This window comes from Gaiella sp. (assembly GCF_035710885.1).
In the GTDB taxonomy this organism is placed as follows: domain Bacteria; phylum Actinomycetota; class Thermoleophilia; order Gaiellales; family Gaiellaceae; genus Gaiella.
This window is the reverse complement of sequence record NZ_DASTCS010000051.1, coordinates 1-56,563: the sequence shown is the minus strand read 5'-3', so window position 1 is coordinate 56,563 and position 56,563 is coordinate 1. Positions and strand designations below refer to the sequence as shown.

Here is a 56,563-nt window from a genome sequence, read left to right as displayed (position 1 = left end):
CGCGCGGGTGATGAGCATGTTGCGGTACATCCCGAGCAGGTCCTCACGGTCGAGGCCCGCCTCCTTCACCTGTTGCAGTGTCTCGACCGGCTCGGCCTCGCGTACTGCCATGTGGGCACGCTCCCCTTCCTGGGCGACGATCGCGGTGGACTCTACCCGTTCGGCAGGTCGACAGAACCGACTCGGGAGCGCCCCAAAAGGGGGCTCTTGAGGCCCCGCACCGAGCGCCGGCGAGGGTGCCGGACGACCGCTCGCGGTACAAGTCAGGCATGGCCAAGCCGCGGCGTAACTGGATCCAGGAGGAGCGCCGACGCACGCTCGGCGACTGGGTCGCCTTCTGCCCCTCCTGTGGCCACGTCGCCCGCTACTTCGAGGATCACGAGCACGAGCGACCGACCGAATGCCCTCAGTGTGCGACGACGCTCGTGGCGCGGTGCCCGGGCTGCGACGCGCGGCTCCCCTCGGCCTTCCAGGTGGAGTGCGAGGAGTGCGGCGCCGCGCTCCGACCCGACGAGCTCTTCGGCGGCCCGATCCGGCGCCGGGGTCGCTAGCGCCTTCCGGTCGACCGTGCGCGAGCCGTCGCGGCCGGAGGCCGGCTTTGCCGGCCGGGAGGCCAGATCTCCCTCCGGCCGTGCGCTGCGGAGACGGAGGGGGCTCGTGGGGGAACCATCGGTTGCCCCACGTCCAAGGAGGAGGGGGGCTCGTGGGGGAACCATGGGTTCCCCCACGTCCTAGAACATGGTCCCGACGATCTGGGAGAACCGGATCACCGTCACCGTGTCCTCGTGGGACACGGGGCGGTTGTAGAGCTTCGAGAGCCACTCGGTGAACTCGTCGACGCGGCGGATCTCCGGGTTGTCGTGCTCGATCTCGCGGGGGGACAGGTGCGCGAGCGTCTTCACCTCGACCTTGTCGATCACGGCGTCGAACACCTTCTCGCGCTGCCCGTAGCGCGCGCCCACGAGCACGGTCACGATCATTCCCTTGCGGTACTTCGAGGACTTGTCGCCGAGCCGGATCGTCGCGGTCTTGCGGCCGGTGCGGAGCTGGTCGGCCACGATCGGTGAGTAGAAGTTCAGCGCGAACGTCGGCACCGCGCGAGCCTATCGGGTCGTGCGTCTAGGAGGAACCCTCCTCGAGCAGATCCGCCGCCTTCGCGGCCATCTCCCGCTCTCCCGTGTACGCGAGCAGGCGCGGTGCGTCCGCGAGCGGCACCCAGCGGGCCTCGGCGACCTCGATCTCCATCCCGGCCGGCAGCTCTCCGATGCGCCCTCCGCTCGCGCGGAGCAGGAAGAAGGAGACGACCTTGAAGACGCGCTCGCCCGCCCACGTGTAGACGTAGCGGACGTCCCCGAGCTTCCTGTCGGGCACGGCGCGCAGGCCGGTCTCCTCGTAGACCTCGCGCAGGGCGGTCTCGACACCCCGCTCGCCTGCGTCGATGAGGCCCTTCGGGAGCGCCCAGACCTGGGGACGATGCTCCTCGCGCCGGGGACGGACGACCGCGAGCCACCACCGTCCGCGCATTCGGCGCACGACCACCCCACCGGCAGAGAACTCACGTCGCACGCCAGGATTCTGACCGCTGGCCATCCAGGCGGAAATCTGAGCCGAGTAGACTGAGATCATCCGTCGCAGGCGTGACGGGAACCTGCTATAAGAGTGGTTGTCGGCACTCTCCTACCACGAGTGCCAGACGGTCGTAAGAACACTCGAGTCTCTCAGGGAGGCACATCGAATGAATCTGCAGCCCCTTGGTGACCGCCTGATCGTCGAAGTCCTCGACGAGGAGGACGTCACGGCAAGCGGCATCGTGCTACCCGACACGGCGAGGGAGAAGCCGCAGCGCGGCAAGGTCCTGGCCGTCGGTCCCGGCCCGCGGGACGAAGACGGGGAGTACATCAAGATGGACGTGGAGGAGGGGGACGAGATCATCTTCTCCAAGTACGGCGGTACCGAGATCAAGCTCGGCACCGACGAGGTCCTGATCCTGCGCGAATCGGATGTGCTCGCGAAGGTCGTAACCACAGGCGGCAAGGGCAAGCGCAAGCTCGCCGGCGCCGCCGCCTAGCTCGTTCGCTCAGGAGGAAACACGCATGGCTCACAAGGAGCTCAAGTTCAACGAGGATGCGCGCCGCGCACTCGAGCGGGGAGTCAACACCCTCGCCGACGCGGTCAAGGTGACGCTCGGCCCCAAGGGCCGCTACGTCGTCCTCGACAAGAAGTTCGGCGCGCCGACGATCACGAACGACGGCGTCACCATCGCCCGCGAGATCGAGGTCGAGGACCCGTTCGAGAACCAGGGCGCACAGCTCGTCCGGGAGGTCGCCACGGCGACCAACGACGTCGCCGGTGACGGCACGACGACCGCGACGGTGCTCGCCCAGGCAATCGTCCGCGAGGGCCTCAAGAACGTCGCGGCGGGCGCCAACCCGATGGGCCTCAAGCGGGGCATCGAGCAGGCCGTCGAGAAGGTCGTCGAGGACCTGAAGAAGCAGTCCGTCGAGGTGTCCGGCAAGGAGGACATCGCGCGGGTCGCCACCATCTCGTCGCGCGAGCGCGAGATCGGCGACGTGATCGCGGACGCGATCGAGAAGGTCGGCAAGGACGGCGTCGTGAACGTCGAGGAGGGCCAGACCTTCGGCCTCGACCTCGAGTTCACGGAAGGCATGCAGTTCGACAAGGGCTACCTGTCGCCGTACATGATCACCGACGCCGAGCGCATGGAGGCCGTGCTCGACGAGCCGTACGTCCTGATCGCGAACCAGAAGGTCGGCGCGGTCAAGGATCTGCTGCCGGTGCTCGAGCAGGTCATCCAGGCCGGCAAGCCGCTGCTCGTGGTCGCCGAGGACGTCGAGGGCGAGGCCCTCGCGACCGTCGTCGTCAACAAGCTCCGCGGCGTCTTCACCGCCGTCGCCGTCAAGGCGCCGGGCTTCGGTGACCGCCGCAAGCGGATGCTCGAGGACATCGCGATCCTCACCGGCGGCGAGGTGATCACCGAGGAGATGGGCCTCAAGCTCGAGAACACGAAGCTCTCGCAGCTCGGCCGGGCCCGCAAGATCGTCATCGACAAGGACTCGACCACGATCGTGGACGGGGCCGGTGACTCCGAGGCGATCAAGGGCCGCATCAAGCAGCTCAAGTCGGAGATCGAGACGACCGACTCGGACTTCGACCGCGAGAAGCTCCAGGAGCGCCTCGCGAAGCTGTCCGGCGGCGTCGCGGTGATCAAGGTCGGTGCTGCGACCGAGACCGAGATGAAGGAGAAGAAGCACCGCGTCGAGGACGCGCTGCAGGCGACCCGGGCGGCCCTCGAGGAGGGCATCGTCGCGGGTGGCGGCGTGGCGCTCCTGAACGCTGCGGACACGGTGAAGAAGGGCTTCGAGACGCTCGAGGGCGACGAGAGGACCGGCTCGTCGATCATCCTCCGCTCGCTCGAGGAGCCGCTCCGGCAGCTCGCCTACAACGCGGGCCTCGAGGGCTCGGTCGTCGTCAACCAGGTCCGCTCGGCCAAGAAGGGCCACGGCCTGAACGTCGACAGCGGCGAGGTCGAGGATCTCGTCAAGGCCGGGATCATCGATCCGACGATGGTGACGCGCTCGGCGCTGCAGAACGCCGCATCGATCGCAAAGAACATCCTCACGACCGAGGCGATCGTCGCCGAGGCCCCCGAGAAGGCAGGCGCCGCCGCGGGCATGCCCGACATGGGCGGCATGGGCGGGATGATGTAGCAACGTGGGGGAGCCCCTGGTTCCCCCACGAGCCCCCTCCTCATGCGCAACGCATGGGAGATACGGGCTCGGGCTCCCGTCGGGCAAGGCCCGGCTCGGCCCGCAGACCGCAGTTCACGGATCACCGCACGAGGGCCGGCGCGAGCCGGCCCTCGTGCGGTCCCCGAGCGTGCCACTACCCGGCGGCATCGCCGTGCGAGCGCCGAGCGGCCGCCGGGTGCCGTCGGCGGGCGGCCACCTGACAGAATCGGGCCGTGCCCCTCTGGTCAGGCCGCGTCGGCGCCGCCCTCGATCCCGCCGTCTGGGAGCTCCTACGCGCGAACGACGCGGAGCTGCTCCCGTACGACTGCGAGGCGACGGCGGAGCATGCGGCACGCCTCCACGGCGCAGGGCTGCTCGAGGCCGGGGAGCTGGCAGACGCCGAGGAGCGGCTCGCCGAGATCGCGCAGGACCCGTCCGCGATCCTCGCGGACGACGAGGACGTGCACTCGGCGATCGAGCGGCTGCTCGGGCCCGTGGGCCGGAAGATCCACGCCGGACGCTCGCGCAACGACCAGGTCGCGGCGGCGCTCCGCCTGTACGTGCGCGACGCCTGCGCCGAAGCGCGTGAGGAGATCGACGCGCTCGCGCTCGTCACGCTCTCGTTCGCCGAGGCGGAGGCCGACACGCTGATGCCGGGGTACACGCACCTCCAACGCGGGCAGCCGGTGACGCTCGGGCACCACCTGCTCGCCTGGGTCGAGATGCTCGACCGCGACCGCACACGGTTCGCAGCCGCGAGCGACGCGGCCGCCGCGAGCCCGCTCGGTGCGGGCGCGCTCGCGGGCTCGACCCTCGGCCTCGACCCGCCCGTGGGCCAGATGCGGAACTCGATCGACGCGGTGGCCGACCGTGACTTCGCGCTCGACTACCTCTACGCGGCGGCGATGCTGGCGCAGCACCTCTCCCGGATCGGCGAGGAGGTCGTCCTCTGGTCGACCTCCGAGTTCGGCTTCCTCAGGCTGCCCGAGAATGCCTCCACCGGGTCGTCCATGATGCCCCAGAAGCTCAACCCCGACGTCGCGGAGCTCGTGCGGGGCAAGGCGGGCACCGCACTCGGGCGTCTCGCCGGCCTGCTCGCCGTCCTCAAGGGGCTGCCCCTCGCATACGACCGGGATCTCCAGGAGGACAAGGCGCCCGTGTTCGACGCCCGCCGCGACGTCAGATCGTCCCTGCGGGGGATGACCGTGCTCGTGAGCGGGCTCGCCGCGAACAGGGAGCGGCTGGCAGTCGCGGTCTCCGATCCGCTGCTGCTGGCGACCGACGTCGCGGAGGACCTCGTGCGCGGCGGAATCCCGTTCCGAGATGCGCACGAGCAGGTGGCGGCATCGGTTCGCGACGGCTCGTTCTCGAGCGGGGCGACCGCTGCGGACAGCGTCGCCGCCCGGGGGGCACCCGGCCCGGGCGGGGTCCGCGACGCGATCACGGCAGCCCGCAGGCGCTTCGGCGCGGCTCGCTGAGCGAGCCCCTGCCCGGCCTGTGACGCCGCGCGCGTCCGGCGGCGTATCTCGTGCAAACCCGACCGGAGGCCACATCACATGAAACGCATCGCACTCGCCGCGGGACTGCTGCTCGCCGCGGCCGCGCTGGCAGGGGCATTGCGCCCCGAGGGAGCGTCTGCCGTCGACCCGCCCGGCACGGGGGACACGGTGACGGTGAGCGGAACCGGCAGCGTCACGGCCGTGCCCGACCGTGCCGAGGTCTCGGCGGGCGTCGAGACCAGGGCCGCCACTGCGAGAGCAGCCCTCTCGGCCAACGGCGCCGCGATGCAGAAGGTGCTCGATGCGCTCCGGGCACGGGGAGGGAAGGACGTGACCACGCAGACCGTCTCGCTCTCGACCGCTTTCGACGACAACGGTCGGCCGAACGGCTTCGTGGCGTCGAACATCGCCTCGGCCGAGACGACGCTCGCGGGCGCGGGGGCGTTGATCGACGCCGCCGTGGCCGCGGGTGCCAACACGATCTACGGGCCGTCACTGTCGCGCTCGGACTCCGACGCGCTCTACCGCCAGGCGCTCGAGAGGGCCGTCTCCGACGCCGAGGACCGGGCGGCGATCCTCGCCAAGGCCGCCGGCCGGGGGCTCGGGCGCGTCACCGGGATCACGGAAGCTGGGACCCCCGAGGCGCCCATGTACGCACGGTCGGCCGCGGCCCAGGACTCGACGCCCGTCGTCTCCGGCCCGCAGGAGACGACCGCGACGGTCAGCGTGACCTACGAGCTCCGCTGACTTCTCCGCAAGGTGGGGATCCGCAGAAGCGGATCCCCACCTTCTCGTTGTCAGCCGGTCGCCGGCGCCGGGGGCGCCGCGGGCGCGGCCGGAGCCTCCCTCGGGGGAGCGACGACGTGGTGGCCATGGTGCTCGGTCCCGTACCCGCCCGGGACCGGGATGTAGAACTCGGGGTAGCCCCACATGCCGTGCTCGGACACGTCCAGCCCGGCCGCCTCGACGGACGGCTCCGCGCGGATCCCGACCGTGGCCTTCATCGCCCACAGGATCAGGAAAGAGGCGCTGAACGTGAACGCGCCGACCGCGACGAGGCCGAGTGCCTGGACGCCGAGCTGGTGGAGCCCGCCGCCGTAGAGAAGCCCGGCCTGTCCCCATTCGAGGGACTCGGCGAGCTGCGGCACGGTCAGGAACCCGAGCGACAGCGTGCCCCAGACCCCGGCCATGCCGTGCGCGGCCAGCGCGCCGACGGGGTCGTCGATCCCGAGCCGCTCGACCAGGAGCACGCCGAGCACCACGATCGCGCCGGCGACGAGGCCGATCATGATCGCCGCCCACGGCGCGACGAAGGCGCAAGCAGCGGTGATCGCGACGAGCGCGCCGATCGCGCCGTTCAGCATCATCGAGAGGTCGGGCTTCCGGATCACGATCCAGGCCGTGACCATCGCGCCGATCACGCCCGCCGCCGCGGCGAGGTTCGTGTTCAGGGCGACGTACGCGAAGAAGCCAACGCCGCCGTAGTCCACGCTCAGCGTGGAGCCCGGGTTGAAGCCGAACCAGCCGAACCAGAGGATGAACACGCCGAGCGTCGTATAGGCCATGTTGTGGCCGGGGATGGCCTGCGGCCTCCCGCCCACGAACTTGCCGATGCGCGGCCCGAGCAGCAGCGCGCCTGCCAGCCCCGCGAGCGCCCCCTGGTAGTGGACGACCGTGGAGCCGGCGAAGTCCTGCATGCCCTTGGCGAAGAGCCACCCGTCGCCGCTCCAGATCCAGTGGGAGACGACGGAGTAGATCAGCGTGTAGGCAACGCCGAACACGATGTACACCCAGAGCCGGGCGCGTTCCGCCATCGCGCCCCAGACGATCGCCAGCGAGACGGCCGCGAACGCCGTCTGGAACAGGAGCGCGGCCCCGCCCGGGATCGCCCCGAACCACGAGAACGGCTCCGTCCCGACGGCGAGCAGGTCGTCCACCGAGGGCACGAGGCCCGAGCCTCCCACGAGCCCGGTGCCGCCGTCGCCGAATGCGATCCCGAAGCCGACGAGGTAGTAGGTGATCGCGGCGATGCCGAGCACGAGGGCGTTCTTCGCGGCGATGTGCCCGACGTTCTTCATCCGTGTCAGGCCGGCCTCGAGGAACGCGAAGCCCGCCTGCATGAAAAGGACGAAGACGGCCGCTATCACGACCCAGAGCGTGCTCGCCGCCAGGCCCAGCTCTTCGTTGCTCATACGCTCACCTCCGTTTCGGTTTCGAGGGCCGGCCCGGTGCTTGCACGAGGGCCCGGCCGCCTCGCTCTCGGTTGCCCAGCTCCGTGCGCCATGCGGGAGGACGGGGCACGCGGGGGAACCACGGGCTCACCCACCGACCTCCACCTCCTCGAGCTTCTGGCCGGTTCGGTTGTGCGTGACGTTGGCGATCTGGGACATCCAGCAGATCCCGTCGCCGTTGACGTGGCCCGTCTTCGCGGCGTCGACGATCGCCTCGATCACGTCCTCCGCGATCTCGTCGCGGACGACGAACGTGAGGTGCGCCTTGGGAAGAAAGCGGGACTCGAAGACCCTGCCGCGGTACTCGTGCGTGATCCCCTTCTCCCGGCCGTGGCCGACCGCCTCCACGACGGTCACGCCGACGTGGCCCGTGTGCTCCTCGACCGCCTCCATCACGGTCTCGACGCGGTCGCGGACGACCACCGCCTCGACCTTCATCACGGCGAGCCCACCTCCCCCCGCGCCCGCCTTCCTGCCGCGCGGGCGATGCGCCGTTTACGGACGGCCGGGATCCTCGCCCCAGGCCGGAAATGACGGGCGCTCCGGCGCATCCGCGCCGGCGTCTCGGCGTGCGCTGCGGCCCTCTGTCTCATCGCCAGCTCCTCTCGTCGGTCCAACGAAAAAGGCCCCACCTCTCCGCGGGGAGAGATGAGGCTCCATTGCCTGCGGCGGGATCGACGTCGTTCCCGCCTGCGCCCACCTTAGAGACGGGGGCGGGTGGTACGCAAGTCCTCAGCGGGGCGCCGCGGCCATCCGGCGTTGCTGCACGCGGGCGTACCTGAGCGCACGATCCGACGTCAGGTCGGTGACGGCAACGCCGCCGAAGACCCGTCCGTCGATCCAGACGACGATCGTGAAGCCTGTACGACCTGTGCGTCCGCGGTACGTCCATCCCCCGTCGCCGATGCGCGTCGCGTGACGTCGGACACCCTTGATGCCCGACGTCCCGATCTCCCGGCTGACGAAGGCGAGGAGCTTCCGGGCGCCCGAAGCGGAGCGGAGGACATCGACGCGGGAACTGATACTCGCCGTGCCTCGGTCGAACTCCGCCTGGTAGCCGGTGACGCGTCCCCACCGCTCGAAGAGCGTGCGCAGTCGAGGCTCGGACATCAGCTCTGTTGCGTTCGCACGGAGCCCGCTGTCCGCCGCATCGATCCGGAACCCCGAGGGGACGTCTGCCTGCCGCAAGACGAGCGCGCCGGGGTCGAGGTCGGCAGCGGCCGCAGGCGCCGCGAGCACTGCGGCCACGACCGCGACCAGCATCACGCGCACGACCACAGCCTGCGCGACCGGGGGGCGATTGGCAACCCTCACACGGTGCGGTTCTCCGTACTGGCGCCGCGCAGACCACGGTGTTACCCTCGGCGCGAGATGTTGCTCGCTCGTATCTAGGACACCCGTTGCCGCGGCCCGCCTGGTGCGGTGCCCTTTTCTGCGCGTCCTGATACCGCCGTTCGAAGGGAGAGCATCATCGTGAAGGAGTTGTCGCCCGTTCCGCCCGACGCGCTCGCCGTCGACGCCCGCGAGCTGCGCAAGGAGTTCGTCCGCAAGGACAGGAAGCGCGGCAAGCGCCGCGTCGCGGCGCTCGACGACGTCTCCCTCGAGATCGCGCGAGGCGAGTGCGTCGCGATCCTGGGCCAGAACGGCTCCGGGAAGTCGACGCTCGTCCGGCTGCTCTCGACGCTGCTGCTGCCCGACGGCGGCAGCGCGAGCGTGTTCGGCTACGACGTCGTCCGTGACGGGAAGGCCGTCCGGCGCCTCGTCAACCGCGTCTCGGTGGAGGCGAGCTTCTTCAAGAAGATGTCCCCCTCGGAGAACCTCCACTACGCAGCGCGCTTCTACGGCATGACGCCGTCGGAGACGACGGAGCAGATCCCGATGATCCTCGAGCGGGTCGGCTTCCCGGCCGAGCGGCGGACCGAGCCGATGGAGAACCTCTCGCGCGGCATGCAGCAGAAGGTCGCGCTCGCGCGGGCGCTCCTCACCTCACCGGTCCTCCTCCTGCTGGACGAGCCGACGACAGGCCTCGACCCCCGCTCGAAGCTCGAGGTGCAGGACTTCATCCGCGAGATGCGGGCGGTCCACGACTCGACGATCCTGCTCTGCACCCACGACCTGAGCGAGGCCGAATCGCTCGCCGAGCGAGTCGGGATCCTCGATCGCGGCCGGCTGCTCGCGCTCGAGCCCGCCGAGGCGCTCCGGGAGCGCTTCGGCGCGGAGACGCTCGAGGACGCGTTCTTCGCGGCGACCGGGCGCGGCTTCGAGGACGAGGAGGACGAGTTGGACGCGGAGGAACGAAAGGTGCTCGCATGAGAGCCGTCGCCCTCAGCCTCAGGCACGAGCTGATCGGCCTCGCCGGCGTCGTCGAGCGCAACGTCTACCTCACGCGCCGCTACATCTACTGGGACGTCGCGTTCTTCGTCTGGACCGTGGCGAACACGCTCACCATCGTCTTCATCGCGGAGGGGATCGAGGCGAGCGGCGGTCGGATCGACGTCGACCGGGCCACGGCGACGCTGCTGATCGGAGCCGTCGTCTGGGCGTACCTCGGGATCATCTTCGAGTTCCTCACCGAGACGGTCGCGTGGGAGCGGTGGGAGGGGACGATCGAGTACACGTTCATGGCCCCGCTCTCGCGGGCGATGCACCTCGGCGGGTCCGGGGTCTTCGCGGTGCTCTACGGCCTCGTGCGGGCGATCCTCCTGTTCGCCGTCGTCGCCGCGTTCTTCGGGCTCCAGTTCGAGGATGCAAACTTCCTGGCCGCGCTCGTGATCCTCGTCGTCGCGTCGATCTCGTTCTTCGGGATCGGGATGATGACGGCCGTGCTCCCGCTCATCTCGCCCGAGAAGGGCGCGCAGCTCGGCTTCGTCGCCCAGGGGATGCTGCTCGTGGTCTCGGGCGTCTACTACCCGGTCGACGTGCTGCCGGAATGGATGCAGTGGCTCTCGACGATCTCGCCGGCGACCTATGCGCTCGACGGGATCCGCGCCTCGATCCTCGACGGCGCGTCGCTCGGCTCGCTGTGGCACGACATCTGGCCGCTGCTCGTGATCGGCGCTGCGAGCATCCCGCTCGGCCTTGGGATCTTCAACCGGGGCGAGGTGTACGCCAAGCGGCACGGAAAGCTGAAACGATCCGGGTAGGAGCGACGATGGACGTCGAGCTCGAGATCGCGGAGCTCCCTCCGGGCGACCGGGCGGGGCACGAGGCGTACGCGGCCCTCTGGAACGCCGTCGTCCCGCGCTACCCGATCACCCCGGGCGAGCTGGAGCGGAGCCGCGCACGGCGGCCCGACGACCTGCGCCTCGTCGGCCGGATCGACTGGGCGGTTGCCGGCTGCGCCGCCGCCATCCGCTCCGACCTGCCGGGCCGCACGTACATGGGCAACGTCGTGCTGCCCGAGCACCGCCGCCGGGGCCTGGGCCGGGCGTTCCTCGAGCGCATCGTCGTCTCGGCCCGAGAGCACGGGAGCGACGTCCTCGCGGCCGGGGTGGAGGAGGGCGACGAGGCAGGCGAGGCGTTCGCCGCGCGGTTCGGCCTCCGGGAGGTGCTGCGAGAGCTCGAGATCTCGCGCCGCATCGGGCCCGACGAGCCCGACGCCGAGGTCCCGGAGGGAGTGCAGCTCGTCGAGCTCCAGACCCGGACCGACCTGCTGCGCGACACGTACGCGCTCGCGACGGAGACGCTCCCCGAGATGCCGATGCACGCGCCCCTGGAGATGCCGTCGTTCGAGCGCTGGGTCGAGGAGGACGCGACCGGCCCCGACGTGCTGCCGGGCGGCACGCTCGTCGCCCTCGCCGAGGGTCGGGTGATCGGGTTCTCGGGCCTCGTGCGCCGTGCGGCAGACCCTCACCTCGCCGAGCACGGGCTCACGTTCGTCGCCGCCGGCCACCGGAACCGCGGCGTCGCCACGGCCCTCAAGCAAGCCCAGATCGCGTGGGCCTCGCGCAACGGCTACCGCGAGCTCCAGACCTCGACCCAGGACGCGAACGCACCCATGCGGGCCGTGAACGACAAGCTCGGATACGAGCCGCTTCCCGCATGGATCCGGTTCGAGGCGCCTCTCGAGGAGGTCGAGGAGACCATCCGTCACGACGCGGAGCGGCGTCGCCCGTCCGGGGGCGGAGACGCGGGATGATCGTCGTCCGGCCCGCGGACGGCGATCTCGACACGTATGTCGAGACCTGGAACGCAGTCACACCCGACGAGCCGACCACCGTCGAGCAGCAACGTGAACGGCGTGCGCGCGACCCGCGGCGGCTCTACATTCTCGCCGTTGCGGGTGGGGCGGTCGTCGGCTGCGGGTTCGCTGGGCCTTCCGACTCGCCGGGGCGTGGGTTTCTCTCTCCCCGGGTGCTGCCCGAGGCTCGGCGGCAGGGCGTCGGCACGGCCCTCCTGCGCGAGCTCGCCGGACATCTCGCGGCCTGTGGGTTCGAGACCGCGTCGTCGCACGTCGACGGGAACGACGCCGGCTCGCTCGCGTTCGCCTCTCGCTTCGCGTTCGAGGAGGTTGACCGCCAGGTCGAGCAGGTCAGGACCGTGGGCGAGGAGCCCAGGCCGCGTCCGCCCGACGGCATCGAGCTCGTCTCGATCGCGGAGCGGCCCGAGCTGCTCGCCGCGACGTACGACCTCGCCGTCGAGGGATATGCGGACATGGCGACCTCGACGCACGTGACGATCTCCCTCGACGAGTGGCTCGCCGAAGAGGCGACACTTCCCGGGGGCTCGTTCGCGGCTCTGCGCGACGACGCGGTGGTCGGCTACTCGGGTCTCTGCCGCCTCCCGGATCCCGCGAAGGCGGAGGACGGGCTCACCGTCGTCCGACGCGGCTGGCGTCGCCGTGGTCTCGCCGAGGTGCTCAAGCGGGCCGAGCTCGCGTGGGCGGCCGAGCACGGGATCCGCGAGATCGTCACGTGGACGCAGCGCGGCAACGAGGGGATGCGCGCGCTGAACGAGCGGCTCGGCTACACGTACCGGAGCGTCAGCGTCAGCGTGAGCGCTCCGCTCGGCCGGCGTGGGCTCTGATCTGCACCGGGATCGGCCGGTGCATCCCCGAAGGCGACAGCGGGAGCAGTCCTCGGCGAATCGCGACGGCGACCGCGTGCGGCGCGTTCCGAGCGCCGAGCTTGGCGATCACGCGCTTCCGGTAGCCCTTGACCGTCTCCGACGAGAGGTAGAGCCGCCGGCCCGTCTGGACGGCGGTCTCGCCCTCGGCGACGCCCTCGAGGATCTCGGTCTCACGCTCGGTGAGAGGCTCGCCCTCGAGGATCTCCGCCAGCAGCGACGTCATGCGGCGCGCCTCCGGAGCCGGGCCGAGCCGTGCTGGACGAGCTGATAGACGCGGTTCGGCGTCACGCCGAGGTCGTCGGCGACGTCCGTCGCGGCGTCCCCGTCGACGATCGTGCGGATGAGGGCGATCCGCTCCCGCTCGGGGAGCGTGGCGAGGACGCGCAGCCTCTCCATGCTCTCGACGGTGTCCTCCGGCCCCGGGCCCGGGTCGGTGGGCTCGTAGGCGCGGTCGCCCCTCTCCTGTCCCGGTGTCAGGTCCGAGAAGCCGACCACGTCCGCGTAGACCCCCTCGCGGAGCCTGTTCCGCCGCGCCCGAGTCCGGACCGTGTCGACGATCGCGCCGCGGACGTACGGTGTCGCGAACGCGGGGAACGGCACGCCGAACGAGGGGTCGTACTTGCGCGCCGCCTTGGCGAGAGCGAGGTAACCGTCGGCGACGAGGTCCTCCTGTTCGAGCGGAGTGTGGCGCCAGCGCCTGGCCTCACGCCTCGGCAGATAGAGGGTCTGCTCGACGAGCGCCTGCTCTCTCATGCGCGAACAGGGCCCCCTTGGTCGGGGACGATGGCCGCAGCGGGACGATCACGCACCGCGTGGGGCTTCCGCTGGGGGTTTCGGGCGCTTTGCATGGGGGGGCATGCGTGGCGTCGGCGACGTGCCGGCAGAACGGAAGGCCAAGACCCTACCACTCCTGTCGGCGGGACGACACGGGAACCGCCGCCCGCCGTCGTCGTCCCGTGGCGCGACGTGCTTCCGGCCCGGGTGGTACTGTCCGCCTGTCTTCGAGGCAACGGGGCCTCGGGCGCGGGTCAGCCGTGTCCGGGGCTTTTTGCGTTCACAGGGAGGAGAACCATGGCACGAGCGAGAGCGAGCGCGACGTCGAGTCGCTCCACGATGGTGAAGTCGAAGGACCGCGCGACCTCGAGCGTCGCCTCGCGCCGGGCGGTGCTGAAGCGCCTGCGCGACGAGGAGATCGAGCACATCCTCTTCTGGTTCACGGACCTCGAGGGGCACCTGAAGTCGTTCGCCGTGACGCCGTTCGAGATGGAGGGGGCGCTCGACGACGGGATGGGCTTCGACGGCTCGTCCATCACGGGCTTCAACGCGATCGAGGAGTCGGACATGGTTGCGATTCCCGATCCCGCCACCTTCCAGGTGATGCCCAGGCCGATCGACGAGCACGGACACGAGATCGGGGCGAAGGTCGCGCGCCTGATCTGCGACGTTGTCAAGCCCGACGGCACTCCGTACGAAGGCGACCCTCGCTTCGTGCTACGCGCCGCGCTCGACCGGATGCAAGGGCTCGGCTTCGACGCGTTCAACGTCGGCCCGGAGCTCGAGTACTTCCTCTTCGAGGACGACAACGACACGAAGACGCTCGACGAGGGCGGCTACTTCGCGATGACGGCGCAGGACGCGGCGACCGAGGTTCGCAACGACACGATCCACGCGCTCGAGTCGGTCGGGATCCCGATCGAGTACCACCACCACGAGGTGGCGCCGTCGCAGCACGAGATCGACATGCGCTACGCGGACGCGCTCGCGATGGCCGACCACACGATCACCTACCGGATGATCGTGAAGGAGGTCGCGGCCTGGCACGGCTACTACGCGACGTTCATGCCGAAGCCGCTCTTCGGCGAGAACGGCTCGGGGATGCACACGCACATGTCGCTCTTCAAGAACGGGCGCAACCAGTTCTTCGATTCGAAGGACCCACACCACCTGTCCGAGGCGGCGAAGTCGTTCATCGCGGGCCTGCTCGTCCACGCGCGCGAGATGTCCGCCGTGCTGGCGCAGTGGGTCAACTCGTACAAGCGGCTCGTCCCCGGGTTCGAGGCGCCGGTCTACGTCGCGTGGTCCCAGCGCAACCGCTCGGCGCTGATCCGGATCCCGCTCTACAAGCCGGGCGCCGAGCAGGCGACGCGGGCCGAGATCCGCTGCCCCGACCCTGCCTGCAACCCGTACCTCGCGTTCGCGGCGCTGCTGCACGCGGGCCTCGAGGGGATCGAGCGCGGCTACCAGCTCCCAGACGAGATGACGACGAACCTCTACCGGCTCTCCGAGGCGGAGCGGGACGAGCGCGGCATCGTGGCGCTCCCGGGCTCGCTCGGCGAGGCCGCCGAGGAGCTGGCCGGCTCCGAGCTGATGCAGCGTGCGCTCGGAGAGCACATCTTCCCGCGCTACGTCGAGCTGAAGCGGCGCGAGTGGAACGAGTACCGCATCCAGGTGTCGGAATGGGAGAAGCAGCGCTATCTGAGTGCGCTCTAGGATCGCGGGGGAACCCGTGGTTCCCCCGCGAGCCCCCTCCCTTCGGCTCCGCGCGGCTCATCCGTGGCCGGCCTCCGCCGCAACGAGTTCGCGCAGCGACCAACCGAACACGGCGGCCGAATGACGAGAAGAGACAGCGGCCGACGTAAACAGAAGCATCCCCCGGATCACTGGACATCGACCGGCCGATGGCGCATGATCTGGGCTGCAGGCCGAGCCGCAAGGCGAGCGGCGACGTCTGTGTCTGACGGCCGATCGCGGGTCCCCGGTGGGGGCCCGTGGTCGTTCTCGCTTCATGGGTCGCCGGTCAGGGCTTCCAGACCATCAGTGCGACGATCGCGAGCGTCGCGACGAGCATCGAGGCGTCGAGGGTCAGCGCGAGGGGGTCGCGCAGTCGCCGGGCGAGGGCCTCCGACGGGCGGTCGCCCTCGCTCGCGACGCGCTCCGCGAGCTCACGCGTCCTCCGGTCGAGCCTTCCCGCGAATGCCCCGACCACCGCGAGCCATGCCACGAGCACGTACGTCCAGAGCAGCCAGCCCGAGTCGTACGGCACTCCTAGCTCGTGCGCGAGCCACGCGCCAGCCGCGACCGTCAGCAGCAACCCGAGCCCGACGAGCGGCACCAGCGGGCGGACGCTGCGGAGGAGGAGCGCGCTCTCCGACGGCCGCTCTTTGCCGATCGCAAGCAGCCGCAGGGCAGTCACCCCTACGCTCCCGCCGACGAAGAGCAGGACACCGAGGAGGTGGACGAAGAGCGCCCAGTCGCGCGCCATGCCCGACCGTAACCGCCGGCAGCCTCTGGATGCCCCGGTGGAAATCCGTAGCCTGAGCGACCGTGCTCACGGTGCTGCGCATCCTCCACGTGCTCTCCGCGTCGGTGTGGGTCGGCGGGACGGTGGCGCTGGTCTTCGTCGGCGTCCCGGCGATCCGGCAGCTCGAGGGCGAGGCCCGCGCGACCGCGATGCGCACGCTCGGGCGGCGCTGGCGCCCCATCGGATGGAGCGCGATGGCGGTCGCGATCCTCTCGGGGCTCTGGCTCACCGATCGACACGGCGGCTTCGCGCGGGCCGCGCTCGACACCGACTTCGACCGGACGTTGATCGTGAAGTCCGTCCTCGTGGCGTTGCTCGTCGTGGGCGGCCTGCTCCACGACTACGTGCTCGGCCCGCGCCTGCAGCGCGAGCTCCGCGAGCGCAACCCGGCGGCGCCGGTGACCAGGCGGCGCCTCATCGTCGTCGGATGGTTCAACTTCGGGCTGACCATCGCCGTGCCCGCGCTCGGCGCGGTCGTGCTCACGACGCTCGACTGATGAACGAGGCGGCCCGTCACCTCGTGCCGTGGGGGAACCCATGGCTCCCCCACGCGCCCGCTCCTTCTGCGCCCGGCACGGGTCATCCGATGTTGGCCTCCCGGCCGGCGAAGCCGGCCTCCGGCCGCGAGCGCGCGGCGCACGGATCACGCGAACCTCGCCTGCGCACGAACGAGGCTGCCCGCCGCCTCGCGCTCCGGTGTGGGGGAACCCATGGTTCCCCCACGAGCGCCTTCCTTATGCGCTCGGCACCGGTCACCCGATGTTGGCCCCCCGGAGGGCCAAGCCGGCCTTCGGCCGCGAACACGCTGTGCACGGATCGCGCGAGCCTCGGATGAACGAGGCCGCCCGCCACCTCGCGCTCCTGACCCGCACGACCGAGGTCGTCAACTCGTCGCTCGACCTCCAGGAGGTGCTGGAGGCGATCGCACACGAGGTCGCAGCGGCGCTCGCGACGGACGCGTGCTTCGTCTACCTCTACGACGAGCGGGCGGACGAGCTCGTCCTCCGGGCGACCCACGGGACGCGCATCGAGGACGCGACGAGCGCACCGCGGATGCGCAGCGGCGTCGGGATCACCGGCGTCGCGGCCGCCGAGCGCACGCCGATCATGATCCCGGCGGGTGCGCACCTCGACCCGCGCTTCAAGGCCTTCCCGAACCTGCGCGAGGACGAGTACGAGTCGATCCTCGCCGTGCCGATCCTCGCCCGGGAGGTGCTCGAGGGGGCGCTCAACGTCCGCACGCGGGAGCCCCGGGCATTCACCGACGCGGAGATCGGGCTCCTGACCTCGATCGCGTCGCAGGTCGGCCAGTCGATCGAGCACGCGAAGCTCTACGCGCAGGCACGGAGGCGGGTGGACGAGCTGGAGGCGCTCGCGCGGATCTCCGAAGCGGTCTCGGAGTCGCTCTACCTCGAGGAGTCGCTCGAGGCGATCGTCCGGACGACGGTCGGGTCGCTGCACGCCACGGGCGCCGCCGTGGTGCTGGAGGAAGGACGCATCGCGTGGCCCGAGGGCCGCGCCGGCGCGCACGCCGTCCGGCTTCCTCTCCGCTGGCGTGGCCGGGAGATCGGGGAGCTGGTGGTCGACCGTGACACCCCGTTCTCCGACGACGACCGCCAGCTTCTGGACGCGATCGCGAACCAGGCGGCCGTGGCCCTCGAGCACGGGCGCATGGCGCTGCGAGGAGTCCTCGCCCAGGAGATCCATCACCGGGTCAAGAACAACCTGCAGACGGTCGCCTCACTGCTGCGCCTCCAGGCGCGCGCGGACGTCGTCGACCCGCAGAAGGCGCTGGGAGACTCGGTCAACCGCATCCTGGCGATCGCCGCCGTCCACGAGGAGCTGACCGAGCACCGCGAGGACGTGGTCGACCTGGCCGAGCTGGTCGATCGCCTCCGGGCGATGCTCGTCCAGGGGCTCGTCGCCGGGAAGCAGGTCGTGGCCGAGCTGACGCCCGTCGAGCTGGCGGGCCAGCGCGCGACCGCGCTCGCTCTCGTGTTCAGCGAGCTCCTCTCGAACGCCCTCGAGCACGGAGGCGAGCGGGTCTCGATCACGCTGAGCGTCCACGGGCCCGACGTGGTGCTCGTCGTCGCCGACGACGGGTCGGGGCTCGGCAGCGCCGGGGAGGGGACGGGCATGTCGATCGTGCGGGCGCTCGTGCGCGACGAGCTCCGCGGGACGCTGGACCTGGTCGGCCGGGACGGGCTGCGGGCCGAGGTGCGCTTCCCTGCGTAGCGACCTCGCGCCGTTTCGCGAACGTGGCTTCGCGCTCCTCTGGGTCGCGGGGCTGATCTCGTTCGCGGGCGATTGGGTGCTCCACATCGCGCTGCCGCTGCACGTCTACGCGCTGACCGGGTCGACCCTCGCCACCGGCGGCGTGGTCGCGGCGAACGTCGGGGCGAGCCTCCTCGTCGGAGCGGTCGCCGGCGTCTACGTCGACCGTTGGGACCGACGCCGGACACTTGTCGTCGGCAATCTCGCGCTGGCCGCGATCGTCGCGCCGCTCGCGCTGGTCACGACCGCCGACCGCGTCTGGATCGTCTACGTCGTGGCGTTCTGCCAGGCGGTCGCGGTGCAGTTCGTCCACCGGCCGAGGCAGCCCTGTTGCCGAGACTCGTTCCCGGGGAGCTGCTCCCCACCGCGAACGGGCTCAATGCGGCTCAACAACAATCTCGCCCGACTGGTCGGACCGGTGCTCGGCGGCTTTGCCGCGTCGCTCGGCATCGAGGCGGTGGCCGGCTTCGACCTTGCCTCCTTCGTGGTCGCGGCCCTGCTGGTGGCGGCGATCGGTGGTTCGCACCGCGCCGACCGGGTGGAGGAGCGCCACGTCGGCGCGGAGCTTGCGGACGGGCTGAGGCTGATCAGGGCGACCGGCGTCGTGGCAGTGCTGATCGGGCTCCTGTTCGTCACGTCGATCGGGGAAGGCGTGATGGGTGCGCTCTTCGCCCCCTTCGTCGTCGACGCACTCGACGGCGGAGCGCAGGAGCTCGGCTGGACGATGACGGCCCAGGCGATCGGCGGCATCGCATACGTGATCGCCGGTCTGCTGGCCGCTGTGCTCCTCCGCCGGCACGCGACGTCGGTGGCGCGCGGCGCGCCACAGGTCGGCGCTGTACCCTGAGCCGGCACGGGCGATGCAGCCCGACCGGTCCGCCGACGGTGGCGGGGGCCGCGCTCCATGCGCGGCGTGCCAGCCCCGAGACGGAGGAGACACCAGTGTCGAGCACCCCCATGCGAATCCTCATCGCCGAGGACGAGACGATCATCCGGCTCGACCTGCGCGAGCTGCTCGAGCGGTCGGGCTTCGAGGTCGTCGCGGAGGCCCGCGACGGCGAGGAGGCGGTGGAGCTCGCACGGAGCGAGGCCCCGGACCTCGCGCTGCTCGACGTGAAGATGCCGAGGCTGGACGGGATCGATGCAGCGCGCCGGATCCTCGACGAGCGACCGATCCCGATCGTGATGGTGACCGCCTACGGCGAACGGGAGCTCGTCGCGCGGGCCGTCGAGGCGGGGGTGTTCGGCTACCTCGTGAAGCCGTTCCGCGAGTCCGACTTGCTGCCTGCTATCCAGACGGCGCGGGCACGACACGACGAGCTGACCGCCCTCCGCGAGGAGGCCGACTCGCTCGCGGAGGCACTCGCCGCGCGCAAGGCGATCGAGCGCGCGAAGGGGCTCCTGATGGAGCGGGAGGGGCTGACCGAGCAGGATGCCTTCGCCCGCCTCCGAAAGGCGAGCCAGATCTCCGGGCGCCCGCTCAGGGTGGTCGCCGAGGCGCTGATCGCAACGTTGGATGCCCGGTAGTCGGTCACCGGTGTCGGGGCCGAGGGGCCGAGGGCGTGAGCGCTACGGCGGCGGCGCGGTCGAGCCGCGGACGACCAGGCGTGTGGCGAGCTCGACGCGGAGCGTCTCGACGCGCTGGCCGTCGATCAGCCGCGACAGCAGGCTGACTGCCATCCGGCCCATCTCCTCGAGCGGCTGGCGCACGGTCGTCAGGGCAGGCGTGGTCACGCGCGCGAGCTCGGAGTCGTCGAAGCCGACGATCGAGAGATCGCCGGGGACGCGGAGGCCGGCCTCGGCGGCCGCGCGCAGGACGCCCACGGCCATGTTGTCGTTGCAGGCAAAGATCGCGGTCGGCGGGTCGTCGAGCGCGAGGAGCTCCCGCGCCCCCGCGTGCCCGTCCGGGATCTCGAAGTTGCCCGACCGCACGAGCTCGGGCGAGGCGAGGACTCCGGCGGCGGCCAGCGCGGCCTGGTAGCCGTCTCGGCGCTCCTCGGTCGCGACCCAGCCCTCGCGGCCGGTGACGATGCCGATCCGCCGGTGACCGAGCTGGAGCAGGTGCTCGGTGGCCGCCCGCGCGCCGGCCCAGTGCGTCGCCGAGACGACGGGGATCCGCTCCGGGAGCGGCATCGGCGCATCGACGACGACGAACGGGAAGCCCTGCGCCGCCAGATCGCTCAGCTCGCCGGGCGACTCCGAGGGAAGCACGATGATCGCCCCGTCCGTCGTCCCGCGCATGAGCCGCTCGACGAGAGCCGCCTCGCGGTCGTGCTCGTGGCGGGTGGGGCACAGGACGGCACGCATCTCCTGCTCGTGGAGCGCCTCGGTGGCTCCGGAGAGGATCAGCGAGTAGTAGTCGCCGAGGACGAACGGGATCGTGAGCCCGACGAGCCCCGTGCGGCCCTTCGAAAGCGCCCGGGCGCTCCGATTCGTCGAGAAGCTCAGGGCCCTGACGACCTCGAGCACCGCCTCGCGCGTCTCCGGTGAGACGTCGGGGCGGTCGTTGACGACGCGAGAGACCGTCGCCACCGAGACCCCCGCGCGACGCGCGACGTCGCGGATCGTCGCCCGCCCGTGGTTCACCGCCTCGCGTTGTGCCGGCTCGCTCACGTGCCTCCCGCCGCTGTAACCGTTTACGGTGAAGCGTCACTATATCGCACCGATCGGCGGTCTCGTCAATGGAGTGTATCCAGCTATGGCGCGATATACGGTGTTGACCGCCGTCCGAAAACGTGGTAATCGTTACCGGAACGTTACGGTCGTTCGTGTGTCAGCCGGTCCATCGTCGTGAAGGCGAGGCAGCGATTGCTCCGAGGACGTGAGAGTCGACGCAGGCTCGCCCGCACGCCGGGAGCCGGCACCTGGGCGCGCCGGGAGCGGCAGGCCGCGTGACCGGCGAGGCGCCCTCGTCCGCCTGGCTCGGTGCGAACTTCTGGTCGCGCGCCGGCGGCCCGCGCATGTGGGCGTCGTACGACGGGGCCGTCGTCCGCTCCGAGCTGGGGACGCTCGCGGCCCACGGCCTCGACGTCACCCGCTCGTTCTGCTTCTGGCCGGACTTCGTGCCCGAGCCCGAGCGGCTCGACGAGGAGGTGCTCGCCCGGTTCGAGGACTTCCTCGACGCGCACGTCGAGCTCGGCCTCGGCACGATCCCGACGTTCGTCGTCGGCCACATGTCGGGGGAGAACTGGGATCCGCCCTGGCGCGGAGGACGCGACCTCTACCGCGACGTCTGGCTCGTCTCCCAGCAGGCGTGGCTCGGGGCGGAGCTGGCGCGGCGCTTCGGCCGCCACCCTGCGATCGTCGGCTGGCTCGTCTCCAACGAGATGCCTCTGTACGGCGGGCCGGGTGCGACGCCGGAGATCACCGCCTGGGCGCGCATCGTCGTGCAGGCGCTCCGCGCCGGTGGGGCCGACCAGCCTGTCTCGCTCGGCGACGGCGCCTGGGGAATCGAGGTCTCCGGGGTCGACAACGGCTACTCGTTGCGCGAGCTCGCCCCGCTCGTCGACTTCGTCGGGCCGCACGTGTACCCGATGCAGGACGACGAGGTGCGCCAGGCGCTGACCGCCGCCTTCACGTGCGAGCTCGCCGGCGGCTTCGACCGCCCCGTCGTCCTCGAGGAGTTCGGGGTCACGTCGGACTTCGCGTCGGACGAGCACGCGGCCGGCTACTACCGCCAAGTCCTGCACACGACGCTGCTGGCCGGTGCCACCGGCTGGATCGCATGGAACAACTGCGACTACGACGACCTCCGCGGGCAGGATCCGTATCGCCACCACCCGTTCGAGATGCACTTCGGCCTGACCGACCGGACGGGTCGGCCGAAACCCCAGCTCGAGGTGATGGCCGAGTTCTCGAGGCTCGTCCGGGAGCTCTCCGCCGGCGGCTGGGAGGCGGTGAAGGGCGAGGCGGCGATCGTCGTCCCGGAGCACTTCGAGCGGGCCCTCCCCTTCACGTCCGAGGCCTACCGGCGGGACATCCGCGACGGCCTCCTGCAGGCGTACGTCGCCGCCCGCGAGGCCGATCTGCCCGTAGCGCTCGTCCGCGAGCAGGACGGGCTGCCCGGTGAGGCCCGGCTGTACCTGTCGCCGTGCACGAAGCTCCTCTCCGCACCCGGGCTCGACCGCCTCCGCGAGCTCGCCTCCGGTGGGGCCACCGTCTACCTCTCGTACTTCGCCGGCTCGACCGCGAACCAGCGCGGGCCGTGGATCACCTGGCTGGACGAGCTGTTCGGCGTCAGGCACCGACTGCGCTACGGGCTCGTCGACCCGATCGAGGACGACGAGGTCGTCCTCGACCTCGTCGAGGGGCTCGGTGACCTCGAAGCGGGGACTCGGCTGCGCTTCCGCGTCGCCGGGGAGCCGAGCGCGCGCTCGTACCTGCCCGTGGACCCTGCCGGCGCACGTGTGATCGCGGTCGACGGCGAGGGTCGTCCCGCAATCCTCCGCCATCGGCTCGGCGCGGGCGAGACGGTTCTCTGCACGTACCCGCTCGAGCACATGGCGGCGAGGACACCGGGCGCCAATCCCGAGGACACCTGGCGTCTCTATGCGGCGCTGGCGAGTGCTGCGGGCGTCTCGCGGCCGGTGCGGGTCCACGATCCTCGCGTCCTCGTCGGGCGGCTGCGCGGCCGCGAGACGCAGACCGTCCTCTTCGTCAACTGCTCCGCCGACCCGGTGCACGCCGTGCCGGTGCTCACCCCCGCGGTGGCCCTCGAGCCCTCGGGATCGATCACGCTCCAACCGTTCGGTGTCGCGGTCGCCCGCTCGACGCCGACGTCGACCCCGACCCCCGAGCCCGCGCCGGGGGCCGGAGGCGTCCGAGTGGCCGCCTCGAGCGAAGGGAGGGATGCGCAGCTCTGACAATCCGCCTCTGCCGGCGTCCCACCACGCGGTGGGACTGCGCATGTCCGACAGCTCGACATCCGACAGATTGAGACCAGGAGGAAGGACCGGCATGACCGGAAGCCGCAAGACGAGAACAGGGATCGGCCTCGGACTGGTGTTCGCGATCGCGTTCGCCGTCGCTGCATCGCTGGGCGCAGGAGGAGCGGGCGCCGCGCAGGAGAAGGCGCTGGCGCTCCCGCGATCGCAGACGCTGTACACCACCGGCACCAACTGGGGGCCGTACAACAACCTCAACCCGTTCATGAACTGGACGTACGTGACGGGAACGGTCGGGCTCGTCTACGAGACGCTGTTCCGTTACGACCCGCTCAAGGACAAGTTCATCCCGTGGCTGGCCTCGAGCGGGAAGTGGTCGGGCAAGAACACGTACGTCGCAACCATGCGCTCCGGGGTCACCTGGAGCGACGGCAAGCCCTTCACGGCCGCGGACGTGAAGTTCACGATCGACAAGCTCAAGATCCCGGCGCACCCGCAGCACACGCTGTGGTCCACCGGGCTCAAGAGCGTGACCGCGTCGGGGAACAAGGTGACGTTCTCGTTCGGCGCGAGGCCGAACTACCAGGAGTTCGACAACTACCTGTTCAACATCCCGATCGTGCCGCAGCACATCTGGAAGAGCTACAACAACAACACGATCGTGAGCGGCAACGTGAACGACGTGAAGAAGCTCGTCGGCACGGGCCCGTACACGTACCACAGCGGGATCAACTCCCAGCAGACGTTCACCTGGCAGAAGCGGGACGGCTGGTGGGCCACGAAAGCGCTGGGCATGGACGTGAAGCCGCGCTACATCGTCGACATCTTCAACGGCTCGAACGCCGCCTCGCTCGCGAACCTGCTCGCCGGCAAGATCGACATCAGCAACAACTTCGTGCCGGGGATCAACAAGCAGGTCGGCAGCAAGATCCAGACCTACTACAAGGGCAAGCCGTACATGCTGCCGGGCAACACCGCCTGGCTGTTCCCGAACACGACGCGGAAGCCGCTCGACGACAAGGCGTTCCGCAAGGCCCTCGCCCATTCGATCAACGTCGACCGGATCGTCACGGCCGACTACGGCAACATCGTGACGAAGGCGAACCCCACGGGCCTGCTCCCGATCTGGAACAAGTACATCAACCAGAGCGTGGTCAAGAAGCACGGGTTCTCCTACAACCTGAACAGGGCCAAGACGATGCTCCGCGCGGCCGGCTACCGGGACTCCGACGGTGACGGCTTCGTCGAGAACAAGGACGGCTCGGACATCAACCTGAGCATCATCGTCCCCAACGGCTGGTCCGACTGGATGACGGCGATCCAGATCATCGCCGACAGCGCGAAGGGCGCGGGGATCAAGATCACGCCCTCGTACCCCGACTACAACACGCTCGTCGACGACCGGGGCAACGGCCGGTACGACCTGGTGATCGCCAACGACCGCCAGGTCTCGAACACGCCCTGGACCTACTACGACTACATCTTCCGGCTGCCCATCCTCAAGAACCAGACCACCGTCAACTACCAGCGCTACAGCAACCCGACGGCCTGGAAGCTCACGCAGGCGCTCGACAAGACGCCGGCGTCGAACCAGAAGGCGATGAAGACGACGCTGTCGCGGCTCCAGCAGATCTTCCTGCAGGATCTGCCCGCGATCCCGCTCTGGTACAACGGCGTCTGGGCGCAGTGGAACACGTCCCAGTGGAACGGCTGGCCGTCGTCCCAGGGCAACCAGGTGCTTCCGGCGATGTGGCGGAACTACCTGCAGATGACCGGAATCGAGATGCTCACCCGCTTGAAGCCGGCGGCGTCCTAGTAGAAGACGCCCAACCGTCGATCGCGCGTCCCCGCTTCCCACCCTCCGGAGCGGGGACGCGTGACCGACACGAACGGGAGAACGCGTGCGCCGGTACTTCGCGAGAAAGCTTCTGACGTACGTCGTCACCTTCTTCGTCGCCGTCTCGATCGACTGGGCGATCCCGCGGTTCATGCCCGGCGACCCCGTCCAGGGGCTGATCTCGAGGATGCAGGCGCAGCCGGAGGCGGCGGAAGCGCTCGAGGGCTACTACACGGAGGCGTTCGGCCTCGACGTCCCGCTCTGGAAGCAGTACCTGAACTTCTGGGTCGCGCTCTTCCAGGGCGACCTCGGCCGCAGCATCTGGCAGTTCCCCGAGCCCGTGTCGAGCCTCATCCTCCACGCCGTCCCGTACACGCTCGCGCTGCTCGTGCCCGCGATCGTCCTGAGCTTCTGGGCGGGCAACAAGGTGGGAGCCCTCGCCGCGCGCCGCAAGTCGCTCGACGACACCGTGCTGCCGGTCGGCTACGTGCTCACGGCCACCCCGCAGATGTGGCTCGGGATCGTGCTCGCCTACCTCTTCGGCTCGGTCTGGGGCATCTTCCCCATCTCGGGCGCATACGACTACTCGCTCCAGCCGGCCTGGACGCTCGAGTTCGCCGCGAGCTTCCTCTACCACTGGTTCCTACCGTTCTCCGCCCTGTTCCTGGTCGCGTTCGGCGGCTGGGCGATCGGGATGCGGAACATGATCATCTACGAGCTCGAGTCGGACTACGCCCACTACCTCGAGTCGCTCGGCGCCCCCAGGCGGCTCGTGCGGAAGTACGCCTACCGGAACGCCATGCTGCCCCAGATCACGGGGCTCGCGCTCGCGCTCGGCGCGGTGATCGGAGGAGCGCTCGTGATCGAGGTCGTCTTCACCTACCCGGGCCTCGGGACGATGACGCTGACGGCCATCCAGAACCGCGACTACTTCCTCCTCCAGGGGATCTTCCTGTTCATCATCGTCGGCGTCCTGATCGCGAACTTCATCGTCGACTGCGCGTACGTGCTGGTCGACCCCCGCACCCGCACCGGCATGCAGGGGCACCGATGAGCAACGCTCGCCTTCGGCTCGCGCTCGTGGGGGAAACCGTGTTTCCGCCGCGCGCCCCCTTCGTCCCGAGAGCGTGGGGAACCTCCCGGTTCCGCACGCCCCTCCTCGGTCGCGGGGCAACCGGGGTCGCCCGATGAGCACGCAGCCCCGGGCACTCGACGAGCGCGGCGACGCCGCCGCCCCGGTCGTCGCGCCGATCGTCCCGGCGCCGGCAGGAGCCGCGCCCGGAGCACCGCGCGTCCGGCGCTCCGAGTTCCTGTACTTCGCCCTGCGCAACGGAAAGCTCGTGCTCGGGCTCTCGATCGTCCTGCTCTGCCTCCTGATCGCGCTCGTCGGGCCGTTGCTCACCGACCATGCGCCGCTCGCCTTCGAGGGCCCGCCCGCCGAGGCCCCGTCCCGCGAGCACTGGCTCGGGACGACCGCGTCGGGGCAGGACGTCTACTCGCAGTTCGTGCACGGGCTCCGCTCGACGTTCGTGGTCGGGGCGCTCGGCGGCGGGCTCGCGGCGCTGATCGCGATGGTCGTCGGGTTCACCGCCGGCTATCGCGGCGGGATCGTCGACGAGATCCTGAGCATGCTGACCAACGTCGTCCTCGTGATCCCGACGCTCGCCGTGCTGATCATCGCCGCCGCGTACCTGACCGTCCGGGGCTTCGTGGCAGAGGCGCTGTTCATCGGGTTCACCTCGTGGCCGTGGGCCGCGCGGGCTGTGCGCGCGCAGACCTTCTCGCTCGTCTCGAGGGACTTCGTCGACATGGCCCGGCTGAGCGGCCGGTCGAGCCGTCAGATCATCCTCAGGGAGATCGCCCCGAACATGAGCTCCTACCTGCTGCTGATGTTCATCCTGCTGTTCGGCGGCGCGATCCTGATCGGCGCGACGCTGGACTTCCTCGGGCTCGGGCCCTCCAACGCGATGTCCCTCGGGCTGATGATGAACAACGCGGTCCTGTGGGGGGCGCTGCTGCTCGGGACCTGGTGGTGGTTCATCCCTCCCGGGGTCGGGATCATGGCGGTCGTCGGGGGCCTGTACGTGATGAACGTCGGGCTCGACGAGATCTTCAACCCGCGTCTGCGGGAGCTGTGACGTGAGCGTCCGGGTCGACGAGCTGAAGGTCTACTACCGCACGCTCCGGGGAGACGTGCAGGCGCTCGACGGCGTCAGCTTCGAGATCGCCGACGGCGAGATCATGGGCCTCGCCGGCGAGTCGGGCTGCGGCAAGTCGACTCTCGGCAAGAGCCTGATCCGGCTCGACAGCCGGATGCGCCATCTGGGGGGCAGCGTGACGCTCGACGGCCGCGACCTTCCGGTCTCGGACGACCGCGGCATGAACGAGTTCCGCTTCAAGGAGGTCTCGATCGTCCCGCAGTACGCCATGAGCGCCCTCAACCCCACGCGGAAGGTCGGGAAGATCGCCGAGGAGCTGCTCGAGTCGCGGGGCATCGACTTCGATGCGGTGCGACCGGAGCTCGAGCGGAGGCTGGAGCTCGTCGGTCTCTCGACCGCGGTGCTGGGGATGTTCCCGATCGAGCTCTCGGGCGGGATGAAGCAGCGAACGGTGATGGTGCTCTCGACGCTCCTCAACCCGTCGCTCCTGATCGCCGACGAGGTCACGTCCGCGCTCGACGTCTCGAGCCAGCGGGCCGTCGCGGAGATGCTCGTGGAGTTCCGCGAGCGGCACTTCGTGAAGAGCGTCATCTTCATCACGCACGACCTCGCGATCCTGTACCAGACCGCGGACACGATCCTGGTGATGTACGGCGGCAGGCTCGCGGAGAAGGCGCCGGCGGACGACATCATCTCCCGGCCGAAGCATCCCTACACGCAGCTTCTGATCTCGTCGCTGCCGGAAGTCGGGGTGCGGCACGAGGAGAAGCGACTCAGCGGGATTCCCGGCCGCCCGCCGTCGCTGCTCGACCCCCCGACGGGCTGCAGGTTCCGCGACCGTTGCCCGCTCGCCTTCGAGAAGTGCGTCGAGCAGCCTCCGTTCGTGGAGATCGAGCCGGGCCGCCACGTGGCCTGCTGGGCGGCGAGCTAGGTGCTCCGGCTCGAGCGCGTCACCAAGGTGTACAAGGTCGGGACGTTCGGAGGCACGAGCCTCCGGGCCGTCGACGACGTCAGCTTCGACCTGCGGGCCGGGGAGATCGTGTCGCTGATCGGCGAGAGCGGCAGCGGCAAGAGCACCATCGGCCGGATGGTCCTGCGCCTCGCGCGCGTGTCGAGCGGCGTGATCACGTTCGACGGCAGCGACATCTCGACGCTCCGCGGGGGATCGACGAAGGCGTACTACGGCGAGGTGCAGGGGGTCTTCCAGGATCCGTTCAGCTCGTACAACCCCGTCTTCAAGGTCGACCGCGTCTTCACGATGATCCGCGACGGGTACTTCCGCGGGATCGGCACCGGCGAGTGGCACGACAAGCTGCACGGCGCCCTCGGGGTGGTGGGGCTGACGCCCGGGGAGGTCCTCGGCCGCTATCCCCACCAGCTGAGCGGCGGCCAGCTCCAGCGGCTCCTGATCGCGCGAGCGCTCCTGCTCGACATCAGGCTGCTGGTCGCGGACGAGGTCATCAGCATGCTCGACGCGTCCACCAGGATCGATGTGCTCAACGTGCTCGCCGACCTGAAGCAACGCGGGCTCGGGATCCTGTTCATCACGCACGACCTGTCGCTCGGCAACTACATCAGCGACCGGACGCTGATCCTCCGGCACGGCCGCGTCGTCGAGGTGGGGCCGACCCAGAAGGTGTTGGGCGACCCGAGGCACTCCTACACACGGGCCCTCCTGGCCTCGGTCCCGCAGCTCCACCGCAAGTGGGGTGACGAGGAGCTCGTCGCCTCGGTCGCGGGGAACGGCACTCCGGCGCTGCCCGGAGACCCGGGCGCCGACGGTCTCCTCGCCGTCGGAGACGGCCATTTCGTGGCACCGGAGCCGGAAGCGGGTCCCTCGTGAGCCGCATCGCCCTCCAGCTGTACACCGTCCGCAGGGCGTCCGCGGCCGACTTCCCGGGTACCGTGGCCCGCGTCGCCGACCTCGGGTTCGAGGGGGTCGAGCTCCACGCTCTCCACGGCCATTCCGCCGCGGCGGTGCGCGAGCTTCTCGACCTCCACGGGCTCGTCGCGTGCGGGCGTCATGCGGGCCTCGACGCGGTCGAGACCGATCTCGAGGCCCTCGCCTCGGAGCTCCACGCGCTCGGCACCGACCGCCTGGTCGTCGCGTGGATCGAGCCTCCCAGGACCGCCGGTGACGCGGACGCGGCCGCCGCACGCCTCGTAGCGGCCGCGGCGCGAGCCGAGTCGCTGGGGCTCCGCCTCGGCTTCCACAACCACGACGCCGAGGTCGGCCCGCTCGACGACGGGCGCAGCCTCCTCGATCGTTTGCTGGAGGCGGACACCCGGCTCTTCCTCGAGCTCGACCTGGGCTGGGCCTGGTACGCGGGCCTCGATCCGATCTCCTTGCTCGAGGCAACGGCCGGCCGGGCTCCGCTCGTCCACGTGAAGGACATGCGCCGAAACGGTGGGCCGGTCCACGTGCCGCTCGGCGCGGGCAGCGTCGACTACCACGCGCTCCCGGGAGCTGCGACCCGCGCGGGTGTGGAATGGCTCGTGGTCGAGCAGGACGAGGCGGACGGCGACGAGCTCGCGGCCGTCGAGACGTCGCTCTCGCAGCTGCGGTCGCTCGTGGGGGCCGGATCGTGAGCTCGCCCGCGCGCGTGGGCCTGATCGGCTGCGGCGTCATCAGCCACGAGTACGTCGAGAACGCCGCCGCGTTCGACCGGTTCGAGATCGTCGCCTGCTCCGATCAGGACTCGGTACGCAGCGAGGCGCTCGCGAGGGAGCACGGGCTCGAGGCCACGACGACGGACGAGCTCCTACGGTGCGCCGAGATCGACATCGTGCTCAACCTCACGCCGCCCGTCGTGCACGCGGCGGTGACCGGCGCAGCGCTCGAGGCCGGGAAGCACGTGTACTCGGAGAAGCCGCTCGCCATGTCGGTCGGCGATGCGACGGCGCTCCTCGCGCTCGCCGACGCGCGCGGCCTCCGCATCGCGTGCGCGCCGGACATCTTCCTCGGAGGGGCGTTGCAGGAGGCGCGCGCGCTCGTCGACGGGGGCGCCATCGGCCGGCCGCTCGCCGTGTCGGCGACGATGCTCGCCGGAGGGCAGGAGGCGTGGCACCCGGATCCGGACATCTTCTTCCGCGACGGCGCCGGCCCGCTGCTCGACATGGGCCCGTACTACCTCACCGCGATCGTCTCGCTGCTCGGGCCCGTCGCACGCGTCGCCGGGCTCTCCTCGACGCTCGTCCATGAGCGCACGATCGAGGTCGGGCCGCGGAGGGGCGAGCGATTCCCGGCCGAGACGCCCACCCACACCACCGCGGCGATGGAGCTCGACGGCGGGGTCACGGCGACGCTGATCGCCACGTTCGAGGCTCCCCACCACTACTCGTCGACGTTCCTCGTGCTCGGCTCCGAGGGAACGCTGTCCCTGCCCGACCCCAACTCGTTCGGGGAACCGGTGCGCGCGCGGCACGGGCGCGGCGACTGGCACGAGGTGCCCTACCGCTCGAGGGGCGCGCGGGAGGCGCGCGGTATCGGGCTCCACGACCTGGTCGGTGCGATCTCCGCCCGGCGCGAGCCTCGCGCATCCGGTCGGCTCGCCCTGCACGTGATCGACGTGGCGCGCTCGATCCTCCGTTCCGCGGAGGCGGGGGAGACGCTCGCGGTCGCCTCGACCGTCGCGCGGCCGGAGCCGCTGCCCGTCGAGGAGGCGATCGTGGTGCGCCCGCCGGCGTAGCTTCCGTCGGTCGCGCTACGAGGAGAGGAGCCTGTCCTCGTCCTGCCTGCGGCGCGCCCGGCGGGTCGCCCAGACTGCAGCCGCGACCAGCGCCAGCGGGGCCAGGGCGACGGCGATCGCGAGCACCGCCACGGCCTCCCAGGCGAGCACGGCCAGCGCCTTGTCGAGCGCGCGGTCGAGCCGTGACCCGGGTGCTGCCGCGCCGGTCTCCTCCGTTCGCAGCTCGAGCTGGATGGTCGCCGTCCGGGCCTCTGCGGCGGTGGCCGAGCGGTTGGCTCGGAGCTCGCGGAGCTGCGCCTGCGCCTGCGCGCGCCGCTCGAGCAGGCGGGCACGCTCCGGCCCGCTCTCTGCCCGGGCGAGTGCCGCATTCAGTGACGCGATCTGCGCGCGCAGCCGCTCGAGCTCCCGGTCGAGCCCGTCCAGCGATTCCTGGAGGTCCTGGATCTGGACGCTCTGCCCCACGATCGTCCCGAGATCCGAGAGCCGGGTGACGGCGTCGCCCGCGCGGGCCGACGGGACCCTCAGCGTGAGTGACGCCGCCCCGTCGTCGCCGGTCGCGTACTGGACCGAGACCACGTACCCGTCCAGGTCGCGGGCGATCGCGAGCGCCCGCTGGGTCGCCTCGGAGAGCGCGTCCGTGTCCTCGACGGCGAGGATCAGATTGGCGCTGTAACGCTGTGCGCGGCCGGTGACCGGCCCCGGCGCGGCCTTCTGCGACTCGGTGGCCGACGCGTCGGCCGATGGGCCCGAGAATGCCTCGGCGCCCGACGGCGTGGTCGATCGCTGCACCGTGGCGGGCGGGATCGCCGCCTCACGGGCGGTGGTGTCGGATCGCGAGATGCCGATCGCCACGGCGGAGACGACCGCGAGCCCCGCTGCGGCGGCCGGGACGAAGAGGGCCAGCCGTCGCGGGAGCCGAAACCGATCGCGGGAGGACGGCGCCGCGGCCGGCGGCGCCGACGCGACCGTCATCACCTGCAGCCGGAGCGCGTCGCTCGCGGTAGGGCGCGCGGCGCGAAGCTGGTCGACGATCTCGTTCACGGTCATCCCTCGTTCACCCTCTCCTCGAGTCGTTTCAGTGCCCGGCTCAGCCGGGTCGAGACTGCGGTCGGGCTGATGCCGAGCACGCGGGCTGCCGCGTCGCCGTCGAGCTCGAGGACGATCCGCAGCGCGATCACCTCGCGCTCACCCGCGCTCAGCGTCGCGAGCGCCGTCTCGAGCTCGGGCGAGAGGCCCTCGACGAAGCGCTCCTCGATCCGCTCGGGCAGGGCCGCTGCCTCCTCGCGCTTTCGACGGCGGGACTCGGCGCGGAACCAGTCGAGCGCCGTCGTGCGGGCGATCCCGAGCAGCCACGTGCGCGCGCTGCCGCGCCGCGGGTCGAACCGCTCCCACAGCCGCACGGCCTTCTCGAAGGTCGAGCTCGTGAGATCCTCGGCCGTCTCGCGGTCGCGCGTCAGGTAGAGGAGGTAGCCGAGCACGTCGTCGAGGTGCGCCTCCGCAGCCTCGGCGAGGCTGCGCGGCGGGCGTGTGACGAGCGGCTGCTCGAGCGTCACGGCGTGCACGCCCTCTCTACGCCACCGAAGGCTCTCTGGGTCACACCCTCGTTCGGCACGGGCGGTCTCGTGACGGGGATCAGCCCGTCGGAGCGGCGACGACGGGGTCGTCGCCTTCGGCGACCTCTCCGCCGCCGTCGCCGCCCGCCTCGGCCTGCGCGGCGGCGAACAGGGCCTCCCACCGCTCGAGGAGGCCGTCGAGCTCCTCGCGGCCCGCGGTGTAGGAGGCGAGCAGGTCCATGTCAGTCCAGTTCTCCGCGAGACGCGTCTCGAGCTCGCCTACGTGGCTCTCGAGCTCGCCGATCCGCTTCTCGACCCGTTCGAGCTCCGTCGGCTTCGCGCGCACGGGCCGGGGCCTTGCGACCTTCGGCCGACGCGCCGGCGAGGGGGCCGGTGCGGGTGCCGACTCCCGCTCGCGGACGAGGTCGGCCCAGCCGCCGTCCGTCGAGCGGAGCGTCAGGCCGTCGATCGAGACGATCCGGTCGGGAACCGCGTCGAGGACGGCACGGTCGTGCGAGACGAGCAGGACCGTCCCCGGGAATGCCTCGAGCGCCGCCTCGAGCGCCTCCCGGCTCTCGAGGTCGAGGTGGTTGGTTGGCTCGTCGAGCACGAGCAGGTTCGCGCCCGAGGCGACGACGAGCGCGAGCGCCAGCCGGCGGCGCTCCCCGCCGGAGAGCACGGTGACGGACTTCTCGTGGGTCTCCCAGCCCGAGAAGAGAAAGCGGCCGAGCAGGTTCTGTGCCTGCGGGCGGGGCAGGCCCGTGGACGAGGCGGTCACGTCCAGGATCGAGCCGCGGTCGGGCAGCTCCGCCTCGTGCTGGGAGAAGTAGGCCGGCACGACGCCGTGGCCGAGCTTCACGCGACCCTCGTCCGCCTCGCGCCGGCCGAGGAGCGTCTCCAGGAGGGTCGTCTTGCCGGATCCGTTCGGCCCGACGAGCGCGACGTGCTCGCCGCGCTCGAGCACGAGCGAGGCTCCGTCGAGCAGCAGCTTGTCCCCGGCGGAGACGACGAGCCCCTCCGCGTCGAGCACGATCCGGCCGGAACGGGCGGGGCGGAGGAACTCGAAGCCGAGCGTGCGCCGCTTCCGCGTCATCGCCTCGAGCTCCCGCGCGGCGGTCTTCCGCTCCTGCTCCAGGCGACCGATCTGCGTGAGCTTCGCCTGCGCCTGCTTCGCCTTCGACCGCTTGTAGCGGAACCGGGCGACGAACCGCTCCAGCCGCTCGATGTCGTCGGCGACCCGGTCGAGCTGCGTCGCGGCGGCCGAGGCGCGGGCGGCCTTCTCCCGCCGCCAGGCGTGCCACGGCCCGTCGAAGAAGAACGACTTCGAGCCGCCCAGCTCGAGCACGGCCGTGGTCACCGCCTCGAGGAACCAGCGGTCGTGGGCGACGAGGATCACCGCGGCGTCGAGCGAGGTCAGCTCGCGCTCGAGCCACTCGAGGTTCTCGACGTCGAGGTGGTTCGTCGGCTCGTCGAGGAGGAGCAGGTCGGGGTCGGCCGACAGCGCTCTGGCGAGCGAGGCGCGTGTCAGCTCTCCCCCGGAGAAGGTGTCGAGCGGCCTGTCGAGGTCGGCCTCGTTGAAGCCGAGGCCGCGTACGATCGAGGCAGCCCGGTCGCGCCACGCCCAGCCGCCCGCGTGCTCGAGCCGCGCCTGGGCCTCGCTGTAGCGGCGCAGCGTTGCGGCCTCGTGGTCGCCGCCGGCCATCGCCTGCTCGAGCCGCCGCAGCTCATCCTCGATCGCGACGAGGTCGCCGGCCCCCGAGAGGGCGTACTCGCGCAGGCTCAGCCCCTGCCCGCGCGGCGGCCGCTGGTCGTGCAGCGCGACCCGCGTGTCCTTGGCGAACGCGAGCTCGCCGGCCTGGAGGGACGTCTCACCGACGAGCGCCCGCAGCAGCGTCGTCTTGCCCGCGCCGTTCGGCCCGGCCAGCGCGAGGCGGTCGCCTCGCCGCAGCCTGAACGAGACCCCGTCGAAGAGGGGGTCTCCGGAGAATTCCTTGCGCAGCCCGGACGCGATCAGCACGGCCATCCCGGAAGGGTGCCGATCGCGCGCCCGCTGCGGGGTACGGACCGGTGTGATTCCGACACGAACGGGGTAGACCATGCGAATGCCCGAGGAACAGATCGTGATCGTGGGAGGCGGCCTCGCGGCCGCGAGGGTCGCCTTCCAGTACCGCGAGGCCGGTGGTGAGGCCGACGTCACGATCCTCTCCTCCGATGCCGATCCCCCCTACCACCGCCCGCCCCTCACCAAGGGGTTCCTCCGCCGCGAGCAGGATCGCGACTCCACGTTCGTCCAGCCGCTCGAGGCCTACGAGGACGCGGTTGTCGAGCTCCGCCTCGAGACCACCGTGGAGGCGATCCATCCCGACGAGCACGAGGTCGAGCTCGAGGGCGGCGAGCGGCTCGGCTACGGAACACTGGTCGTCGCGACCGGCGCCCGGCCCCGGCAGCTGCCCGTGCCCGGTGCCGACCTGGTCGGCGTGCACACGTACCGGATGCTCGCGGACGCCGAGGCCGTCAGCGGCGAGGCGGAGGAAGCCCATTCTGCGATCGTGATCGGCGGCAGCTTCATCGGGTCGGAGACCGCCGCGTCGCTCCGGATGCGGGGCCTCGCCGTGACGCTGGTAGAGGTCGGAGAGACGCTGATGCCGCAGCTCCGCTGCCCGGAGCTGTCCGCGGAGCTCGTCGAGCTCTACCGGGCGGAGGGCGTGAACGTGCTGCTCGGGACACAGGTCGAGGAGCTGACCGGCAACGGCCGGCTGCTGACCGGGGCGCGCACGGCGGACGGGCAGGCCCTCGAGGGCTATCTCGCGATCGCCGGAGTGGGCGTCGTGCCCAACGTCGAGCTCGCGGAGCAGGCCGGCGCGAAGGTCGACGACGGGATCGTCGTCGACGAGCGGTTCCTCACGTCCTTGCCGGACACGTACGCGATCGGCGACGTGGCCCGCTACCCGGACCCGACCTCGGGGCGCCTGCGCCGGATCGAGCACTGGTCGAACGCGGACGCGCAGGGGACGCACCTCGGCCGTCAGCTCGCCGGGTCACGCGACGCCTACGACGTCATGCCCGTCTTCTTCACGCAGCTCTTCGGGCGCAAGCTCCAGGTGCTCGGCGACGTCGAGCCGGCGTCCGAGTGCGTGCTGCGCGGCTCGCTCGCCGACGGTCGCCTGATCGGCTTCCACCTCACGGAGGACGGCGTGCTCGTCGGAGCCGTCGTCCACGGCGAGTCCGCCGACGTGGCCGCGGAGCTCGAGGTCCTGCTGCGCAGCAGGCCGGTCGTCGACGATCCGACCCGGCTCCTGGACGAGAACCTGCGTCCGGCCGAAGCCGTCGCGGTCTGAGCGGCGCCTCAGCTGATGCCGGCGCCCTCGCGAACGAGTGCGCGGGCGGCCTCTGCGATGTGCTCCGCGTCGATCCCCGCCGCGGCGAGGAGCTCGGCGGGCTTGCCGGAGTGAGGCAGCTCACGCACGGCGAGCCGCATGACGCGGGTGTCCGCACCGCGCTCGGCCAGCGCGGAGAGCACCGCCTCGCCCAGCCCACCCTCGGCCCAGTGGTCCTCGACGGTCACGATCGGCATGCGGAGCCCCGCGAGCGTCTCCCCGTCGATCGGCTTCACCGAGTAGCAGTCGACCACGCGCGCCGCGATCCCCTCACCGGCCAGCGTGTCCGCGGCCTGCAGCGCCTCGTGGAGCGTGATCCCGGCGGACACGATGGCCACGTCGTCCCCGTCGCGAACCGTCTTGGAGCCTCCGACCGGGAAGCTCTCGTCCGGGGCGTAGACGACCGGCGTGTCCGCGCGGGTCGTGCGCAGGTACGAGATCCCGTCGACGTCCGCCATCGCTCGCACCAGCGCGGTCGTCTGGTTCCCGTCGCACGGGTAGAGCACGGTCGACCCGTTGATCGCGCGGAACTCGGCGAGGTCCTCGAGGCCCATCTGCGACGGGCCGTCCTCACCGATCGAGACGCCTGCGTGCGAGCCGCAGAGCCTGAGCGTCGCTCGGCTGACCGCCGCCATCCGGACGAAGTCGTACGCGCGGCTCATGAACGCGGCGAAGGTCGAGCAGAACGGCTTCCAGCCGAGCACCTGCAGCCCGACGGCCGCCGCGACCATCTGCTGCTCGGCGATGTACATCTCGAGGAATCGGTCCGGGTGTGCCTTCGCGAAGATCTCGGCGTAGGTCGAGTTCGACACCTCTCCGTCGAGGGCGATCACGTCCCCGCGCTCCCTGCCGAGCGCGGCCAGGGCCTCGCCGTACGCCTTGCGGGTCGACACCTCGGTGCCGAGCTCGTAGGCCGGCCAGTCGCCGCCCGGGGCGTCGAACCGGTGCGACCGGCCGGGCTCCGGCTTGCGGACGTCGATCGTGAGGTTGCGCACGCCGCCGAGCTCCGCGATCGCGTCCTCTGCGATCGCCTTGCCGTGCCAGCCGTTCTCGTTCTCGATCGTCGAGTAGCCCTTCCCCTTGACCGTCCGCGCGATGATCGCGGTCGGGCGCCCGCTCGTCCGCTCGGCCTCGCCGTAGGCGGCGTCGATCGCCTCGACGTCGTGCCCGTCGATCTCGATCGCGCGCCAGCCGAAGGCCTCGAGGCGCTTGGTGTAGGAGGAGAGATCCCAGCCGTGCATCGTCTCGCCGCGCTGCCCGAGCCGGTTCACGTCGATCACGGCGGTGAGGTTGTCGAGCTCGTAGTACGCGGCGTGCTCGGCCGCCTCCCACATCGATCCCTCGGCCATCTCGCTGTCCCCGCAGATCACCCAGACCCGGAAGGGCAGGCGGTTGAGGCGCTTGCCGCCGAGCGCCATCCCCACGCCGATCGGGAGGCCCTGCCCGAGCGAGCCCGTCGCGACGTCGACCCACGGCAGCACCGGGGTCGGGTGGCCCTCGAGCCTCGAGCCGAACCGGCGGTAGGTGCCGAACTCCTCCTCCGAGAGCACGCCGGCCGCCCGGAAGAGCCCGTAGACGAGCGGGGAGGCGTGGCCCTTGGAGAAGACCAGCCGGTCGTTCGCGGGGTCGTCGGGAGCGTCGAAGTCGTATCGCAGATGGCCGGCGAGCAGGACCGCCGCCAGGTCGGCGGCGGACATCGAGGACGTGGGATGACCGGAGCCGGCTTTCGCGCTCGCGCGCACCGCGTCGACCCGGAGCTGCTGACCCAGCTCACGCCAAAGCTCTCGCTCGTCCATGAGGCTCCCTCGTCGTGTTCCCCAACTCTCGATTGCGTAACGTAGCGAGCGATGAAGGTGGCGGTCGCGTTCGACCACCGGGGCGTGCGACTCCGAGAGGCAGTGCTCGCCGGGCTCGCGGCCGAGGGGGCGGAGGCCGTCGACCTCGGCGTCTGGAGCAGCGACGTGCGCGTCGACTACCCGGACCTCGCGAGGGAGGTCGGCACGGCGATCCGATCCGGGCAGGCCGAGCGCGGCGTGCTCGTGTGCGGCTCCGGCGTCGGCGCCTCGATCGCCGCGTCGAAGATCCCCGGGATCCGCGCTGCGATCTGCCACGACACCTACTCCGCCCACCAGGGGGTCGAGCACGACGACATGAACGTCCTCTGCTTGGGCTCCGAGGTGGTGGGGCCGTCGCTCGCGAGCGAGCTGGTCGCGGTGTTTCTCGGCGCGGCGTTCGTGGCAGAGGGGCGCTATCTGGCACGGTTGGAGAAGGTCGAGGAGCTCGAGAGGCTCGTCGAGGGCTGAACACGAGCGACAGGAGACGACGATGAGATCGAGACTGCACGAGCTGAGCGCCCAGGGGGTCAGCGTCTGGATGGACACGCTCTCCCGGGAGATGCTGGAGACGGGCGAGCTCGCCCGGCTCATGGAGGAGGACGCGGTGGTGGGCGTGACCTCCAACCCGACGATCTTCCAGAAGGCGCTGGCCGAGGGCACGTGGTACGACGACCGGCTGCGCGAGGCGTCGAAGCACGTCCAGGATCCCACCGAGCTGTTCCTCACGCTCGCCCAGGAGGACATCCGCGACGCGTGCGACCTGCTCGCGCCCGTGTGGGAGCGGACGGGCGGGGTCGACGGCTACGTCTCGCTCGAGGTCGATCCCACCCTCGCGTACGACCGCCAGGCCTCGTACGACCAGGCGATGCGCTTCCACGAGGAGGTCGACCGCAAGAACCTCTACGTGAAGATCCCCGGCACGCAGCCCGGCCTCGGCGCGATCGAGGACTGCATCGCCGAGGGACGGTCGATCAACGTGACGCTGATCTTCTCGCTCCAGCGGTACGCGGAGGTGGTCGAGGCCTACCTACGGGGGCTGGAGCGGCTCGTCGCCGACGGCGGGGACCCGGGGTCGGTCATCTCCGTGGCGAGCTTCTTCGTCTCCCGCGTCGACACCGAGGCCGACCGCCGCCTCGACGAGGTCGGGCGCCCCGACCTCAAGGGCAGGCTCGCGATCGCGAACGCGAAGCTCGCCTACGAGCACTGGGGGAAGGCCTTCTCGGGCGAGCGATGGGAGCCGCTCGAGGCGAAGGGTGCTCGCAATCAGCGCTGCCTCTGGGCGTCGACGTCCACGAAGAACCCCGAATACCGCGACGTGCTCTACGTCGAGGAGCTGATCGGCCCCCAGGTCGTCAACACGATGCCGCTCGAGACGGTGCGCGCGTTCCAGGATCACGGCGTGGTGCGACCGAGCACCCTCACCGAGGGGCTGGACGACGCCCGCGCGCTGCTCGACGAGCTCGCCGCGGCCGGCGTCGACTACGACGACGTGGTGAGGACGCTCGAGGAGGAGGGCGTGCAGAAGTTCTCCGACTCGTTCGAGGTGCTGCGCAAGGGGATCACGGCCAAGCTCGACGTCGTCGGCGCCCGCTGAGCTCGCGCGTGCCGAATCCGCTCGAGAGGGGCCTCGGCCTCAGGCGGACGCCTGATCCCTGCGTGCTCGTCGTGTTCGGGGCGTCGGGCGACCTCACGAAGCGGAAGCTGTTCCCGGCGCTCTACTCACTCGCCTACCGGGGCCTGCTGCCGGAGCGCTTCGCCGTGGTCGGCGTGGCACGCAGCGAGCAGTCGACACGGCAGTTCCTCACCGGGATGCGGAGGGCCGTGAAGGAGTTCGCGCGCGACCCGTTCCGCAGCGACGTGTTCCAGTCGCTCGCCAGGGGCGTCCGCTACGTCGCGACCGACTTCGCGGACGACACCGGCGAGGACCTCGTCGGCCAGGCCCTCGACGAGCTCGACTCGACGCGGGGGACCGCCGGCAACCGGCTCCACTACCTCGCAGTGCCCCCACAGGCCTTCCCGGTCGTCGTGCGCGAGATCGGTGAGCGCCGCGAGCGGGAGGGCTGGGCGAGGATCATCGTCGAGAAGCCCTTCGGCCACGATCTCCGCTCGGCACGCGAGCTGAGCGCGACCGTGAGGCGGTGGTTCCACGAGGACGAGGTCTTCCGCATCGACCACTACCTCGGCAAGGAGACCGTCCAGAACCTGATGGCGCTCAGGTTCGCGAACGGCATCTTCGAGCCGATCTGGAACCGCCAGATGGTCGACCACGTGCAGATCACGGTCGCAGAGTCGATCGGGGTCGAAGGGCGGGCGGGGTACTACGAGCGGGCGGGCGCGATCCGGGACATCTTCCAGAACCACATGCTGCAGCTGCTCGCGCTCACGGCCATGGAGCCGCCGATCGACTTCACCGCCGAGGCGGTGCGCAACGAGAAGGTGAAGGTGCTGCGCGCGATGCACACGCCCGGGCCGAAGTCCGTCGTCCGCGGCCAGTACGGGCGAGGCTGGATCGAGAGCGAGGAGGTCCCCGCCTACCGCGAGGAGCCCGGGGTCGACCCGCGGTCCATGACCGAGACCTACGTGGCGGCGAAGCTCTACGTCGACAACTGGCGCTGGGCGGACACCCCGTTCTACGTCCGGGCCGGCAAGCGCCTGGCGAGGCGCGAGACGACGATCGCGATCCAGTTCAAGCGCGCCCCCCACCCGCCGTTCGAGGCGATCGCCGGTGAGGGGCTGCGGCCGAACGTCCTCCTGATCCACGTGCAGCCGGACGAGGGGGTGTCCCTCGCGATCGGCGCGAAGGTGCCGGGGGCCGGGATGTCGATCCGCACGGTGCACATGGACTTCCTCTACGGCGGCGCCTTCCGCGAGGGGGTGCCCGAGGCGTACGAGCGGCTGATCCTCGACGCGATGCTCGGCGACGCGACCCTCTTCACCCGCGAGGACGAGGTCGAGGAGCAGTGGAAGCTCGTCGACGCGATCGTGGGCGCATGGGGGCGCGAACGCGAGACGTTCCCCGACTACGCCGCCGGCAGCTGGGGGCCGGCGCGTGCGGACGACCTGCTGCATCGCGACGGCCGCTCCTGGCGAAGGCACTGACCGCGATGGGCGTCGTCGCCGACATCGAGAGGAAGCTCGCCCGGCAGCGGTGCCGCCAGGAGGCCGACGATCAGCCGGAGCTGCGGACGAGCACCATGACGCACATCGCCTGGGTCCCGCCGCCGTGGGTGAGCCGGGCGAAGCGTGTCCTCGCCGGGCTCGCCGAGCGGCACCCCGCCCGCACGATCCTGCTCGTCCCCGTGCCCGGCCCGGGAAGAGGCGTCGACGCCCGCGCGGCCATCCACGACTTCCCGATGGGAGACGGCCGCGAGGTCCTCTCGGAGGTGATCGAGCTCCGCCTGAGGGGAGAGGCGGCTCGGCATCCCGCGTCGATCGTCCTGCCCCTCCTGATCGCCGACCTCCCCGCGTTCTGCCGCTGGCGCGGTGAGCCCGGCTGGGACGGGCAGGCGCTCGCCGAGCTCGTCGACGTCTGCGACCGTCTCGTCGTCGACTCCTCCGAGTGGCAGCGGCTCCCGGCCGCGTACGCGTCGCTCGCGGGTCTCTTCGACCGGATCGCGGTCTCCGACCTCGCCTGGCGTCGGACCCTTCCCTGGCGGGCCGCGCTCGCGGGGCGCTGGCCCGGGATCCGCCGGATGGAGCGCCTCTCGGTCGAGGGGCCGCGCGCAGACGCGCTGCTTCTGGCCGCGTGGCTCCGCTCCCGGCTGCGACGCGACGTGGCCCTCACGCGCCGGAATGCACCGTCCGTGGTCGCAGTCCGCGTCGACGGTGAGCCCGTGGAGAGACCCCCGCACGCCGCCACGCTGACGGGAAGCGACCTCCTCTCGGCCGAGCTCGACACGTTGAGCCGCGACCCGATCTTCGAGGCCGCCGTTCGCGCGGCCGGCCCGGCCTCGCAACCGCGCTCGCGCTAGCCGCCCGCGACCGCGTCCAGCAGGGCCTGGTGCAGGTGCCCGTTCGACGAGATCGCGCTGCCTCCGTCGACGCGGTGCTGCCCGGCGAAGTCGGTGAACGTCCCACCTGCCTCCTCGACGATCACCTGGACGGCGGCGAGGTCCCAGACGGACACCCCGATAGCGTCGATCGCGCCGTCGATCGCCCCCTCGGCGACGAGCATGTGGCTCCAGAAGTCGCCGTACCCGCGCGCGTGCCACGCCCGGGTCGCCAGGCTCGGAAGCGGCTGCTCGAGCGCGAAGCTGAGCACGGCGTCCTCGGCGCGGTGCACCGCGGAGACGTGGACCTGGTCGCCCCCCGCGTGGGCTCCTCCACCCCGCTCGGCCCACCAGCGCCGGTGGAGCGCGGGCGCCGAGACGACCCCGAGCACGACCCGACCCTCCTCCTCAAGCGCGATCAGAGTCGCCCACACCGGGATGCCGCGCGAGTAGTTGCGCGTCCCGTCGATCGGGTCGAGGATCCAGCGCCGCGGGCCGGTGCCGGACTCTCCCTCCTCCTCCCCGAGGATCGCGTCGCCGGGCCGCTCGCGCCCGAGGAGGGAGCGAAGCTCCTTCTCTACGTCCCGGTCGGCCTCCGTCACCGGTGTCCTGTCGGGCTTGGTCTCGACGACCAGGTCGCGCGCGCGGAATCGCGCCAGGGCGACGGCGTCGGCTGCGTCCGCGAGTCGGAGCGCGAGCGCCAGGTCCGTGCCCAAGGCGCTCGCTAGTCGACCTGCAGGTAGATCAGAGCGATCACGCAGGCGCCCACGAACAGCACGACGAAGATCGCGAAGAGCGCCAGACCCAGTCGCATGTTCTTCCGTTCGAGCTCGGGCGAGAGCACCTAGAGCACCACCGGGTCGACCGCCGCGGCGACGAACAGCAGGGCGAGATACGCGAGCGAGTAGTGGAACAGGACGACCGCGTTCCGCTTCGAGGCCTCGGCGCGGAGGCGGTGCGCGAGGAAGACGAAGTAGCCGCCGAGGAGCGCGGCCGCGACGGTGTAGAGCGGTCCGAGCCAGAGCCCGACGGCGAGCGTGAACGCCACCATCGCGACCGAGTAGAGGAGGATCTGACGTGTCGTCTCGGTGTCGCCGCGCGTCCCCGGGAGCATCGGCACGTTCGCCGCGGCGTAGTGCTCCTTGATCATCAGCGCGAGCGCCCAGAAGTGGGGCGGCGTCCAGAGGAACACGATCAGGAACAGCCAGAGCGCCGGCAGCGCGAGTGTCCCGGTTGCCGCGGCATAGCCGACGAGCGGCGGCACGGCCCCCGCGGCGCCTCCGATCACGATGTTCTGGTCGGTGGAGCGCTTGAGGTACCCGGTGTAGACGACGACGTAGAAGAGGTTCCCGACGAGCGCGAGGACTGCCGTGAGCACGTTCACCGTCGAGGCGAGCAGAGCAAACGAGAGCGCGGACAGGACGAGGCCGAACTCGAGCGCGCGCGGCGCGGGCACCCGGCCCGACGCGACCGGCCGCGCCGCGGTGCGCGGGCCCATCAGTCGGTCGATGTCGCGGTCGATGACGTGGTTGAGGGCGCTCGCGCCGCCGCACGCCAGCGCGAGACCGACGAGCATCGTCGTCAGCTCCACTCCACCCGGCCACCCGCCGGCCCCGACGAACATGCCTGCCGCGCCCGTGACGAGGAGCAGCGACATGATCCGCGGCTTCGTCAGCGTCAGGTAGTCGCGCGCAGGCCCGAGCGCCAGCGGCGCGCCGCGGAACGAGACCGCGAGCGTCACGAGCGCGGCCGCCATCGCCCCGCCCGCGGCGGCGACGTGCAGCGCGAGCGACCAGTCCGTGTCGAGCCAGGCGACGAGCCCTCCCGTGGCGATCGCGACGAGCATCAGCGCGACCGAGGTCGCCGCCGGGGCGATCAGCCGGCGATACGACAGGATCGCGGCGACCAGGACGGCGACCAGGAGCGGGAGCGCGACGAGCGCGGCGCCCCAGTGGCCGCGCCCGAGCTCGAGCGCGGCGCTCACGACCACGAGCGCGGCGGCGGCGGCAGCCACGAGCATCGTCAGTCGCAGGAGCGGCCCGGGTGCGCGGTCGGTCCTCACAGCGACCCGCTCTCCCGCAGGCGGCGGCGCAGGTCGTAGAGCGGGCGGGCGCTGGTGACGTACGGGACCTCGTCGAAGTTGTGGGGCGGCGGCGGCGAGGTCGTGTACCACTCGAGCGTGTCGCCCTGCCAGGGGTCGTTCCCGGCGCGGCGGCCGTTCACGCTCTTCACGATTGCGACGAGGAAGCAGAGCATTCCGAGCCCCATGATGTACGAGCCGATCGTCGAGGTCAGGTTGTACGCCTCCCAGAGACCGTCGTCGCGGTAGCTGTAGATCCGCCGCGGCATCCCGAGCAGCCCGAGGAGGTGCTGCGGGAAGAACGTGACGTTGAACCCGATGAAGAGCAGCACGAACGTCCACTTCCCGAGCCGCTCGGAGAGCATCCGCCCGAAGATCTTGGGCCACCAGTAGAAGAGCCCGCCGATGATCGCGAACACGGAGCCCCCGAACAGCACGTAGTGGAAGTGGGCGACGACGAAGTACGTGTCGTGCACCTGCCAGTCCACGGGGAACGCGGCGAGGTAGATCCCGGAGAGCCCACCCACCGTGAAGATGCTGAGGAAGCCGAGCGCGAACAGCATCGGCGTGTCGAGCGAGATGTTGCCCCGCCACAGGGTGGCGAGCCAGTTGAAGATCTTCACACCGGTCGGCACGGCGATCACCATCGAGGCCAGCATGAACCAGATGTTGAGGTACGTCGGCATCCCGACCGTGAACATGTGGTGGGCCCACACGAGCATCGAGAAGAAGCCGATCGCGACCGTCGAGAGGGCGACCGCCTTGTAGCCGAAGATCGGCTTCCTGGCGAAGACGGGGAGAACCTCGGAGATGATCCCCATCGCCGGCAGGACCATGATGTAGACCTCGGGGTGCCCGAAGAACCAGAAGACGTGCTGGAAGAGCACGGGCGACCCGCCCGAGTCGCCGTCCTCGGGCCTGAAGAACTGGAACGTCTCCGGGAACTGGCGCTCGAGCAGGAGCAGCGTGAGACCGGCCGAGAGCACGGGCAGGACGACCAGCAGCAGCCACGAGTAGATCTCGATCGACCACACGAAGAGGGGGAGGCGCATCCACGACATCCCGCGCGTGCGCATGTTGTGGATCGTGACGATGAAGTTGATCGCCCCGGCCAGCGAGGAGAGCGTCATGATGTGGAGCGAGAGGATCCACAGGTCCTGGCCGTTGCCCTGCGCGGCGAGCGACAGGGGCGGGTACGCCGTCCAGCCGGTGTTCGCTGCGCCGCCCGCCGCGAAGAACGAGAAGCAGAAGACGAGCCCGGCGAAGGCGTAGAGCCAGTACGAGAGCGCGTTCAGGCGCGGGAACGCCATGTCGGGGGCGCCGATCATGAGAGGCACGAGGAAGTTCCCGAGCCCGGCGAGGATCGGGACGACGACGAAGAAGACCATCCCCGTCCCGTGCATGGTGACGACCTCGTTGTACGAGTCGCCGGTCAGGACGCCCCCGTCGCTCTGGGCGAGCTGGGTTCGGATCAGGAGCGCGAGGAACCCGGACAGCGCGAAGAAGAGCCCGGCGGTCGTGATGTAGAGGATCCCGATCCGCTTGTGGTCGACCGTGACCAGCCAGCCGGCGACCTTGCCGCGCTGCCAGGCGGGGACACGGGGGTGCTCCGCGCGGGCACTCACTGCGGGATGACGCTTCGTCGTCGGGACGTGATGGGCGAGTGCGTTGCAGGAACGCAGGGAGTCCCGATATGCACGCATATCGGGGCGACCGAGGACGCAGCAGCGTGCGCGCACAGCACGTCCCGACGGCACACGGCTTTGTCCCGCAGTGAGTGCCTAGCTGCCAAAGCTCTCCTCCAGGTAGTCGGTCAGCGCCTCCATCTCGGTCTCGTTCCAGTCCCGGCCGACCGGGGGCATCCGGATGCCGCCGCGGCGCAGGAGCCGCTCGACCGCCTCCGAATCCCGGACCAGCGCGCTCGACGCGATGCTCGGCCCGTAGCCGCCCTCGCCCTCCAGGCCGTGACACTTCGCGCAGCTGCCGTCCCAGAGCTCCTCGCCGAGCGGCGACGTCGTCGACGCCTGCTGGTCGGCGCGCTCGGCGAGCCAGCGGTCGAACTCGGCTCCCGGCATCACCTCGACCGCGGCGAGCATCTTCGCGTGGTAGAGGCCGCACAGCTCGGCGCACTGCCCGAGGAACACGCCGGTCCGCTCGGCCTTGAACCACGTCCTGTTCACCGTGCCGGGAATGGCGTCGAACTTGCCGCCGAGCTGCGGGATCCACCACGAGTGGATCACGTCCCAGTCCGGTGCGGTGATGTGGAGCTCCACCGTCCTCCCCTGCGGAGCGCGCATGCGGTCGATCGCGACGACCCCGTTGGGATAGCGGTACTCCCACGAGAACTGCGTCCCCGTGACCTCGACCACGAGGTTCTCCTGGCCGCCCGTGGAAGCCGGCACGTCCTCGACCACGGGGAGCTTGACGAAGATGAAGGTGCCGATCACGCAGAGGATCAGCACCGGGCCGATCGTCCAGGCGAGCTCGAGGCGGTTCGACCCGTGGATCTGCGCCCCGTCCGCGTCGCGCGGACGGCGGCGGCGCCGGTACTTGACCACGAACAGGACGAGCAGGACCTCGACCAGGAGGAAGATCCCCAGAGCGAACGCCGAGATGAACCAGAAGCTCTGGCTGATCGCGTCGGCGTTCCGCGACTCGGGCGCCACGGGCGCGAACCCGCCGTTGCCCGCGACGGCCGTCCCGGCAGGCGAGAGGAGCGCAGCGAGCGCGCAGGCGATCAGGACGCGGTGCACCCTCACGTTGAGGGCATTCTATGAAGGTGGACGAGAGCCCGCGCCGAGCAACGTTCGTGCGCCTCCCCGCGGAGGTGCAGCGCCCGTTCCAGGTCTTCCTGAACGGAGTGGAGCAGCACGAGGGCGTGGACTTCCTGGTGCGCGACGGCACGCTCGTGTTCGAGCGCGAGCTCGCGCGCGAGAAGGTGGGTGTCGGACGCTGGACGTCGATGGTGCTCGGGATCGCCGGGTCCTACGGCAAGGACGACGCCGTCGACGTGGTCTACGAGCGTGAGGGTCGCCCCGCGGTCGCCGCGAAGCTCCGGTTCGAAGAGCTCCCCGACTGACGTCGGCGCCGCCCGGCGCGCACCTGTCGATCCCGTCGCAACACAAGCGCAACATCGGCGGAACACGGGCGTAACGCGGCTTGAGGGTCTCCACACATCTCCGGCGTTCTCTCCTGTGCGATGTCGATTCAAACTCCGGTTGCCCCATCCCGCGCCGAGCGCGAGCGCGACGGCGTCACCTCCTGGCGGGTGGAGCGCCTCCTCCAGGCCGGGTACGACGCCGAGGCGGCCATCGTGCTCGCCCTCGACCGCGACGTCGACCTCCACTTCGCCGTCTCGCTTCTCGAGCGCGGCTGCCCGCCGGACACGGCGCTCCAGATCCTCTTCTGAGCTGCGGCCCGCTCCGCCGCCACGCCGACCCCGTAGCTCGGGCTTCGGCGAGAGCGGATCACGCGCGCCCGCTGGCCGCGGCGGCGGCGCGCAGCCGGGCGGCGTGCGCCTCGGTCAGCTCGCCCGGCTGGAGGCGCCATTCCCAGTTGCCCCCGATGGTCCCGGGCCGGTTCATCCGTGCCGCGTTCCCCAGCCCGAGCACGTCCTGAACGGGGACGATCGCGAGCCCGCATCGGGACGAGAGCGCCTGTCCGATCAGCGGCCAGACGTCGCTCGTCCCAGCGAACGCGGCGAGCGTGTCGGTGTCGTGGGTCGACGTGTAGATCACCTGGTTCGGGCGGTGGTTCTCGAACCGGTGCGGGCTGTCCGGCGGGCCCTCGAACGACCACAGGAGCACGGCCATCCCCGGGAAGCCGAGCTCGTCGCGCAGCGCGTGGACATCGGGCGTGATCAGGCCCAGGTCCTCGGCGATCACCGGGAGCGGGCCGAGCTCGGCCTCGGCTGCGCGGAACGGCATGGCGCCGGGGCCCGGTGACCACCACCCGTCGAGCGCGCTCTCGGCTCCGGCGCGGACCGTCCAGAAGGCGGCGAAGCCGCGGAAGTGGTCGATTCGGAAGACGTCGACGAGCCCGAGCACCCGGCGCATCCGGTCGATCCACCAGCGGTAGCCCGTCCGCTCCATCGCAGGCCAGTCGTAGAGCGGGTTCCCCCAGAGCTGGCCGAGCTCGTTCATGTCGTCCGGCGGCGCGCCCGCGACGACCTCCTCGACGGGGAGGAAGAGCTCGGGGTGGAGGGTGTGGTCGCAGCCGCCGACGGCCACGTAGATCGGGACGTCCCCGATGACGCGCACGCCCCGCGAGGCGGCATGGGAGCGGAGCGCCGCCCACTCGCGTTCGAAGCGCACCTGATCCTCCACCGCGCCCTGCCCGGCGAACGACGCCCAGTCGTCGATCCAGGCGCGCTCCCGCGCGCGGAACGCACGCGCCTCGTTCCTGCCGACCGGTGCGTCCGGCTCCGCGAGCAGGCCGCTCCAGCACGCGAACGCCGACGCCGAAGCGTAGGGCGACCCGAGCTCGTCCGGCGGGTGGAGCGGGAGGACCTGCCACCAGCTCGCCCCGGCGGCCGCCAGCCAGTCGACGAACTCGTAGGCGTCCGGGCCGAGCCTGCCACCTGGAAGGGACGTGGGATGGAGCTGCACCCCGAGGGACCGTTCCACCAGCACGCCCGGACTGTTTACCTTGTGGCGCGCGTGCCTGCCCAACGCATCACGGTCTCCGACGTCACGCCCCAGGTCGACTGCGGCCGCTGGCCGGCGAAGGCGTGCGTCGGCGACCGGGTCGACGTCGCGGCGACCATCGTCCGCGACGGGCACGAGACGCTCCGCGGCGTCGTGCGCTTCCGCAGGTCACGCGCCCGGTGGCGTGAGGCGCCGCTGGAGTCGCTCGGCAACGACCGCTTCGCAGGGTCGTTCGAGGTCGATGCGGTCGGGCGCTGGTCGTTCGAGATCGAGGCCTGGGTCGATCGCCACGCCGGCTGGCTCGAGGAGCACGACCGGAAGGTCGCGGCGGGGCAGGACGACCTCGCGGGCGAGCTCGCCGAGGGCGCAGCGCTGTTCGGCCCGGGATCGGTCGACGACTGGCGCAAGGGCGCCGACGAGCTGGGCCGCCGCGAGCGGCACGGCGCCGGGCGGAGCGAGGCGCTCCAGCTGGACGTCGAGCGGGAGCGCGCCCGCGCCGGCGCCTGGTACGAGCTGTTCCCGCGCTCGTGGGGCGGGCTGCCGGGCGTGACCCGGGTCGTGCCCGAGCTCGCGCAGCTCGGCTTCGACGTCCTCTACCTGCCGCCGATCCACCCCATCGGACGGACGAACCGGAAGGGCAGGAACAACACCGAGCGGGCGGAGCCCGGCGACGTCGGCAGCCCCTGGGCGATCGGCGGCCCCGAGGGTGGGCACGACGCGATCGACCCTGGTCTCGGAGACGAGGCCGACCTCGCGAAGCTGGTCGCGGCAGTGCGCGAGCACCGGATGGAGCTCGCGCTCGACCTGGCGCTGCAGTGCTCGCCCGACCACCCCTGGCTCGAACAGCATCCGGAGTGGTTCCAGCACCGGCCGGACGGGTCGCTGAAGTACGCCGAGAACCCGCCGAAGCGCTACCAGGACATCCACAACTTCGACTGGGACACGCGCGACCGAAAGGGCCTCTGGCATGCCGTCCGCGACGTGGTCGACCGCTGGTGCGACGCGGGCGTGACGGTCTTCCGGGTGGACAACCCCCATACGAAGCCTGTCCCGTTCTGGGAGTGGCTGATCGCTGACGTGCGCAAGCGGCATCCCGGCACGGTCTTCCTCTCGGAGGCCTTCACGCGGCCCGCGATGATGACCCTGCTCGCGAAGGCCGGGTTCTCGCAGTCCTACACGTACTTCACGTGGAAGAACACGAAGCCGGAGCTGGTCGAGCTCGTCGAGCAGCTGCGCGAGTGGTCGCCCTTCCTGCGGCCGAACCTGTGGCCCAACACGCCCGACATCCTCCATGCCACCCTCCAGGCCGGCGGCCGGCAGGCATTCGAGTGCCGCCTGGTGCTCGCGGCCACCCTCTCGCCCAGCTACGGGATCTACTCGGGCTACGAGGCCTGCGAGAACGTCCCCGTCCGCGCGGGGAGCGAGGAGTACCTCGACTCCGAGAAGTACCAGCTCAGGGAGCGACGGCTCGACGGGCAGCTGCTCCCGCTCGTGCGGCGGCTCAACGAGATCCGTCGCGAGCACCCGGCGCTGACCGGCGCGGGAGTCGAGCGGCTCACATGGCTGGAGACCGAGTCCGACCACCTCCTCGGCTTCGCCCGCACGCTCGGAGACGACCTCGTGCTCGTCGTCGCCAACCTCGACCCGTTCGCGGTGCACGAGGGGGTGTGCGTCGTCCCCTCGGCCTTCGGGCTCGGCGAGGGCTTCCGCGTCGTCGACGCGCTCACGGGGGAGGCCTACGACTGGGGCGATCGCAACTACGTCCGGCTCGGGCCGGGCAAGGCGCACGTCCTGGAGGTGCACGGGTGAGCGAGCGACCCGGCTCGAGCGCGCCGTCGTCGGCCGTCGGCGGGGCAGGCCTTCGCCCGTCGGCGAGCGGGGCCGCCGAGCGAGCGACGGGAGCCGAGCACTGGTTCGAGTCCCAGCCGGACTGGTTCAAGACCGCCGTCTTCTACGAGCTCCACACGCGGTCGTTCTTCGACTCCTCCGACGACGGGATGGGGGACTTCCGTGGGCTGCGGCAGAAGCTGGACTACCTCCAGTGGCTCGGGATCGACTGCATCTGGCTGCTGCCGTTCTACCCCTCGCCGCTCCGCGACGGGGGTTACGACGTCTCCGACTTCCTCTCGGTCGCCCCCGAGTTCGGCACGCTCGACGAGTTCGCCGCATGCGTCGAGGCCGCCCACGAGCGGGGGATGCGGGTGATCACGGATTTCGTGATGAACCACACCTCGAGCGAGCACCCCTGGTTCCAGGAGTCGCGCCAGGGGCCGGACAGCCCGAAGGCCGACTGGTACGTCTGGTCGGACACCGTGCACCGCTACGAGGACGCGCGGATCATCTTCGTCGACAGCGAGCAGTCCAACTGGACGTACGATCCGCAGCGCGAAGCGTACTTCTGGCATCGCTTCTACCACCATCAGCCCGACCTCAACTACGAGAACCCGGAGGTCGGGGAAGCCATCATCGACGCGCTCCGCTTCTGGCTCGACCTCGGGCTCGACGGGTTCCGGCTCGACGCCGTCCCGTACCTGTTCGAAGAGGAGGGCACGAACTGCGAGAACCTGCCCGCGACGCACCGGTTCCTGAGGCGGGTTCGCGCCGAGATCGACGCCGGGTACACCGATCGGGTGCTGCTCGCAGAGGCGAACCAGTGGCCGGAGGACGTCGTCGACTACTTCGGCGACGGCGACGAGTGCCACATGGCCTTCCACTTCCCCGTGATGCCGCGGATGTTCATGGCGGTGCGGCGCGAGGAGGCGCGCCCGATGGTCGAGATCCTCGACCGGACGCCCCCGATCCCGGATCACTGCCAGTGGGGCCTCTTCCTGCGCAACCACGACGAGCTCACGCTCGAGATGGTCACCGACGAGGAGCGCGACTACATGTACTCCGAGTACGCGATGGACCCGAGGATGAAGCTCAACCTCGGCATCCGGCGCCGGCTCGCGCCGCTCCTCGACGGTGGGCGTGACGAGATCGAGCTGATGCACGCGATCCTGTTCTCGCTGCCCGGGTCCCCGGTGCTGTACTACGGGGACGAGATCGGCATGGGCGACAACGTCTACCTCGGCGACCGGGACGGCGTCCGGACGCCGATGCAATGGACGGGCGACCGGAACGGCGGCTTCTCACGCGCCGACTTCGCGCAGCTCTATCTGCCGCCGCTGATGGACCCGGTGTTCGGGTTCCAGGCCGTCAACGTCGAGGCCCAGCTGCGCTCGCCGACGTCGCTCCTGCGCTGGCTCCAGCGGTTCGTCGCGCTGCGCAAGGAGCATCCCGTGTTCGGGCTCGGGAGCTACGAGACGCTCCAGACGACGAACCCGCGCGTCTTCGCGCACCTGAGGCAGCACGACGGCGACACCGTGCTCTGCGTCCACAACCTCGCCCGCTCGGCCCAGGCCGTCGAGCTCGACCTGTCGCGCTTCGAGGGGCGCACGCCGATCGAGATGATCGGCAGGACGCAGTTCCCGGCGATCGGGGAGCTGCCGTACCTGCTCACCTTCGGGCCGCGTGGCTTCTACTGGTTCCTGCTGCCGGAGGAGGCGCCCGATGCGTGACCCGAGGGCCCTGTCGAGCGACGAGCTGCTCGGGCTCGTCTCCGAAGCGCGCTGGTTCGCGGCGAAGGGTCGTGTGGTCGAGAGCGCCGAGGTGGTCGGCCTTCCCGTGGAGGACGGCCCGGTCGTGCTGGCGATCGTCGAGATCCGCTTCACCACGGGCACGCACGAGCACTACCTGCTCGCGTTCGGCGAGGGCGACGAGCTCGTCGACGCGTTCGAGAGACCGGAGGTGGCGGGGCGCCTCGCGGCGCTCTCCGGCGTCCGCGCCGAGGGGGCGCGCGTCCGCTCGTTCGGCGTCGAGCAGTCGAACAGCTCGGTGGTGCTCGACGAGCTGCACGTGCTGAAGCTGTACCGGAGGCTCGAGGCCGGCCCGAACCCCGAGCTGGAGCTGCTCCGCGCGCTCGCGGCCTCACGGTTCGAGAACGCGCCCCGGCTGGAGGGCGCGCTCGAGACGCCCGGGCCGCCGCTCGAGACCGCCCTCGTGACGGTCACCGCTCTCGTGCCCGCGATGGGGGGCGGCTGGGAGCTCACCCTGGGCTCCTTCGAGGACGACCCGTCCTGGCTCCCCGAGCGCGCCTGGCGCCTCGGCGAGGTCACGGCCCAGCTCCACGCTGCCCTCGCCTCCCACGACGGCGACCCGCACTTCGCGCCGGAGGAGCCGAGCGCCGAGACGATCGGCCTGCTCGGCGCGGCGGTCGAGGAGGAGATCGCCACGACGTTCGCGACCATGCCCGAAGGCGACGCGCTCGGAGCGGTCGCGCACCGTCTGGAGGACCTCCGTGACCTCGTGCAGGAGCTGTCCGGCTCCGGCCCGTCGGGCCTCGCGATCCGGACGCACGGGGACTACCACCTCGGCCAGGTGCTCTGGACGCGCGACGGTGACTGGGTGGTGATCGACTTCGAAGGCGAGCCCGCCCGGTCGCTGCCGGAGCGGCGCCGGAAGCGCTCGCCGCTCCGCGACCTCGCCGGCATGACGCGCTCGTTCGCGTACGCCGCCGATGCCGCGCTCCTGCTGCGGGACGTGGAGCCGCCCGAGGGGTGGGCCGATGCGTGCCGCGAGGCGTTCCTCGACGGCTACCTCGCGGCCTCCGACGAGCGCCTTCTGCCGCCCAGCCGAGCCGGCTTCGATCGACTGCTCGCCCTTTTCGAGCTCGAGAAGCTGGCCTACGAGCTCCGTTACGAGGCGCGGAACCGTCCCGACTGGGCCTCGATCCCGCTCGTCGGGCTGCTCCGCATGCTCGAGACCGCCGCATGAGCGCGCCGGGCGAGCTCGACCTGCACCTGCTGGGCGAGGGGCGACACGAGCGGCTCTGGGAGCAGCTCGGCGGGCATCTCCTCGAGGAGGATCGCGGCGCGCGCTTCGCCGTCTGGGCCCCGAACGCGCGCGAGGTGTCCGTCGTCGGTGACTGGAACCTGTGGAACGCGGGCGCGGACCCGCTCGAGCCGCAGGGCTCCTCGGGCGTCTGGGCCGGTGTCGCGGCCGACGCTCGCGAGGGGCAGGCGTACAAGCTGTCGGTGCGGGGAGCCGACGGCGTGACGCGGCTGAAGGCCGATCCGCTCGCGTTCCGGGCGCAGGTCCCTCCCGAGACCGCCTCGGTTCTCTACCGCTCGCGCCACGTCTGGGGCGACGCCCAGTGGCTCCGGCGCCGTGCCGTGACCGATCCGCTCGTCGGTCCGATGTCGATCTACGAGGTGCACGCCGGCTCCTGGCGCCAGGGGCTGGGCTGGCGCGACCTCGCCGACGAGCTCTCGGAGCACGTCGCCGACGCCGGGTTCACGCACGTCGAGCTCATGCCGGTGATGCAGCATCCCTACGGGCCCTCGTGGGGCTACCAGGTGACGGGCTACTTCGCGCCGCAGGCGACGCTCGGCGAGCCGGACGACCTGCGCGCGTTCGTCGACGCGATGCATGCGAACGGCATCGGCGTCCTCCTGGACTGGGTGCCCGCCCACTTCCCCCGCGACGAGTGGGCCCTCGCCCGCTTCGACGGGACGGCGCTCTACGAGCACGCCGACCCGCGCCGCGGGTCGCATCCGGACTGGGGCACCCTCGTCTTCAACTACGGCCGTCACGAGGTGCGGAACTTCCTCCTGGCGAACGCCCTCTACTGGCTCGAGGAGTTCCATGCGGACGGCCTGCGGGTCGACGCCGTTGCCTCGATGCTCTACCTCGACTACTCGCGCGAGCCGGGCGAGTGGCTCCCCAACCGCTACGGCGGCCGCGAGGACCTCGAGGCGGTCTCGTTCCTCCGTGAGCTGAACGAGGTCGTGCACGCGACGCACCCCGGCGTGGCGATGACGGCCGAGGAGTCGACGGCGTGGCCGGGCGTCTCCCGGCCGACCCACGCCGGGGGCCTCGGCTTCACGTTCAAGTGGAACATGGGCTGGATGCACGACACGCTCGACTACGTGTCCCACGAGCCTGTTCATCGGCGCTGGCACCACGACGAGCTCACGTTCTCGATGGTGTATGCGTGGGACGAGAACTTCGTCCTTCCCCTCTCCCACGACGAGGTCGTGCACGGCAAGGGCGCCCTCCTCCGGAAGCTCGCCGGCGACGAGTGGCAGCAGTTCGCGACGCTGCGCGCGCTCTACGCGCACATGTGGGGGCATCCGGGCAAGCAGCTCCTGTTCATGGGCGGGGAGCTCGGACAGGGGACGGAGTGGTCGGAGGCCGGGTCGCTCGACTGGTACGTGCTCGACTACCCGTTGCACCGCGGCGTCCTGCGCTGCGTCGCCGACCTCAACCGTGCCTACCGGGCGGAGCCGGCGCTCTGGCAGGTCGACTTCGCGCCCCACGGGTTCCAGTGGCTCGTCGGGGACGCCCGGGAGGACAACGTGCTCGCGTATGCGCGCTTCTCGGCCGACGGCTCGCGCGTGCTCGCCTGCCTGGTCAACTTCTCGCCGGTCGTGCGCCATCACTGGCGCGTGCCGCTGCCGGTCGGCGGGCCCTGGCGCGAGGTGCTGAACACGGATGCGGCGGAGTACGGGGGCTCCGGCGTCGGGAACCTCGGGGTGGTCATGGCCGTCCCCGAGGCGATCCACGGCCGCCCGTTCTCCGCGGGCGTGACCCTGCCGCCGCTGGCGACGGTGTGGCTCTCCCCCGACGCGTGACGCGGGGCGCAGCCAGATCGGTGTCAGACACCGATCTCTGTCAAGAGCAAGCGGTGCCGAATGTGTGTCAACTCTTCCACAGGCCGGCACGCGTGGCGCGATCGGCGATTCCGACCGGCGCGCGCGGCAGGTGCGCCCAGACGCACGTGGCCGGAAGCGCCCTCTTGACAGCGAACGGTGTCTGACACGGACCTGCTCGATCCCGCCAGTACCCTCGGAGGGTGAGAGCGGACAACAGCATCGTCGTGGAGAGTCTCGTCCGCGAGTTCAAGAAAGGCCCGCGCGCCGTCGACGGGATCGACCTCCGCGTCGAGCCCGGCGAGATCTACGGCTTCCTCGGCCCGAACGGCGCCGGGAAGTCGACCACCGTGCTGATGCTGACCACCCTGCTGCCGCCGACATCCGGCAGCGCCCGCGTCGCGGGCTTCGACGTCGTCCGCGAGGGCCCGAAGGTGCGCTCGACGATCGGCGCCGCACTCCAGGAGGCCGCGCTGGACGCGCTGCTCACGGGCCGCGACCACCTGCGCCTGCAGACGATGCTGCAGGGGCTGCCGAAGCCCGAGCGGCAGAGCCGCACCGAGGAGCTGCTCGAGCGCGTGGGGCTCACCGAGGCCGCAGACCGCAAGGTCGGTGGCTACTCGGGCGGCATGAAGCGGAGGCTCGACCTCGCGCTCGCGCTCGTCCACCGGCCGCGGATCCTGTTCCTCGACGAGCCGACCACCGGGCTCGACGTGCAGAGCCGAAGCGCGCTCTGGGAGGAGGTACAGCGGCTCGCGGCCGACCGCGGCGTGACCGTCTTCCTCACGACCCAGTACCTGGAGGAGGCGGACGTGCTCGCGGATCGCGTCGGGATCATCGACCGCGGGCGGATCGTGGCCGAGGGCACCCCCGAGGCGCTCAAGGCCGAGATCGGCCGCCCGAGCGTCGAGGCCGTCCCTCAGGATCCCGAGGAGCTCGGACGCACGAGGGAGGTGCTCGCCCGTTTCGGCGAGCCCGTCGCGGGATCCACGAAGGGAGCGTCCGTGCGGCTGGCGGGCGGAGACGCCGAGCTCGCCGAGGTGGTGCGGGCCCTCGACACCGAGGGCATCGACATCCAGGAGCTCCAGCTGCACGCGCCCACGCTCGACGACGTCTTCCTCGCCAAGACCGGGCGGTCGCTGGAGGGTGAGGCCGTCGCGCCGGAGCCCGCGCCGGCGTGAGCCAGGTCCTGCTGCTCACCCAGCGGTCGGTCGTGCGAACGCTGCGGCAGCCGGCCATGGTGTTCCCGTCGATCTTCTTCCCGCTCCTGCTGCTTTCGATCAACAGCAGCGGGCTGGACAGCGCCACGCTTCTTCACGGGTTCCCGACGGACTCCTACTTCCAGTTCGCGATCGCGATCCCGTTCATCCAGGGCGCGCTCTTCTCGGCCATGAGCGCGGGCACGAACGTCGCCAATGACATCGAGACCGGCTTCCTGAACCGGCTGTCGCTCACGCCGCTGCGGCGGGTGGCGCTCATGCTCGGCCAGCTCACCGGCATCGTGGCGCTCGGCCTGATCCAGGCCGCGATCGTCCTCGTCGTCGGGATCGCGGTCGGCAACGGGCTCGCCGCCGGGCCGGGCGGCGTGCCCGTTCTGATCCTCCTGTCGCTGACGATCTCGCTCGCGTTCGGCTGCATCGGCGCCTTCGTCGCGCTCAGGACCGGCAACGGCGAGGCCGTCCAGGGCGTGTTCCCGCTCTTC

Annotated in this window: 53 protein-coding genes and 1 pseudogene (1 of these 54 cut by a window edge); 35 read left to right on the top strand and 19 right to left on the bottom strand. The window is 71.0% G+C overall.

All coding sequences use genetic code 11. The features are described from left to right. On the bottom strand, positions 1-111 hold the start of the coding sequence (locus VFO26_RS12625; protein ID WP_325115356.1) for a thiamine pyrophosphate-dependent dehydrogenase E1 component subunit alpha. The gene continues 933 nt to the left of window position 1, outside the view; 111 of the gene's 1,044 nt are visible here — the first part of the coding sequence; the start codon lies at positions 109-111; its stop codon lies off the left edge, out of view. Positions 112-269: 158 nt separating this feature from the next. Between VFO26_RS12625 and VFO26_RS12620 the strand changes: the two genes are divergently transcribed. Next, complete coding sequence (locus tag VFO26_RS12620; protein ID WP_325115355.1) at positions 270-551, top strand: hypothetical protein; 282 nt, start codon at positions 270-272, stop codon at positions 549-551. A gap of 180 nt (positions 552-731) precedes the next feature. Here VFO26_RS12620 and VFO26_RS12615 read toward each other — a convergent pair whose 3' ends face one another. Next, positions 732-1,094, bottom strand: coding sequence for an ASCH domain-containing protein (locus VFO26_RS12615; RefSeq protein ID WP_325115353.1), 363 nt, complete (start codon positions 1,092-1,094; stop codon positions 732-734). 25 nt (positions 1,095-1,119) lie between these two features. After that, on the bottom strand, positions 1,120-1,566 hold the full coding sequence (locus tag VFO26_RS12610; RefSeq protein WP_325115352.1) for an NUDIX hydrolase: 447 nt from the start codon (positions 1,564-1,566) through the stop codon (positions 1,120-1,122). A gap of 169 nt (positions 1,567-1,735) precedes the next feature. Between VFO26_RS12610 and groES the strand changes: the two genes are divergently transcribed. From groES to VFO26_RS12590, 4 genes are all read left to right on the top strand, one after another. Then, complete coding sequence (gene groES, locus VFO26_RS12605; protein WP_325115351.1) at positions 1,736-2,068, top strand: co-chaperone GroES; 333 nt, start codon at positions 1,736-1,738, stop codon at positions 2,066-2,068. Positions 2,069-2,093: 25 nt separating this feature from the next. Further along, the gene (gene groL / locus VFO26_RS12600; protein WP_325115350.1) at positions 2,094-3,728 is read left to right on the top strand and encodes a chaperonin GroEL; all 1,635 of its coding nucleotides are present in this window, start codon (positions 2,094-2,096) and stop codon (positions 3,726-3,728) included. A gap of 254 nt (positions 3,729-3,982) precedes the next feature. Continuing rightward, positions 3,983-5,227: an argininosuccinate lyase gene (argH, locus tag VFO26_RS12595; protein WP_325115349.1), complete on the top strand. Its 1,245-nt coding sequence runs from the start codon at positions 3,983-3,985 to the stop codon at positions 5,225-5,227. Between the two features lie 78 nt (positions 5,228-5,305). Then, complete coding sequence (locus VFO26_RS12590; RefSeq protein WP_325115348.1) at positions 5,306-5,995, top strand: SIMPL domain-containing protein; 690 nt, start codon at positions 5,306-5,308, stop codon at positions 5,993-5,995. Positions 5,996-6,045: 50 nt separating this feature from the next. On the opposite strand, the gene VFO26_RS12585 is transcribed toward VFO26_RS12590, so the two are convergent. From VFO26_RS12585 to VFO26_RS12575, 3 genes are all read right to left on the bottom strand, one after another. Then, positions 6,046-7,440, bottom strand: coding sequence for an ammonium transporter (locus VFO26_RS12585; protein WP_325115347.1), 1,395 nt, complete (start codon positions 7,438-7,440; stop codon positions 6,046-6,048). 126 nt (positions 7,441-7,566) lie between these two features. After that, positions 7,567-7,917 (bottom strand): P-II family nitrogen regulator, encoded by a 351-nt coding sequence (locus VFO26_RS12580; protein WP_325115388.1) that lies wholly within the window; start codon positions 7,915-7,917, stop codon positions 7,567-7,569. A 294-nt stretch (positions 7,918-8,211) separates the two neighbouring features. Continuing rightward, a complete protein-coding gene (locus VFO26_RS12575) occupies positions 8,212-8,793 on the bottom strand; it encodes a hypothetical protein (RefSeq protein WP_325115346.1) in 582 nt (193 codons plus the stop codon). A gap of 159 nt (positions 8,794-8,952) precedes the next feature. Between VFO26_RS12575 and VFO26_RS12570 the strand changes: the two genes are divergently transcribed. Genes VFO26_RS12570 through VFO26_RS12555 form a run of 4 tightly spaced genes read left to right on the top strand, consistent with a single transcriptional unit; the run spans position 8,953 to position 12,504 of the window. Continuing rightward, positions 8,953-9,792 (top strand): ABC transporter ATP-binding protein, encoded by an 840-nt coding sequence (locus VFO26_RS12570; protein WP_325115345.1) that lies wholly within the window; start codon positions 8,953-8,955, stop codon positions 9,790-9,792. After that, on the top strand, positions 9,789-10,622 hold the full coding sequence (locus VFO26_RS12565; protein WP_325115344.1) for an ABC transporter permease: 834 nt from the start codon (positions 9,789-9,791) through the stop codon (positions 10,620-10,622). Before VFO26_RS12570 ends, VFO26_RS12565 begins: the two co-directional genes overlap by 4 nt. Before the next feature lie 8 nt (positions 10,623-10,630). After that, the gene (locus tag VFO26_RS12560) at positions 10,631-11,617 is read left to right on the top strand and encodes a GNAT family N-acetyltransferase (RefSeq protein WP_325115343.1); all 987 of its coding nucleotides are present in this window, start codon (positions 10,631-10,633) and stop codon (positions 11,615-11,617) included. Continuing rightward, complete coding sequence (locus VFO26_RS12555) at positions 11,614-12,504, top strand: GNAT family N-acetyltransferase (RefSeq protein WP_325115342.1); 891 nt, start codon at positions 11,614-11,616, stop codon at positions 12,502-12,504. The genes VFO26_RS12560 and VFO26_RS12555 overlap by 4 nt, the downstream gene beginning before the upstream one ends. Here the strand turns inward: VFO26_RS12555 and VFO26_RS12550 are convergent. Both VFO26_RS12550 and VFO26_RS12545 read right to left on the bottom strand, forming a co-directional pair. Then, positions 12,467-12,769, bottom strand: coding sequence for a helix-turn-helix transcriptional regulator (locus tag VFO26_RS12550; RefSeq protein WP_325115341.1), 303 nt, complete (start codon positions 12,767-12,769; stop codon positions 12,467-12,469). The two genes, VFO26_RS12555 and VFO26_RS12550, sit on opposite strands and share 38 nt — an antisense overlap. Continuing rightward, the gene (locus VFO26_RS12545; protein ID WP_325115340.1) at positions 12,766-13,299 is read right to left on the bottom strand and encodes a sigma-70 family RNA polymerase sigma factor; all 534 of its coding nucleotides are present in this window, start codon (positions 13,297-13,299) and stop codon (positions 12,766-12,768) included. Before VFO26_RS12545 ends, VFO26_RS12550 begins: the two co-directional genes overlap by 4 nt. 360 nt (positions 13,300-13,659) lie before the next feature. Between VFO26_RS12545 and VFO26_RS12540 the strand changes: the two genes are divergently transcribed. Beyond that, positions 13,660-15,036: a glutamine synthetase family protein gene (locus tag VFO26_RS12540; protein WP_349259082.1), complete on the top strand. Its 1,377-nt coding sequence runs from the start codon at positions 13,660-13,662 to the stop codon at positions 15,034-15,036. Positions 15,037-15,343: 307 nt separating this feature from the next. Here the strand turns inward: VFO26_RS12540 and VFO26_RS12535 are convergent, their stop codons facing one another. Further along, entirely contained in the window at positions 15,344-15,808 is a 465-nt protein-coding gene (locus VFO26_RS12535; protein ID WP_325115338.1) for a DUF2269 family protein, read from the bottom strand. A 62-nt stretch (positions 15,809-15,870) separates the two neighbouring features. Here VFO26_RS12535 and VFO26_RS12530 point away from each other — a divergent pair, with 62 nt between their 5' ends. From VFO26_RS12530 to VFO26_RS12515, 4 genes are all read left to right on the top strand, one after another. Continuing rightward, positions 15,871-16,344 (top strand): DUF4149 domain-containing protein, encoded by a 474-nt coding sequence (locus VFO26_RS12530; protein ID WP_325115337.1) that lies wholly within the window; start codon positions 15,871-15,873, stop codon positions 16,342-16,344. Positions 16,345-16,678: 334 nt separating this feature from the next. Next, positions 16,679-18,082 carry a GAF domain-containing protein gene (locus VFO26_RS12525; protein ID WP_325115336.1) on the top strand — a complete coding sequence of 468 codons (1,404 nt, stop codon included), beginning with the start codon at positions 16,679-16,681 and terminating at the stop codon, positions 18,080-18,082. Beyond that, complete coding sequence (locus VFO26_RS12520; protein ID WP_325115387.1) at positions 18,075-18,968, top strand: MFS transporter; 894 nt, start codon at positions 18,075-18,077, stop codon at positions 18,966-18,968. The genes VFO26_RS12525 and VFO26_RS12520 overlap by 8 nt, the downstream gene beginning before the upstream one ends. Positions 18,969-19,078: 110 nt before the next feature. Next, a complete protein-coding gene (locus VFO26_RS12515) occupies positions 19,079-19,648 on the top strand; it encodes a response regulator (protein ID WP_349259081.1) in 570 nt (189 codons plus the stop codon). Positions 19,649-19,690: 42 nt separating this feature from the next. On the opposite strand, the gene VFO26_RS12510 is transcribed toward VFO26_RS12515, so the two are convergent. Further along, entirely contained in the window at positions 19,691-20,734 is a 1,044-nt protein-coding gene (locus VFO26_RS12510; RefSeq protein WP_325115334.1) for a LacI family DNA-binding transcriptional regulator, read from the bottom strand. A 347-nt stretch (positions 20,735-21,081) separates the two neighbouring features. Here VFO26_RS12510 and VFO26_RS12505 point away from each other — a divergent pair, with 347 nt between their 5' ends. From VFO26_RS12505 to VFO26_RS12470, 8 genes are all read left to right on the top strand, one after another. Beyond that, on the top strand, positions 21,082-22,983 hold the full coding sequence (locus VFO26_RS12505) for a cellulase family glycosylhydrolase (protein ID WP_414653092.1): 1,902 nt from the start codon (positions 21,082-21,084) through the stop codon (positions 22,981-22,983). A gap of 94 nt (positions 22,984-23,077) precedes the next feature. Continuing rightward, positions 23,078-24,820: an ABC transporter substrate-binding protein gene (locus VFO26_RS12500; protein ID WP_325115332.1), complete on the top strand. Its 1,743-nt coding sequence runs from the start codon at positions 23,078-23,080 to the stop codon at positions 24,818-24,820. An 85-nt stretch (positions 24,821-24,905) separates the two neighbouring features. Next, positions 24,906-25,895 carry an ABC transporter permease gene (locus VFO26_RS12495; protein WP_325115331.1) on the top strand — a complete coding sequence of 330 codons (990 nt, stop codon included), beginning with the start codon at positions 24,906-24,908 and terminating at the stop codon, positions 25,893-25,895. Between the two features lie 133 nt (positions 25,896-26,028). Beyond that, entirely contained in the window at positions 26,029-26,979 is a 951-nt protein-coding gene (locus VFO26_RS12490; protein ID WP_325115330.1) for an ABC transporter permease, read from the top strand. A 1-nt stretch (position 26,980) separates the two neighbouring features. Beyond that, positions 26,981-27,931: an ABC transporter ATP-binding protein gene (locus VFO26_RS12485; RefSeq protein ID WP_325115329.1), complete on the top strand. Its 951-nt coding sequence runs from the start codon at positions 26,981-26,983 to the stop codon at positions 27,929-27,931. Then, complete coding sequence (locus tag VFO26_RS12480; protein ID WP_325115328.1) at positions 27,932-28,843, top strand: ATP-binding cassette domain-containing protein; 912 nt, start codon at positions 27,932-27,934, stop codon at positions 28,841-28,843. It abuts the gene before it with no gap. Continuing rightward, positions 28,840-29,589 carry a sugar phosphate isomerase/epimerase gene (locus VFO26_RS12475; protein ID WP_325115327.1) on the top strand — a complete coding sequence of 250 codons (750 nt, stop codon included), beginning with the start codon at positions 28,840-28,842 and terminating at the stop codon, positions 29,587-29,589. Before VFO26_RS12480 ends, VFO26_RS12475 begins: the two co-directional genes overlap by 4 nt. Next, positions 29,586-30,689 (top strand): Gfo/Idh/MocA family oxidoreductase, encoded by a 1,104-nt coding sequence (locus VFO26_RS12470; protein ID WP_325115326.1) that lies wholly within the window; start codon positions 29,586-29,588, stop codon positions 30,687-30,689. Before VFO26_RS12475 ends, VFO26_RS12470 begins: the two co-directional genes overlap by 4 nt. A 15-nt stretch (positions 30,690-30,704) precedes the next feature. Here the strand turns inward: VFO26_RS12470 and VFO26_RS12465 are convergent, their stop codons facing one another. From VFO26_RS12465 to VFO26_RS12455, 3 genes are all read right to left on the bottom strand, one after another. Next, entirely contained in the window at positions 30,705-31,736 is a 1,032-nt protein-coding gene (locus VFO26_RS12465) for a DUF4349 domain-containing protein (protein ID WP_325115325.1), read from the bottom strand. Continuing rightward, positions 31,733-32,251: a sigma-70 family RNA polymerase sigma factor gene (locus tag VFO26_RS12460; RefSeq protein ID WP_325115324.1), complete on the bottom strand. Its 519-nt coding sequence runs from the start codon at positions 32,249-32,251 to the stop codon at positions 31,733-31,735. The genes VFO26_RS12465 and VFO26_RS12460 overlap by 4 nt, the downstream gene beginning before the upstream one ends. Positions 32,252-32,321: 70 nt before the next feature. Continuing rightward, entirely contained in the window at positions 32,322-34,265 is a 1,944-nt protein-coding gene (locus tag VFO26_RS12455; RefSeq protein WP_325115323.1) for an ABC-F family ATP-binding cassette domain-containing protein, read from the bottom strand. Positions 34,266-34,344: 79 nt separating this feature from the next. Between VFO26_RS12455 and VFO26_RS12450 the strand changes: the two genes are divergently transcribed. Further along, positions 34,345-35,580 (top strand): FAD/NAD(P)-binding oxidoreductase, encoded by a 1,236-nt coding sequence (locus VFO26_RS12450; protein ID WP_325115321.1) that lies wholly within the window; start codon positions 34,345-34,347, stop codon positions 35,578-35,580. Positions 35,581-35,588: 8 nt separating this feature from the next. Here VFO26_RS12450 and VFO26_RS12445 read toward each other — a convergent pair whose 3' ends face one another. Further along, positions 35,589-37,415, bottom strand: coding sequence for a transketolase (locus tag VFO26_RS12445; protein ID WP_325115320.1), 1,827 nt, complete (start codon positions 37,413-37,415; stop codon positions 35,589-35,591). A gap of 51 nt (positions 37,416-37,466) precedes the next feature. On the opposite strand from VFO26_RS12445, the gene rpiB reads away from it, so the two are divergent. The 4 genes from rpiB to VFO26_RS12425 all read left to right on the top strand — a co-directional run bounded on the left by rpiB (position 37,467) and on the right by VFO26_RS12425 (position 41,425). Then, complete coding sequence (gene rpiB, locus VFO26_RS12440) at positions 37,467-37,922, top strand: ribose 5-phosphate isomerase B (RefSeq protein WP_325115319.1); 456 nt, start codon at positions 37,467-37,469, stop codon at positions 37,920-37,922. 22 nt (positions 37,923-37,944) lie between these two features. Further along, complete coding sequence (tal, locus tag VFO26_RS12435; protein WP_325115318.1) at positions 37,945-39,048, top strand: transaldolase; 1,104 nt, start codon at positions 37,945-37,947, stop codon at positions 39,046-39,048. A 62-nt stretch (positions 39,049-39,110) separates the two neighbouring features. Further along, a complete protein-coding gene (gene zwf, locus VFO26_RS12430; RefSeq protein ID WP_325115317.1) occupies positions 39,111-40,553 on the top strand; it encodes a glucose-6-phosphate dehydrogenase in 1,443 nt (480 codons plus the stop codon). 5 nt (positions 40,554-40,558) lie between these two features. Continuing rightward, positions 40,559-41,425 (top strand): glucose-6-phosphate dehydrogenase assembly protein OpcA, encoded by an 867-nt coding sequence (locus VFO26_RS12425; protein ID WP_325115316.1) that lies wholly within the window; start codon positions 40,559-40,561, stop codon positions 41,423-41,425. Here VFO26_RS12425 and VFO26_RS12420 read toward each other — a convergent pair. From VFO26_RS12420 to coxB, 4 genes are all read right to left on the bottom strand, one after another. Then, on the bottom strand, positions 41,422-42,159 hold the full coding sequence (locus VFO26_RS12420; RefSeq protein WP_325115315.1) for an inositol monophosphatase family protein: 738 nt from the start codon (positions 42,157-42,159) through the stop codon (positions 41,422-41,424). The two genes, VFO26_RS12425 and VFO26_RS12420, sit on opposite strands and share 4 nt — an antisense overlap. A gap of 128 nt (positions 42,160-42,287) precedes the next feature. Continuing rightward, a complete protein-coding gene (locus tag VFO26_RS12415) occupies positions 42,288-43,505 on the bottom strand; it encodes a heme o synthase (protein ID WP_325115314.1) in 1,218 nt (405 codons plus the stop codon). Continuing rightward, positions 43,502-45,148, bottom strand: a complete 1,647-nt coding sequence (ctaD, locus tag VFO26_RS12410; RefSeq protein WP_325115313.1) for a cytochrome c oxidase subunit I — start codon at positions 45,146-45,148, stop codon at positions 43,502-43,504. The genes VFO26_RS12415 and ctaD overlap by 4 nt, the downstream gene beginning before the upstream one ends. Positions 45,149-45,304: 156 nt before the next feature. After that, positions 45,305-46,282, bottom strand: coding sequence for a cytochrome c oxidase subunit II (coxB, locus tag VFO26_RS12405; RefSeq protein WP_325115312.1), 978 nt, complete (start codon positions 46,280-46,282; stop codon positions 45,305-45,307). 20 nt (positions 46,283-46,302) lie between these two features. Between coxB and VFO26_RS12400 the strand changes: the two genes are divergently transcribed. Then, positions 46,303-46,602 (top strand): hypothetical protein, encoded by a 300-nt coding sequence (locus VFO26_RS12400; RefSeq protein ID WP_325115311.1) that lies wholly within the window; start codon positions 46,303-46,305, stop codon positions 46,600-46,602. A 120-nt stretch (positions 46,603-46,722) separates the two neighbouring features. Beyond that, positions 46,723-46,932, top strand: a complete 210-nt coding sequence (locus VFO26_RS12395; protein WP_325115310.1) for a hypothetical protein — start codon at positions 46,723-46,725, stop codon at positions 46,930-46,932. 58 nt (positions 46,933-46,990) lie between these two features. Here VFO26_RS12395 and VFO26_RS12390 read toward each other — a convergent pair whose 3' ends face one another. Beyond that, the gene (locus tag VFO26_RS12390; RefSeq protein WP_325115309.1) at positions 46,991-48,154 is read right to left on the bottom strand and encodes a 4-alpha-glucanotransferase; all 1,164 of its coding nucleotides are present in this window, start codon (positions 48,152-48,154) and stop codon (positions 46,991-46,993) included. Positions 48,155-48,181: 27 nt separating this feature from the next. Between VFO26_RS12390 and VFO26_RS12385 the strand changes: the two genes are divergently transcribed. From VFO26_RS12385 to VFO26_RS12360, 6 genes and pseudogenes are all read left to right on the top strand, one after another. Next, positions 48,182-49,978 (top strand): maltotransferase domain-containing protein, encoded by a 1,797-nt coding sequence (locus VFO26_RS12385; protein ID WP_325115308.1) that lies wholly within the window; start codon positions 48,182-48,184, stop codon positions 49,976-49,978. Beyond that, entirely contained in the window at positions 49,975-51,729 is a 1,755-nt protein-coding gene (gene treS, locus VFO26_RS12380) for a maltose alpha-D-glucosyltransferase (RefSeq protein WP_325115307.1), read from the top strand. The genes VFO26_RS12385 and treS overlap by 4 nt, the downstream gene beginning before the upstream one ends. Beyond that, a complete protein-coding gene (locus VFO26_RS12375; RefSeq protein WP_325115306.1) occupies positions 51,722-52,984 on the top strand; it encodes a phosphotransferase in 1,263 nt (420 codons plus the stop codon). The genes treS and VFO26_RS12375 overlap by 8 nt, the downstream gene beginning before the upstream one ends. After that, positions 52,975-54,843, top strand: a pseudogene (gene glgB, locus VFO26_RS12370) (1,4-alpha-glucan branching protein GlgB); the annotation flags it as partial. The gene VFO26_RS12375 and the pseudogene glgB, both read left to right, overlap by 10 nt. A gap of 221 nt (positions 54,844-55,064) precedes the next feature. After that, positions 55,065-56,042 (top strand): ATP-binding cassette domain-containing protein, encoded by a 978-nt coding sequence (locus tag VFO26_RS12365; protein ID WP_325115304.1) that lies wholly within the window; start codon positions 55,065-55,067, stop codon positions 56,040-56,042. Beyond that, a partial coding sequence (locus tag VFO26_RS12360; RefSeq protein WP_325115303.1) for an ABC transporter permease occupies positions 56,039-56,563 on the top strand: 525 nt, incomplete at its 3' end. The genes VFO26_RS12365 and VFO26_RS12360, both read left to right, overlap by 4 nt.

What these genes read in the sequence shown, in the direction of transcription:
- VFO26_RS12455 (WP_325115323.1), bottom strand. Translation starts at nt 34,265, where the DNA reads ATGGCCGTGCTGATCGCGTCCGGGCTGCGCAAGGAATTCTCCGGAGAC.
- VFO26_RS12525 (WP_325115336.1), top strand. Translation starts at nt 16,679, where the DNA reads ATGAACGAGGCCGCCCGCCACCTCGCGCTCCTGACCCGCACGACCGAG.
- tal (WP_325115318.1), top strand. Translation starts at nt 37,945, where the DNA reads ATGAGATCGAGACTGCACGAGCTGAGCGCCCAGGGGGTCAGCGTCTGG.
- VFO26_RS12500 (WP_325115332.1), top strand. Translation starts at nt 23,078, where the DNA reads ATGACCGGAAGCCGCAAGACGAGAACAGGGATCGGCCTCGGACTGGTG.
- groES (WP_325115351.1), top strand. Translation starts at nt 1,736, where the DNA reads ATGAATCTGCAGCCCCTTGGTGACCGCCTGATCGTCGAAGTCCTCGAC.
- VFO26_RS12580 (WP_325115388.1), bottom strand. Translation starts at nt 7,917, where the DNA reads ATGAAGGTCGAGGCGGTGGTCGTCCGCGACCGCGTCGAGACCGTGATG.
- VFO26_RS12560 (WP_325115343.1), top strand. Translation starts at nt 10,631, where the DNA reads ATGGACGTCGAGCTCGAGATCGCGGAGCTCCCTCCGGGCGACCGGGCG.
- VFO26_RS12395 (WP_325115310.1), top strand. Translation starts at nt 46,723, where the DNA reads ATGTCGATTCAAACTCCGGTTGCCCCATCCCGCGCCGAGCGCGAGCGC.
- VFO26_RS12425 (WP_325115316.1), top strand. Translation starts at nt 40,559, where the DNA reads ATGGGCGTCGTCGCCGACATCGAGAGGAAGCTCGCCCGGCAGCGGTGC.
- VFO26_RS12620 (WP_325115355.1), top strand. Translation starts at nt 270, where the DNA reads ATGGCCAAGCCGCGGCGTAACTGGATCCAGGAGGAGCGCCGACGCACG.
- VFO26_RS12465 (WP_325115325.1), bottom strand. Translation starts at nt 31,736, where the DNA reads ATGACCGTGAACGAGATCGTCGACCAGCTTCGCGCCGCGCGCCCTACC.
- rpiB (WP_325115319.1), top strand. Translation starts at nt 37,467, where the DNA reads ATGAAGGTGGCGGTCGCGTTCGACCACCGGGGCGTGCGACTCCGAGAG.
- VFO26_RS12590 (WP_325115348.1), top strand. Translation starts at nt 5,306, where the DNA reads ATGAAACGCATCGCACTCGCCGCGGGACTGCTGCTCGCCGCGGCCGCG.
- VFO26_RS12490 (WP_325115330.1), top strand. Translation starts at nt 26,029, where the DNA reads ATGAGCACGCAGCCCCGGGCACTCGACGAGCGCGGCGACGCCGCCGCC.
- VFO26_RS12545 (WP_325115340.1), bottom strand. Translation starts at nt 13,299, where the DNA reads ATGAGAGAGCAGGCGCTCGTCGAGCAGACCCTCTATCTGCCGAGGCGT.
- VFO26_RS12565 (WP_325115344.1), top strand. Translation starts at nt 9,789, where the DNA reads ATGAGAGCCGTCGCCCTCAGCCTCAGGCACGAGCTGATCGGCCTCGCC.
- groL (WP_325115350.1), top strand. Translation starts at nt 2,094, where the DNA reads ATGGCTCACAAGGAGCTCAAGTTCAACGAGGATGCGCGCCGCGCACTC.
- VFO26_RS12445 (WP_325115320.1), bottom strand. Translation starts at nt 37,415, where the DNA reads ATGGACGAGCGAGAGCTTTGGCGTGAGCTGGGTCAGCAGCTCCGGGTC.
- VFO26_RS12555 (WP_325115342.1), top strand. Translation starts at nt 11,614, where the DNA reads ATGATCGTCGTCCGGCCCGCGGACGGCGATCTCGACACGTATGTCGAG.
- VFO26_RS12540 (WP_349259082.1), top strand. Translation starts at nt 13,660, where the DNA reads ATGGTGAAGTCGAAGGACCGCGCGACCTCGAGCGTCGCCTCGCGCCGG.
- VFO26_RS12375 (WP_325115306.1), top strand. Translation starts at nt 51,722, where the DNA reads ATGCGTGACCCGAGGGCCCTGTCGAGCGACGAGCTGCTCGGGCTCGTC.
- VFO26_RS12505 (WP_414653092.1), top strand. Translation starts at nt 21,082, where the DNA reads ATGTGGGCGTCGTACGACGGGGCCGTCGTCCGCTCCGAGCTGGGGACG.
- VFO26_RS12450 (WP_325115321.1), top strand. Translation starts at nt 34,345, where the DNA reads ATGCCCGAGGAACAGATCGTGATCGTGGGAGGCGGCCTCGCGGCCGCG.
- VFO26_RS12515 (WP_349259081.1), top strand. Translation starts at nt 19,079, where the DNA reads ATGCGAATCCTCATCGCCGAGGACGAGACGATCATCCGGCTCGACCTG.
- VFO26_RS12585 (WP_325115347.1), bottom strand. Translation starts at nt 7,440, where the DNA reads ATGAGCAACGAAGAGCTGGGCCTGGCGGCGAGCACGCTCTGGGTCGTG.
- VFO26_RS12535 (WP_325115338.1), bottom strand. Translation starts at nt 15,808, where the DNA reads ATGGCGCGCGACTGGGCGCTCTTCGTCCACCTCCTCGGTGTCCTGCTC.
- VFO26_RS12550 (WP_325115341.1), bottom strand. Translation starts at nt 12,769, where the DNA reads ATGACGTCGCTGCTGGCGGAGATCCTCGAGGGCGAGCCTCTCACCGAG.